Raw genomic sequence first — 57,671 nt, 5'->3', positions numbered from 1 at the left:
TCGTTTTGGACGAATCCAGCGGGTCGGGCATGCTTTCCCAGCCTTCGTTCAGTTTGTATTTATTGGCTTCCGTGAGGTATTGGGTCGTGTATACCGTGTTGTTCGTCAGGTCGTTACCGGTTCCCGCACCGGTCGCCAACGTCAACTGCCGCGTGGCCGTCGGGTCTTTTTTCGCCGAGCGAACCGCCCCGAGTCGTTGCAGGTAAATGTAGTCGCGGGCCGAGGCCATTTCGTACATTTTACCCGGTTTTGAGAAAATCAGGTCATACGAATAGGTCACCCGGGTTTTGCCGCTCTTACCGGTTTTAGTGGTAATAATCACCACCCCGTTGGAACCCCGCGCGCCATAAATAGCCGTCGAAGCGGCATCTTTCAGCACTTGCAGCGACTCGATGTCGTCGGGGTTGATGTCATTCATATTGGTCCGAATGATCCCGTCGATGATGTAAAGCGGGGCCGCGCCGTTGGGGTTGTTGATGGACGTTCCCCCGCGAATGATGATCCGGGGAGCCGCGCCCGGTTGCCCACCGGATTCCGTTCCCTGCACCCGAACGCCCGGCAGCGTACCCTGCAAGGCCGAAGCCGCGTTGGCGTACGGAATGTTTTCCAGCACTTTCGTGTCCAGCTTCGAAACGGAGGTTGTCAGCACTTCCCGCGACTGCGTTCCGTAACCGACAACAACGACTTCGTTCAGGGTTTTACTATCGCCTTTCAGCGTCACATCCAGCAGCGCCTGGTTGCCAACGACGATTTCCTGGGATTCGTACCCCAGAAAGCTGAAGACCAAAACCGCCTGGTTGTTCGGTACGTTGAGCGTGTACTGACCACTGGCATCCGTAGTGGTTCCGGTGGTGGTTCCTTTCAGAACGATGCTGACGCCGGGTAAACCTTCGTTGCGTTCATCGGTAATTTTTCCTTTGACAGAGCGGGTTTGCTGAGCGAAAACGGCCAGACTGGTGAAGAAGAGGACGACCAGCAAAAAACAGCGTTTTTCGAAAAAAACAGCAGGTAAAGTTTTCTTTTCCATAGTATCTTAAATAGAAAGTCGTACCAAATTTGACGATAGCAAAATTAAGTTTCGTTTCTATTGTATTCTGCTACTTTTATTTGTATTTGTAATACTATTTTTCGGAAAAGCAGCAACGATACTATTTTTCGGGAGAAAAGAAGTTTAGACGACGTTTAGCGTCCTCCGATACTCACTGGGGGTCATATTTTTGATTTTTTTGAACTGCCGGTTGAAGTTGGCCAGGTTATTAAAACCGCTCTCACCGGCGGCTTCCACAATGTTCAGATCCTTCTCGGAAATCAGCTTGCACGCGTACCCGATACGCACGGTATTCAGGTATTCGACAAACGAGACCCGGTAGTGATCCTTGAAAAAACAGCAGAACGTGGTCAGGGCCATATTGGCTACACCCGCAATTTCTGACAATGTGATTTCTTCCTGAAAATTCTGCATTATATATTGGTTGATCTTCCGGAGGTGATCGGACGACTTGAGCTGGGTATTCTGCACAAAACCGGGGCTCGCCAGGTATTCGTATTCAGTTGTATGTGCCAGAAGGTCAAATAGTTGGAGGAGGGACGATAGCCGCTGCAGCCCGTTCATCGGTAGCATTTGGGTCATCAGAGCGGTTATTTTTTCACGGGTTTCACCTTTAATGACCATGCCCCGGTTGGATCGTAGCAGGAAACTGCGGAATGCTTCCATTTCGGGGATTTCCATGAACGGCTTGCCCAGAAACGCATCGACGAACTGCACCACGATGGCGTCGGCCTGATAACCGGCTTCGCCCTTGAAAAACTCCGGATCGTTCACCCAGACGTGCGGCAGCGACGGCCCCATAAAAACCAGATCACCCGCGTCGAAATAACCGATGTGATCGCCCACCATTCGCCGACCGGTACTTTTTAACACCAGAACCAGCTCGTATTCGGGATGATAATGCCAGGGACAAGGAAAAAATTGGCCAATTTCCTGAAATACAATAAAAGATTTGTCATATTCCTGCGGTAACCGAAATTCAACTGTTTTCATCGTAAATAGGGCATAGAAGATAAAACCGGTCAGTAAGTATATCGAAAATCCTGATTTCGGCGAAGAGTTATGAAAAATAGTATTAGAAATATGGATAAAAGTAACAGGAATAGCAAACTTGCGGGACTACTTTTGCTGATAATTAGAGGGCCGATACTGCATGCCCTCCGACGACCTTCTATTCTATCACTGCATTTTCACGCATGAGTAAAACAAAAGTAATCCACCCCGACCGCGATCCCGCCTTTGCAACCGGTGCCTATTCGGATGGCGTGATTGCCGGTGGCTTTCTGTTCATTAGCGGACAAGCCGCCGTTGATTTTAAAACGTCCCAATTCGTGCTGGGATCCATTGAAGAAGAAACCCACCTGACCCTGACCAATATCAAAGCCATCATCGAATCGGCGGGTGCCACGATGGACGATGTCGTAAAATGTACTGCCCACCTGGCCGACATTGCCGACTTCGATCGCTACAATGTGGTGTATGCCAGTTATTTTCCGGGCATCAAACCCGCCCGGACTACGGTGCAGTCGGTGCTGGCGGAAGGATTGAAAGTAGAAATTGATTGCATTGTTAAACTCCCGGCCTAAAACCGGTTCGGCGAATGGATGAGACTATACAAACGAGGGAGATCAGCGTAGGCGTTGTCGGACTTGGGTTGATGGGAAGCAGCATCGTGGCGGCTCTGCTGCTGGCGGGCCACCCGGTGAAAGCGATTGCTCCGCTGCCCGATGAGCTGGCCGACGCGCCGGAACGCATTCAAAGTCAGATCAGACACGGCGAGGAAGCGGATTTACTCACCCAATCGGTGGCGGAATACATGGCCCAACTGACGGTTTCGGCGGATTATAGCGTCCTGAGCGATTGTCAGATGGTGCTGGAATGTGTGACGGAAAAAATTGCCATCAAACAGATCGTTTACCGGAAAATTGCGGACGTGGTCAGCAGCGATGCCATCATTGCCAGCAATACGTCGGCCATTCCGATCAGCATGCTGCAGCAGTATGTCCCGAATCCGGAGCGGTTTTTGGGCATTCACTGGGCCGAACCGGCGTACATGACCCGGTTTATGGAAATTACCTGCGGTACAGAAACCTCGCTGGAACGCGCCAACTGGGCGTTCGAACTGGCCCATTACTGGAAAAAAGAACCCACACTGCTGCGGAAAGACATTCGCGGTTTTGTCACCAACCGGCTGATGTACGCCATTTACCGCGAAGGCCTGCACCTGGTGGAAAACGGTGATGCGAGCCTGGAGGATGTCGACAAAGCGTTCCGGTACGATGCCGGTTCCTGGATCACGATGATGGGCATTTTCCGGCGGATGGACTACACCGGTTTGCAGGATTATCCCGAAATCTTCCGGCGCCTTTTTCCGCTGCTGTCGAACTCCGAACAGGTTCCCAAACTAATGCAACAGCTTGTCGATCAGCAACTCCGGGGAACGCAGAGCGCGAAGGGCTTGTATGACTATACCGAAGAAGAAGCGAAGGAATGGGACAAAGCCTTTGCGGTTTTTAACAAAGATATTTACCAATTGGCCGCCCGGTATCCGTTCCGGACCGACCAGCGAATCGGCTAAATCAACACAATGACACAGTATACCGAATCGGCCGCCCTGCTCGAACGGGCGAAAAAAGTACTGGCCGGGGGCGTTTCGTCCGAGTTTCGTAAGTACAATCATCCACACGCTATTTTTTATACGCATGGGAAAGGAAGTCGGATCTACGACGTCGACGGCAACGAATACCTGGATTTTACGCTGAGCCAGGGGCCGTTGTTGCTCGGCCATTCGCATCCGGACGTGTTGCAGGCCATTAACGAGTATTCCGAAAAAGGCCAGCTCTTTGCCGGACAACACCACCGGGAAATCGAACTTGCCGAGAAGCTCGCCGACCTGATTCCCTCTGCCGAATTGATGCGGTTTTGCCTCGACGGTTCCGAAGCCGTGCAAACCGCTTTTCGGATCGCCCGCGCCAAAACCGGCAAACCCAAATTTCTCCGTTTTGAAGGCCATTATCACGGTTGGTTGGATAACGTCGCGTGGGGGCTTTCGCAGCCCTCCGCCGACGCCTTGGGCGATCGGGAGTCTCCGAATGCGTATCCCTGGAGCGCCGGTTTGGCCGACAACGCCCGCGACGAATTCCTGATTCTGCCGTGGAACGATCTGGAACTGGTTCGAAAAACCGTTGCCGAACACCACCACGAACTGGCCGCCATCATTACCGAGCCGATTATGTGCAACAACGGCTGCATTCTGCCCAAAGACGGTTTTTTGCAGGGCTTGCGCGACATCTGCGATGAATACGGGATCGCCCTCATTTTCGACGAAGTGATCACCGGTTTTCGGGTTTCGCTCCGGGGGGCGCAGCATTATTTTGGCATCACGCCCGATCTGTCCATTTTCGCCAAAGCCATCGCCAGCGGGTATCCGATCAGCGCCATTGTTGGTAAATACGACTGGATGCGCCTGATCGAAGAAGCCAGGGTCATTCACGCGGGGACGATGAACGCCGGAAATCCGACCATTGCAGCCGCCTTGGCCACGATTCAGGTTCTGGAGCGCGATCAACCACACGAGCGGCTGTACCGGTTTGGTCAGAAACTGATGGCGGGTTTGCGGCAGGCAGCCGCCGAAACCGGTCAGAATCTGAAGGTACAGGGCCTCGGGCCGATGTTCCATTCCGGGTTTACCAATCTGGAAAGCGTTACCGATTACCGGGATACGCTGTCGTATGACAAGGCGAAACTCGGCAAATTTATTGCGGGTATGCACGACAAAGGCGTTCGGGTCATTGGCCGGGGGCTGTGGTACATCAGTGCCGCCCATACCGAAGCCGACATCGACCATGCCATCGAAACGGCCCGCGAAGTGCTTGGAAATCTATAGTTGGAAAACCGGAAATAAGTGCAGAACGTCGAAGCGTACGTGTTCCCCGCGTTTTAACACACCTGAATTATGAGTCATACATCACCTGAAAGAGAACCGATCCTCGTCACGGGCTGGAGCAAACTGACGACCGGAATTGTCAACTGTTTACGACAGGCGGGCCACCCGGTTACGGTCTGTGCCGACAGTCGGTTTGAGAACCCTGCGAGTGCGCCGGTTTCGCCGAATCAACTGGAAATCAATTCATCAGACCGGTTTTTGACGGTAATCGACCGGCTGGACGAAGCCGCCGATTTTAGCCAGGTGATTGCCTGTACGGATGAAAATGAGGTTCAGAAAAAAGCCCTGATCCGGCAACTGGAAGCGGTTCTTCCGTCCGATGCGCTGATTGCCATCAATACCGAAAGCATTCCGCTCAGCACGCTTCAGCAGGAGGCCTCCAACCCGGAACGGATCATTGGCGTCAACTGGACAATTCCCGCCGATACAACTTATTTTCTGGAAATTATTGCCAATGATAAAACGGACAGCCGCCAGGTCAATGCGTTTTATACGACGGCCAAACTGGTCTGGCAAAAAGACCCGTATGTGGTTCGCAACGACAACGGTATCCGAACGCGCCTGTTGTGCGCCATGATTCGGGAAGCGTTTTACCTGGTGGAAAATGGCTACGTGACCGTCGAGGATGTCGACCGCGCCTGCCGGAACGATCCCGGTTATTACCTGCCGTTTTCGGGCAATTTCCGGTACATGGATTTGATGGGCACCTTCATTTACGGCGTGGTGATGCAGGATCTGTTTCCTGAACTGTCGAAAGCCCGCCATGTTCCCCGGTTTTTCAACGAAATCGTGCAGGACGGCGGTTTGGGAATGGTAACCGAAAAAGGATTTTATGCGTACAAAAAAGACGAAGCCGAGCAGTGGGAAGAATCGTTTCGGGAGTTTAGCCACCAGATTCGCGACCTGATCAGCAAGTATCCGTTTGACTACGCCGAAGTGCCGCAACCGATTCGTAAACAGCCGGTTGTGCAATGAAAAAACGATTGATTTTTGACGCCCATCTCGATCTGGCGATGAACGCGCTGGAATGGAACCGGGATCTGTCGCGCCCGCTGGTCGAAATCCGGCAACGGGAAATGGGAATGAAAGACAAGCCCGACCGGGGCCGGGGCACGGTTTGTTTGCCCGAACTGCGGAAGGGCGGGATTGGGCTGGTGGTGGCCACGCAACTGTCGCGGGTGACTCCGCCGGGGAGCGCGCTGCCCGGCTGGCATTCGCCCCAGCAGGCCTGGGCCATGACGCAGGCCCAACTGGTCTGGTACCGCGAAATGGAAGCCCTCGGCGAAATGGTGCAGATCACCAATTTGACCGAACTGGAAACCCATTTGGCGCTTTGGGAAAACACCGAAATACCGGACGAGACGAAAGCCATCGGCTATATTTTAAGTCTGGAAGGGGCGGATTCGCTGGTCGATAGTTCGTATTTGCACCGGGCTTATGACTACGGCTTGCGGGCGATGGGGCTGTCGCATTTCGGACCGGGGCGGTATGCGCCGGGCACGAAGATGGAGGGCCCGCTGACGCCCCTGGGACTGGATTTACTGAACGAAATGGGCAAACTCAACCTGATTCTGGACGTTACGCACCTGACCGACGAAGGCTTTGAGCAGGTGATGGAATTATACCAGGGACCGGTTTGGGCCAGTCACCACAACGTCCGAAAAATCGTTCCGAACCAGCGCCAACTCACGGACGAACAGATTAAACAACTCATTGAACGCGATGCAGTCATTGGCGGGATGCTGGACTGCTGGGCGATGGACATCCGGTTTATCGATACGGTTTCGGACCCCTGGCAACTGGACATCCGGCTCGAAAACCTCGTCGACCATTGGGATCACATCTGCCAGATTGCCGGTAACAGTCATCACGTCGCCATTGGCAGCGACCTCGACGGTATTTTCGGCACCGAGCAGTCGCCCTGGGACATGAACTCGATTGCCGATTTGCGGAAATACGAGACGATACTTGAAAAAAGAGGCTATCAGCCATCGGATATCGACAATATTTTTCACGGAAACTGGCTCCGGTTTTTGCGCCGGGCCTGGAAATAAAATTTTGACCGCTGTCAGGGTCTTTGACCGTGCGACACCCTGTCAGCGGCCAAAGACCCTGACAGCGGTGAACCGACCCTAAAACCGAACGAACTATGACTTTTCAAGCCGGAGCGGCTCAGGTGGACATTACGCCCCCATTGGGAACGTTGATCAACGGCGATTTCATTACTCATTACGCCCGTTTTATCCACGATCCTTTATTCGCCAAAGCGCTGGTTTTGCAACAGGGCGACACGCGGGTGGCGCTGGTGATTGTCGATATCTGCGCCATGCCTCGGGATTTTCTGGATGCGGTCAAAATCAGGATTCAGGACGAAACCGGTCTTTTGCCCCAGAATGTACTGATTGCCAGCACGCACACGCACGCGGCCGGTTCCATTGCCAGCCTCTTGCTGGGCGCAGCCGATTTGCCGTATCGCCAAAAACTGCCCGGTTTACTCGTGGAATCCGTTAAAATGGCTTCGCAAAATTTGCGTCCGGCTAAAATCGGATTCGGGGCGGTGGACGTACCGGAACACGTCGTTTGTCGGCGGTTTTTCATGAAAGAAGGCTATGTCGCGCATAATCCCGTCAGCGGGGGAGTCGACGGTGTGAAAACCAATCCGTTTGGCGATGAACAGCAGATCGACCGGCGCGTGGTTCCCGTTGATCCACAAGTTGGCTTTCTGGCGGTAAAAGGATCGGACGATCAGTGGATTAGCCTGTTGGCGAATTACTCGCTGCATTATGTCGGCGACTGGGAAAACGGCACGATTACCGCCGACTATTTCGGTGTGTTTTCCAACGAAATCGGCCGCTTGCTGAATGCGGGCCCGGCCTTCGTCGGGATGATGAGCAACGGCACCAGTGGCGAAGCCAACATCTGGGATTTTCTGGACCCGGACCGCTACCCGAAGGCACATTTCGCCAAAAGCGATTTGATCGGCAAGGCCATTGCCGGAAAGGTCTTCGAAGCCTTGCAAACCATTGACTGGCAGGACAATCCGGTTTTGTCGGCGCAATACGCCGACGTGGAAACCGGTGTCCGAAAACCGTCGGCGGAAGAACTGGAAGCGGCTACCTTGCTGGTGGCCGAAACGCATTACGAAAACATTCAGCACCTGGATATGGACGTGCTGCGCCGGATTTACGCCCGCGAGCAGGTGTTGCTCAACGACTACCCGGACATCAATGTGTTTCCGGTGCAGGCCATCCGGATTGGCGACGGCCAGATTGGCGCGCTGGGCGGGGAGTTTTTTGCCGAAACCGGGTTGCGGCTCAAGGAAAACCGCTCGCCGTATTTTACGATCACGATGGCGAACGGCTACATCGGTTACATTCCGCCCGCGCACGAAATCGAACGGGGCGGTTACGAAACCTGGCGCTGCCGAACCAGTTTTCTGGAACCGGGCGCCGAAGAGGCCATCCGAACCAAACTGGCCGAACTGCTTGAAAAATAAGCCCGAAAACCGGGTCAACTGTATACAAAACTGTTCAAATCCCGATGGAAACAATCGACACCCAAGCCCTGAAAGAGTCGTTTCGAACCAATGGCTACGTTTTTCTGCCCGGTTTTTTATCCGCCGAAGAAGTAAGTGAACTGAACGACAAAGTCCAGCATTTTATCGCCAGTCAGGTGGCCGACATGCCCTGGGGGCACATCTTTTACGAGGATAAGAATGATCCGACGACCCTGAAGCAGTTGATCGATATGCAGCGATACGATCCGTATTTCGACAAGATGCTGAACGACAGTAAGTTCAAGCAACTGGCCGAACTGCTGCTCGATGACGCGGTGATTCCCAAAACGCTGGAATATTTCAACAAACCGCCCCGCATTGGCAAACCGACTCCCCCGCACCAGGACAATTACTACTTCATGCTGAAACCGGCCGAAGCCGCTACCATGTGGCTGGCATTGGAAGATGTCGATGCCGAAAACGGTTGCGTTCGGTACGTGACCGGTTCGCACCTCCACGGCGTTCGCCCGCACGGCCGGACGCAGACGCTCGGTTTTTCGCAGGGCATTACGGATTTCTGGACCGACGACGATCAGGCCAAAGCCGTGGCGTTTCCGGCCAAAGCCGGTGATTTGCTCATTCACCATTCGATGACCATTCACTGGGCGGAAGCCAACCGCAGCGAGCGCACGCGCAAGGCGCTCGGCTGGATTTACTGGGCGGCATCGGCGCAGGAAGACACCGAAGCCAAGGCAGCTTACCAGAAGAAACTCCAGGCTGAAACCGCGTAAAATGAGCGACCCGAACACCGTTATTGGTCACAACACCCACCGGTATCGGGTTTTCCCGGACTGGGGAAACCTGAATCCGGCGACGCATCCGGTGAACGATTGCCACGAAATGCAGCTCGACGCCCAAGGCCGGATTTTCATGCTGACCAACGAAACCCGCAACAACATCCTGATCTACGACCGCTCCGGGAAACGGCTGGATGCGTGGGGAACGGAGTATCCCGGCGGCCACGGGTTGACGTTAAGCAACGAAAACGGCGACGAGTTTCTGTTCATCACCGATATTGAACGCCATCAGGTCATCAAAACGACGCTGGAGGGGCGGGTGGTGATGACCATCGATTATCCGAAGGAAATCAGTCACTATACGTCGGCGGAGCAGTTTATGCCCACCGAAACCGCTATTGGCCCCACCGGCGACATTTACGTCACCGACGGCTACGGTTTGCAGTATGTCATCCAGTACACTCCGCAGGGCGAATACATCCGGCACTGGGGCGGACGGGGCAGCGCGAACGAGCAGTTCGACTGCGTTCACGGCATTGCGCTCGACACCCGAAAACCGGGCGAACCAACCTTGCTGATCACATCCCGGAACGATAATGTTCTGAAGCGCTTTACGTTGGACGGGAAATACCTGGCGACCATTCCGTTGCCTGGTTCCTTCGTCTGCCGACCGGTTTTGCACGATCGGTTTGTTTTTGCTGCGGTTTTCCGGTCGACGACCAACCGGAATTTCGGCTCGGGCTACATCACCGTTCTGGACGAAAACGACCGCGTAATCTCGACACCGGGAGGAACGGAACCGGTTTATGTCGACGGAAACTTACAGACCCAATTCCAGCAACAACCGGTTTTTGTTCATCCGCACGACGTATGCATCGACGCGGACGAGAATGTGTATGTTTGCCAATGGAATGCGAATAAAGCCTATCCGATGCAATTGAAGCGGGTATAACGAAACGGAAAACAGATTTTACCATGAACATGCGCGAAAGCCGGGTTTTGAAGAAGTTACGAGCTGGCGAAGTGGTCAGTTGTTTTAAAGTAAATATTGGTGACGCACAAGTGTCGGAACTGGTGGCGATGACCGGTTTTGACTGCATCTGGATCGACCAGGAACACCAGGGGCAGGACTGGTCGGTGGTGAGTTCCCACATCTGGGCCACCAAATCGCAGCAGGCCGACATCATGGTGCGGGTGCCGCGCGGCAGTTACAGCGACTACGTCAGACCGCTTGAACTGGACGCCAGCGGTATTCTGGTGCCGCACTGCATGGGCGTGGAAGATGCGAAGAACGTGGTGAAAATGACCCGGTTCCATCCACAGGGCCTGCGCGCCATCGACGGCGGCAATGCCGACGGCGCTTATACCAACATGGCGTTCAGTGATTACCTCGAGCAAGCCAACCGCCAGCGGTTTGTAGGGCTTCAGATCGAAGACCCCGAACCGCTCGACGAGCTGGACGAAATTGCCGCTCTCGACGGCGTGGACATGCTGTTTTTCGGCCCCGGCGATTTCAGTCAGGCCATCGGGGCACCCGGCGAGTGGAACCACCCCCGGCTGGTGGATGCCCGGAAACGCGTCGCTGAAGCGTGCATCAGACACGGCAAGTTTGCCGCCACCACCGGACCCATCGACCGGCTGGAAGAGTTTATTTCGCTGGGTTACAAATTCATCAATGTCGGGGCCGATGTCGTGGGCATCAGCAACTACTGTCACGGTCTGGTCAGCAAATTCAACAACGACGTCACGGCCGCTCAACCGGCGCAGGGCGGTTATAAGTGATGAGAAAAAAGCCATTGGGAAAAACCGGAATTACGGTTTCGGAACTTGCTTTTGGAGGGGTCGAAATCGGAATGCCGTACGGCATTGGCGTCAAGAGCCAGGCCGACATGATTACGGAATCGGAAGCCGTTCAGTTGTTGCACACCGCCATCGAGTCGGGCGTTAACTTTTTCGACACGGCCCGGCTTTATGGCAACAGCGAAACCATCATGGGCAAAGCGTTTCAGGACCGGCGCGGGCAGGTAATTCTGGAAACCAAATGCCGTCAGTTGCGGGACACGAACGGCGATTTGCCGGATGGCGCTACGCTGAAAAAGATCATCAAAACCTCGTTGCTGGAGAGCCTGACGGCCTTGCAGACGGATTACGTCGATGTGTACATGCTCCATCAGGCTGATTTGGGCATTCTGGAGAACGACGAAATCGCCCGGATTTTCACCGATTTAAAGGCCCAGGGCGCGATTCGGAGCATGGGCGTCTCCACGTATGCGGTCGAAGAAACCCGGAAAGCCATTGAAACCGGCGTCTGGGATGTCGTTCAACTGCCGTTCAATCTGATGGACCAGCGGCAGGCGGCTCTGTTTGACCAGGCGGCCGAAAATGGCGTCGGAATCGTAGTGCGTTCGGTGTTGCTCAAAGGCTTGCTGACGAGCAAAGGCCAGCAACTGCACCCGGCCCTGGCCAATGTCGAAAACCACCTTCGCCGGTTCGATGAACTGGTCCAAACCGGTTTTCCGAATTTGTCGACCCTGGCCATCCGGTTTGTCGCGTCCTTTCCGGCTGTTTCATCCCTGCTGGTCGGCATTGATAATCAGGACTATTTGAATCAGTCGCTGGCGTCCATTAATGGCCCGCATCTCAGCGTCGAAACAATGGCGCGGGCAAAAGCCCTGGCGTTTCCTGATCCTGCATTTCTGGATTTGCCGTATTGGGATCGGATGGGCTGGTTAAACTAAACGCGAACAACCTCATGCATATCAACGAGTTATTTAGCTTAAAAACAAAAGTCAGTCTGGTGACGGGTGGCGCCGGGAACTACGGAAAATGCATTGCGGAAGGGCTGGCCGAAGCCGGCTCCACGGTGATCATTGCTTCCCGAAATCTGGAAACGAGTGAGGAAGTGGCAACCCGGTTTCGGGCGAACGGACTGGATGTTCACGCCCTTCAAGTCGATCAGGGCGATCCGGTTTCCGTACAAAATCTGAAAGCGCAGATTCTCTCCCAATTCGGCCGACTGGATGTGTTCGTCAACAATGCGGTTTCGCGCCCGATGAAAGGCTACGATGGCCCGATGGCCGATTTTGCGGAATCGATGCGGGTCAACGCCACCGGGTCGATGGATATCCTGCGCGAAATGGCCGATCTGATCGTGCAGGCGGGTGGGGGCAGTATCATCAATATTGGTTCGATGATGGGCATGTACGGCCCGGATTTATCTAATTACGAAGGCACGACGATGGGTACCCCGCCCCCCGATTATTTCTTCCACAACGCGGGTTTGCTCAACCTGACGAAATACCTGGCGCAGGTGCTGGCGGGCAAAAACGTGCGGGTCAACTGCATCAGTCCCGGCGGCCTTTTCAACCACCAGCCGGAGCGGTTTCTGGAAAATTACACCAAAAAAGTGCCGTTGCGACGCATGGCCAACAACGACGACATCAAGGGATTGATCGTGCTGCTGGCATCGCAGGCCGGGGCCTACATCAATGGTGAAAATATTCTGATGGACGGCGGGCTAAATGCCTGATGCCGAACGTCAACGCTTCCATTTCACGTACCCACCGTTACTCAAAACCTCTGCCCACTTTCGGTTGCCGGCTAGTGTCAGATGAACGCCGTCCCAGGTGTATTCCTTTCTGAGCTTGCCGGTTTCGTCCACGAAATGCGGGTGGAGGTCGATGACTTCAAACGACTCGGTTGCAGCCATTTCTTTCAGGGTGGAATTGAGAAACCGGATGTGTTCTTCCTTGTTGTAATGGCTCTTTAGTTTCTGAAACGAATCATTGGTCGGCAGCAGCGTCTGGAAATAAATCCGGGTTTTGGGCGACCCGGTTTTGATCCGCCGGACCATCCGGCGGTAATTCCGTACAATAATGCTGTCGGGGACGTTGCGGGCCAGGTCGTTGATGCCGATCAGGATGAAAACTTTGGCCGGTTTTCCCTGAATGACTTCATCCAGCCGTTCCAGCACGCCGAACGTCATATCGCCCGGAATGCCCCGGTTTTTATACCGCGTATCGCCCAGCATGTCGCTCCAGTCCGCCCAGAACGTCAGGCTGTTTCCGAGAAAAACCACATCCTTCCGCGAATGCGGCAGCGACCGGAACAGATCGACCCGGGCCTTGTAAATATCCGGCCGAATGGTGCTGTCCCACTTCGCTTCCTGCGCAAAAACCGCACAACTTCCGAACAGTAAAAATGTGAATAGCGCTACGGTTTTCATATCATTCGCCTAATGAATATCGAACCCGTGGTTGGTGTCTTCACAAACCTCTTTTTTATACAATTATGGTCTGTGAAGACACCAACCACGGGTTTACAAACTTCTGCATTCAAACAGAACTACACTGATTTTAATGCGTTCAACCTGTCGTTTTATGGACTTAAATGAACAGATTCTGCTTTTTATTAATTTGGACAAAACAAGATTTGATTATGCAACAAAAATGAACCTAAAAGATAGTCAACTAATTAGAGTGATTACCCTCTTAGCTTCTTCAATCGAGGAGCAAAGGAGCTATTTAATTAAGCTGAACGCTTTCCCATCTACTGATGAACTTGCTCTCGAGTTTGACGATGCCTATCAACCTTGGAAATCGGCTTTAAACCAAATAAGCATCAGTCCAGAGGCTCTTCATAAAGCCGAAAGAATAAATACTTTATTAGACAGTATGAGTGAGGGTACAAATCCAGCCATGTGGCATGTTGACTCTCTTAACAATTCTTATTGGAGCGAAATAAGGCGGATATCAGGAGAAATTTTGCGTGAAATCAAGCTCTGATATTCCTCTCCATGGTCTGTGAAGACACCGACCACGGATTTCGGAGAGTAGTCAGACAACCTCTCGTTCGTTTTATTTTACCAGCCCACGGTTTTAACCGTGGGTTCTTAGCAAAAACGGCGTTTATACAAACCGTTTCAACGGTTTCTGTCCCTCAAAACCGTTAAAACGGTTCAAAAAAACCATGCCCATTTTCGGTTTCCCACGGTTAAAACCGTGGGCTGTTAGACATCAATTCCCCGCCAATTGCGAAACCGTCAGCTCATTCAACAAGGGTTCACCGGCTGAAAACCGCACGACATTTTCTAAAAAAATAGTGGAAACCCGTTCTAAAAACCGGGGGCTTAGGCTGGAACCGGAAATGTGGGGTGTCAGGATCACGTTGGGGAGAGCCCAGAGCGGATGATCCGGCGGCATGGGGTAGTAATAATGCGTGTCGAGCGCGGCCCCTGCAATCCAGCCTTCTTCCAACGCGCGAATCAGGGCTTGTTCCTGAATCAGAGGACCCCGCGCCGGATTCAGCACAAAAGCCGTGGGTTTCAGCATTCGCAGTTCAGTTTCGCCCATGATTCCCGTGGTGGTGGCGGTTTGGGGAACGGCCATCACCAGAAAATCGAGGCTGTTCAGAAACGCTTCTTTTTCGTGACCATAAAAAATCCGATCAGGGAATGTGCCGTCGGGGTCGCCGGTGCCGGGGACGCAGAAAACCGTATTCCGTTTCTGAATTTCCTGTCGAACCAGCACGTGAACCGTCATGCCGAGGGCTTTCGCCAGCCGGGCGGTTTCGCGGCCAATACCGCCATAACCCCAGATGCCGACGACCGATCCGCGGATTTCTTTCTGAAACCGTGCCGACCGATCCCAGATGCGGTTTTCCTGATTCCGAATCAGCCCGCGCACATCCCGCGCCAGATTGATCATCATCGCGATGTTCCATTCGGCAATCGGTATGTCGAACACACCCAGCGAATTACACGCCCGAACGCCCCGCTCCACCAGCTTTTTGCCGAACAATTGACTATACCCCGCCGAACTGATCTGCACCAGTTTCAGCCGCGTCATCGCTTCGTGGTTTTCGGGCAGGAAGGTGCAAAACAACACGTCGCAATCCTGAATCTGGCTCAGCGGCAAAGGCCGCACTTTTTCTTCCGGCTGCGCCACCACTTCCACCGAAATACCCGGCGTTTGTTGCAACTGCCGCAGCACCGGTTCATACACCGGCATGTCAATCAATACCTTCAGCATGGTTTTTCAGGTCGTCAGGATTTTGCCGGGAACGCTGTTGAATTCGCCGGTACCGGGAACAAACGGAAACCGGCGGATGGTTTCGTCGGTCAGCTCAATGCCCAGACCCGGTTTTTCGGGACGCTGCACGAAGCCGTTTTTTAGCAGCAAACTGTCACCGATTACTTCGCTGTGCAGCGGCCCATACGCCGGGGCCACTTCCAGAATAACCGTGTTCGGGCAGGCAAAACCGGCGTGAATGTTCTGCATCTGCGAACCGCCCGCCCCCCAGGCGTGGGGCGCAATGTGCTGCCCGCGCTGCGCCAGACTCGAAGCCACCTGCATGAATTGATCCAGCCCCGCCGTAAACGACGCATCCGGCTGGCCAACGCCGAAACTATCCTGCTCGATGAATGTCTGCCATTCGCAAACTGCCGTCAGGCATTCGCCCCCGGCAATCACGGTTTTGGTGTTCCGGCGCAGTTCGGCGTATAAATCCGGGCGGGTGTAGTGCAGCGGTTCTTCCAGAAAAAACAGGTTGTACGGTTCCAGCGCGCGGGCCACGGCGGTGGCGGTTTCGAGTCCCCAGGTCAGCGTCGGGCTGTTGCCCATGTGCGCGTCGAAGAGCAGTCGGAGGTCGTTGCCAAACTGCTGGCGGACGTAGGCGGCTTTGGTGGCTTCCAGATCGGCAGCTTCGGCGGGGTCGATGGAAACCGCAAAGCCGGTCTCTTTCCAATACGCTCCGGCCCCAATCTTCACGCCCTGAAAGCCCAGTGACTGGTAAAACGCAATTTTATCGCCCAGTTTTTCCAGCGGATAATTGCTGGGGCCGCCCGTGGCATAAGCGGGCAATTGACCCTGAGCAACAAACTGATTTTCTTTGGTTTCGGGAAAACCACCTTTCCAGTTTTCGCCCAGCAGTTTGTAAACCGGTACACCCAGCGCCTTTCCTTTCAGGTCCCAGAGGGCGGCTTCGATCCCGGCCAGTACGATGGCTCCCAGGCCCACGCGGCACCAGAAATTGCCGCACTGGTACATCCGTCGCCAGAGTTCGGGAATGTCATCGACGGTATTGCCGATTAGAATCGGTTTGAAAAAATCCACGATACCGGGCACGCCTTCCGGGAAAAAATAACCGGCGTAGGTTTCGCCCAGCCCGGTGATTCCGGCATCGGTTTCAATGCGGATAAAAGCCGCCGACCGCAGTTGGCGGGCTTCGGAAAGAAACGGATCGCCGGTGCAGGGACCCGTCAATAATATCGTTTGAACGTCGGTAATTTTCATCAATCGGTTCGGCAGATTTTAAGCCGTTTTGGGCAGGATGGCAATTTCAATGGCGGCCACCGTAATCAGGTCTTTGTTTTGGTTTTCAACGACAATCTGGTTCCAGCCGTCGGCGATGAGCGAAACCGGAAACCGGTAATTGTAACCCACATGGTCTTTGGTCAAGTGCGTCAGCGAACCGCAGGGAAGGAGCAGTTTGCCGGTCGATTCGTTTTTGAGATTCGGCCAGCAACCGTTAATGGAAACCGGCAGGTGAGCGGGTTTGTCGTCTGCTTTGAGCACCACTTGCACCACCACTTCCAGATTTTGATTGGCAGGTTCGGCACACATCGCCAATTTAAACGGGCGTTGCGCAAACGGGCCGATGCTGGCGGGCATCTGGGCAGGCAACTCAAACGGAGTCGGATTAAAAAAAGCTCCGGCGGTGCTGAAACAGTAGTGTTTCGGTTTTCCCCGCAAGAAATCCAGTTTATGAATGTCGCGCAGGGCCGTATAATCGGCCCGGATGCCCGACTGGAGGGGCTGATCCGAACAGAAAAAATTGAACCATTCGATGCCGTGGACGCCCATCGCCAGTTTACCGGCCGCGTTGGCGCGTTCAATCGCCGGACTGGCGCCGATGTACCGCATCCGCTCTTTGACGGTTCCCGATTCGTTTTGCGTCGGCAGCGAATTGGCTCCGTCGTCGATGGACCCGTAAATGGCCACGCGGCCGCCGAGTTGTTTCCGAAACTCGTCGTGGGGCATGTCCCAGGTCGTGGGCCAGAAACCGCCCGGAATCACAAAATCGAGCGTTCCGTCCTGACACAGCGTTACTACATCCACCCCGATCTCTTTCAGCGGGCCCAGTGCGCCGGGAATCCGCATCCCGAACGGATACGGTTTTCCGGTTTTCTTGGCTTGGCGCTGGGTGAGCGCCCGGATCTGGCGAAACCAGTCATTCATCATCGCGACGGTTTCGGGCGATGCGCCGGGTTCACAACACAGCGGTTGCCGCCACCAGTCGAGTTCCAGGCCTTCGAAATCGTAATCCTCCACCACTTCCCGAATCTGCTCGAACATCAGGGCGCGAACCTCCGGTTTTTCGTAATTCAAGCCAATTCGGTCCTGCGCGTTCTGCAACCCGTACGACGCATGTTTGAGCCGCATTTCGTCTTTCTTAAACAGCGGCAAATTGAAAAAACTGCCTTCCACGTTCCGGCTGCCGTGCATGTCGTTCATCCGGATGCTGACCCAGGGCGAGATTTTCCGGCGCCGACAGGCTTTGGACGTTTCGGCCAGCCAGTCTACGCCCGCGTCGATCAGGTCCTGGTAGCGATCCATGAACCGCGAGAAGTTATCGAGAAATTCTTCGACGGCTTCGGGTTCCGTAATGCCCTGACAAATGGCGTGTCCGCGAAAAAAATTACGATCCCCGCGCTTGTAACCGTCGAGAATGCTGGGGATTTTCTTGCTCGGATACCAGGCGCGGTTGGCGTTGGCGTTGATCACGAACGTGTCGATTCCGTTGTCGGCCAATACATCCACGTAGCGGTGAATGGCTTTGGCCTTAAACGGCCCGCCCACTGCCACCGGTTTGGTGCCCATCTTGCCGGTGCGCGGATTGGCGACGGTCTTCAGCGCATAATCTTCCGGTTGCCAGAGTTCGGGGTTGTAAAAATAGACGCAGGTATCGCCGTTGAACAGGTTGCGGTGATTATCCAGCGCGTTTTTTTTGGGCGGGGCAGCGTCCGGCCGGTTGGTCGGTGCTGTTGCTAAAAGATTCGGTAGGAGCGGTGCTGTGGTGGCGGTGAGTAAACCGCTGCGCAAAAAATCCCGGCGGTTTTTCTTGTTTTCAGATTTCATGCAAGCGGGTTGTGGTCGATTTACGATGTTAGTTTTGCAGACACTGATTTTACAAAGCTAACTTCTGAGGTTCCCGCTTTCTTCTACTTCTCTATGTATTTGTGATATTATCTTTCACGACCTGCCTCACCCGATTCGCTGCGTGGCCCAGGGAGCTCGAAGAGATCCATCTTCCAATGCTTCGGTATTCGGCATTGAGCCTAATTTTCAATGAATGAAAAGCCATTATTATAGACAAAAAGTCTACAATACTTGACATAAAGAAATGTTTACATATCTTTGTGAGCAACTAACTAATCGAATTATCATGGAACAATCTAAAAAAACCGTAAACCGGCAATCCATTGTTTTCGCTCTTCTGCACGGTGCCACTTATTTGCCTGCAACATGGCTGTTGAAACATCATGTCGTCGACCCGCCTTTTTCGGTCATTCTTGCAATAGTGCCCGTTGTCACATTCGCCATTTTTGTTTTTAAATTAATCAAAGCCTTTTCGATTATGGACGAAGTAAAGCAACGGGTCCAGTTGGAAGCCATTGTTATCGGTTTTTCATTGACGGCCATGTTGATGATGCTTTTATTTTTGCTTAGCCTGTGTGATCTTTCGAATCCCGTGTGGTTTAGCTATGGGCATCTGGTGGGCTATTGCTGGGGCTTTTATTTTATTGGTTGGTTCATTTCGAAAAAAAAGTATGGGGTATGAAAAACACGATTAAGGTGGAGCGAGCAAAGAAAAATTGGACCCAGGCCGATCTTGCCAGACACATCGGGATATCACGGCAGGGTTTAAATTCGATTGAAACCGGGAAGTTTATTCCATCCACTGTACTGGCCCTGCGAATGGCTAAAGTGTTTAATACGACCGTCGAAGTCTTATTTCAGTTGGATGATATTGAGGAGTGACGAAGAGAAGCGCTGGAAAAAAACAGAAATAGCCCAGGTGTTGAAACCCCAAAATTTATAAAAAGAATAACAGAACTCAGGCAAACAGCCCGTTCAAAACCCGATAATTGTTTCGAAACCACTTCTCGCTTGACGGCGGAGATTGCGCTGAACAATTTATAAAAACCGCCTTCCAGCGCATAAATTTCGATTTCCTGATTCGCCGGATCGATCAGCCCATATTCCGGGACAGCAAACCGTTCGTAAAGATCTTTTTTATGACCCGATCGCGGACGATGGAAGAAGGAGAAATGATTTCGACCTCCAGCGCTGGTGTTTGGGGGCCGGAGCAGATCTTCTCACCAGTTTTCCGTCAATGAGTTCGTACAGGTGGGTGTCATTGTCGTCGAACTCCAGATTGCGGTATTCGGCTACGGTTAACCGGTGCGTTGACCCGGTTTCCGAGGTGCTTTCCAGGCGGCTCTCCGAGGGGCTCTGATTTTTGATTTTGACTTCCCTACTCCTTAGACGATGAATTTGCGATTAACTCAAAGGTAACCTACCCCAAAGGTATTTCCAACCTGCCCTAAAATTCACTAACTTTGTGATTCTCCGCTCAACTCTGTTTCCTCCGCTTGGCTTCGCGAAACAATTTTGAAAACTATTTCGCGGAGATAAGCAGAGAAAAAGAGAGTTAAGCGGAGTTATAAAGAATCGAATCATGTTTGAAAATCTTCAGGATAAGCTTAATCAGGCTTTCAAGACCTTGAAAGGACAGGGCCGGATTACCGAAATTAACGTTGCCACAACCGTTAAGGAAGTGCGCCGGGCCTTAACCGATGCCGACGTCAACTACAAAGTAGCCAAAGAGGTGACCGACCGCGTCAAGGAGAAAGCCCTCGATCGGAAAGTCCTCATCGCGGTGGAGCCGGGCCAGTTGTTCGTCAAGATCGTTCAGGAAGAACTGACCGATCTGATGGGTGGTGAGGCCCAGAGCATCAACCTCAAAGGTGAACCGGCCATTATTCTGATTGCGGGTTTGCAGGGTTCGGGTAAAACGACCTTCTCGGGCAAATTAGCTGCTTACCTGAAAAAGCAGGGACGCAACGTGCTGCTGACGGCCTGCGACATTTACCGCCCGGCTGCTATCGACCAGTTGAAAGTGCTGGGCGAGCAGGTGGGCGTGGAAGTATATGCCGAACCGGAAAACAAGAACGCGGTCGAGATTGCCCAGAACGCCCTGGCGCACGCCCGTAAAACCGGTAAGAAAGTCGTCATTGTCGATACCGCCGGTCGTCTGGCCGTTGATGAGGTGATGATGAAGGAGGTGGAAAACCTCAAGAAAGCCTTAAATCCGTCGGAAACCCTGTTCGTTGTCGATTCGATGACGGGGCAGGATGCGGTCAACACGGCCAAAACGTTCAACGACCGGCTGAATTTCGACGGCGTGGTGCTGACCAAACTGGACGGTGACGCCCGTGGTGGGGCCGCGCTTTCGATTCGGGGGGTGGTGCAAAAACCGATCAAGTTCATCAGTACGGGCGAGAAAATGGAAGCGCTCGACGTCTTCTATCCCGATCGGATGGCCAGCCGGATTCTGGGCATGGGCGATGTGATTTCGCTCGTTGAGCGGGCGCAGCAGGCGTTTGATGAAGACGAAGCCAAGCGCATCAGCTCCAAAATGCGCCAGAACAAGTTTGATTTCAACGACTTCCGGGGGCAGTTGCAGCAAATCAAAAAAATGGGAAATATCAAAGACCTCATCGGCATGATTCCCGGCATGGGCAAGATGATGAAGGACGTCGATATCGACAACGACTCGTTCAAACCCATCGAAGCCATCATCGGTTCCATGACACCCCTCGAACGCGAACGCCCCGATATTATTGACGGAAACCGCAAAAAACGCATCGCCAACGGCAGCGGCACGTCGATTCAGGAAGTGAACAACCTGCTGAAACAGTTTGACGAGATGCGGAAAATGATGAAGAAAATGAACCAGATGAACGCATCCGGGAAACTCAGCCGAATGATGAAATAACCGGAATGGGTCTGAAAACGCATAAAAAGAGGGCGGAGTTGACTCCGCCCTCTTTATTATTTGTGGGAGGCATAACCGCCTTTTTCCAACAACCGCGCCTGATCGAAGAGCGTCAGCGCTTTCTTATACGTTTCGTCGCTTTCCGACAGCATTTCAAAAAACTCGTTATTCAGACCGTCGCGGTGGCCCTGCCGCCACGCATACTGGGCAATATACGCCTTGAGCTGCGTCTGAATGTATTTCTTCGAACGCTTGTATTCGGCTTCATTGAATTTGATTCCCTGCGCCGTCGCGTCGTCCGTCAGGCGTTTCAACATCGCTTCACTAACCACAAAATTCTTTTTGTAGGCCGTAAAACCGTCTTTCTCCAGTTGTTTGCGGTGATCGTTGGCGTATTCCATCGCCATTTCCCGCACAATGTTTTTGTTAAATAACTGAATCAGGTATTTGGTCATGAACAGCGTGTCGCGGGGAACGAAAACGTCGGGCGTAATGCCGCCAGCACCAAAAACCGTCCGGCCCCCCATTGTTTTGAACTTGTATTTTTCGTTGTTCTTGATGCTGTCGGCAATGTAATATTCCCCGCTTTTCGAGCGCATTTCGAGGTCTTTTTCGTAATCCTCCCCGTGCCCGGCAACGTACGGTTTCTGAATGCTCCGACCGCTGGGCGTATAATACCGGGAGATGGTCAGCCGCAGTTCGGAGCCATCGGACAACATCACCGGCATCTGCACCAGCCCTTTGCCGAACGACCGCCGTCCGACAATCAACGCCCGGTCCTGATCCTGCAATGCCCCCGCCACAATCTCCGACGCCGACGCACTGCCTTCGTCCATCAGCACAATGACGGGGCCGTCTTCAAACTGTCCGGCAATGCGGGCTTTGGTCTGGCGATCGTACCGGTCGTCTTTACCGTCGGTATACACCAGCAGTTTATCGCCGGAAATAAATTCGTCGGCCAGGCTCGTCGCCCGGTCCATGTACCCGCCGGGGTTGTTGCGCAGATCGAGCACCATCTGGGTCATGCCTTTCTGTTTCAGCGTTCCCAGCGCCTTTTTGAATTCGTCATACGTGGATTCCGAGAACCGGTTTACCTTGATATAACCGGTTTTGTCATCGACCATGTAAGCCGCATCGACCGAGTAGGTCGGAATCCGGTCGCGGTGGATCGTAAACGTCAGCGGTTTTTTCTCACCTTTCCGCAGAACGAACAGCTTGACTTCGGTTCCTTTTTTGCCGCGTAACTTTTTAAATACCAGCGCGTTGTCGAGTTTGCTTCCGGTCATGTCGGTGTCGTCGACCTTGATGATCTTATCACCGCTCAAAATACCGGCGGTTTCGGACGGGCCACCGGCCATCGGCGTCACGACGTAGACGGTATCTTTATAAATGTTGAATTCGACGCCGATGCCATCAAAACCGCCTTCCAGTTGCGTGCGGGCGGCTACGGCGTCGGTGGGGTTCATATACGTGGTGTGCGGATCGAGTTTTTCCAGCATTTTGGAAATCGAATAATCCACCAGCTCGTCCGTATTGACCGAGTCAACGTAGTTATTTTCAATGAGTTGGAGAACTTCCTTGAATTTGGAGTACCCGCGTCCGATGTTGTTGAGGCTTTTGCCGCCCCCAAAAAACGTAGCGCCGATCAACATGCCGGCTGCCAGCGTGATGCCCAGTAAAATCGGCAAACGAACGGTCGCTTTGTCGTTCTGAATTTTTTCGCGTTCAGGTCCTCTCATATTTCGTATCTACGGACCGCCGGGCGGGCCTGTTTAGTCCGTGTAATTCTTAACATTTCAAAACTCAGCTGGAATTGGGATCTCACGGACTTTTAGTCTGTGGGTATGTAATTAACGATAAAATATAGGCAAAATGTTTGCCGATGCGTCATGAAAGAAAGAGAATTTTTTTATGTCTGTTATTTTACCGTCAAATCCGATTTCATGGTATCGGCTAGCTGGATAAAAATATCGAGCGCCGACGGATTTCGGAGCGTATCCCGGCTGGCAACCCGATCGGGGGAGAGGCCCATGAGTATTTTTTTGATGGGCGTTTCCACTTTTTTGCCACTAATCGTATACGGTATTTCCGGCACCTGAAAAAGGGCATCCGGAACGTGCCGGGGGCTGTATTGCGACCGGAGCGCCAGCCGGATTCGCTGCGCGGTTTCTTCGTTGAGTTCAGTGGCCGGAACGTCGGTTTGGCCTTTCAGCACCACAAAAAGAGGCATGAAGTACCGCCCACCGGGCAGTTCCAGGCAAATAACCAGGCTATCGGCCACATCGGGTACACTCTCAACGGCGCTATAAACCTCACTTGTGCCAATCCGCACGCCATCGCGGTTGAGCGTCGCATCGGAGCGACCGTAAATGATGACGGTTTTCCGGTCGGTAATTTTAATCCAGTCGCCGTGCCGCCAGATGCCGTCGTATTGTTCGAAGTAACTGGCTCGGTATTTCTGGTTACCGTTGGGTTCGCCGTTGCCGTCATTCCAGAAGTAAATCGGCATCGACGGCATGGGTTCCAGAATAACCATTTCGCCCAGTTCCTCCCGGATCGGTTTGGCACTTTCGTCGAACGACTCCAGCTTACACCCCAGCATCCGGCACTGAATTTCACCTTCATACACCGGCAACAGCGGACAACCGCCGACAAACGCACTGCAAATGTCCGTGCCACCGCTGATGGAAATCAGCCAGACGTCTTTCCGGACCGATTCGTACACCCAGCGGTACCCTTCGGGCGGCAGGGGCGAACCCGTGGAACCGATGGTTTTGAGGTGAACCAGGCGGGAACTGTCGATGAAGGACAAACCCGCCCGCATGCAGGCCAGCAAATAAGCGGCTCCCGCTCCGAAATGGTTGACCTTGGCCCGATCGGCCAGGTTCCAGAGCACATCCATGTTGGGATAACCCGCCGAACCGTCGTAAATAACCAGTGTGGCACCCACCAGCAACGACGCAACGGAATAGTTCCACATCATCCAGCCGGTGGTGGAATACCAGAAATACCGGTCGCCGGGCTGAACATCCTGGTGCAGCGCCAGCGCTTTCAGGTGTTCGAGCAAACAGCCTCCGACGCTGTGGGTAATGGCTTTTGGTTTGCCCGTCGTGCCCGACGAAAACAGAATCCAGATCGGGTGTTCGAACGGCACCGGTTCGAAGGTGAGGGGCAGTGCCGGGCCGGTTTGTAAAACCGAATGCCACAAAACCGATTCGACCCGCGCATTCGTTCGGGGTTCAAAATCGGGATCGAGGCTGGCAACCCAGACTACTTTTTTCAGGCTGGGCAAGGCCGTCTGCAAATCGCTCAGCGCATCGGTTTTGTCGATCTTTTTGCCATTGTACGAATAGCCATCGACCGCGAACAGAACCTTGGGCTCAATCTGCCGAAACCGGTCGATGATGCTGGGCGTTCCGAAGTCCGGTGAACAGCTCGACCAGATGGCACCCAGGCTGTTGGTTGCCAGAAACGCAACGACTGCTTCCGGAATATTGGGCAGAACCGATACCACGCGGTCGCCGGAGCGAACGTTGTTTTCGCGTAAAAACTGGGCAACGGCGGCCACCTGTTTCTCCAGTTCGTTCCAGCTCAGGGACGTCAGCGGGTGTTGTTCCGACTGAAACAGGATGGCCGGGCGTTCGTTGGTTTTATTGCGGAAAATGTGTTCGGCGTAGTTGAGCGTAGCACCCGGAAACCAGCGGGTTCCGATCATACCCGAAGCTGGTTTTTCAATCACTTCCTGGTAATCACGGTGACTTTGTATGTTGAAATACTGCCAGATACTCTGCCAGAAATCTTCGAGATCGGTGGTCGACCAGTCCCACAGATCATGGTAGTCGCGGAAATACAATCCTTTCTTGACAAACAGCCAGTCCAGATACCGCTTTAGTTGGGATTGGTCGATGAGTCGCCGATCCGGTTTCCAGAGCGGTTTTTTGTTTTCGGGTTGTATCGGCGTTTTTGCAGCAGCCATCTCGTTCGGGGAATAGGGCGGAGTCTAAATTGGGTCGTTTTCGAAACCCTTTTCTTCTTAAAAAGTGTTCCGTTTCTGAACAAAGCCAGAAGTTACGGTAAAATACGCTAACTTTGCAGCCCATTTCAGTATAGTTTTTGTAAACTGGCTGATAATCAATGTAATTTATACTAACTACAGTAGTGATACTGCAACTTTTATGAGCAAGAAAAGAGAAGAATCAGAAGGCCGCCGGGGCGACAGGAAAGAGGGATCAGGAAGGCCGGAACCAGCCCGGCAATTTTACAGCAAATTCAACAAAGAGGCCGGTCAGAAAGACGGCAATACAGACTACGACCGCCGGGAACGCAGCTTCGATAAACCGCGCGGAAACCGGTCGGACGAAGGCGGTCGGCGGTTTGACGATACCCGGCCCAACCGGTCTTCCGACGATCGCCCCCGTTTTGAACGGAGTGACGACCGTCGATCCTCGGATCGGCAACGCAACGATTCGTCGCGCAACGAAAACCCGCGCGGGGGGCGTTTCGAAGGTGCCGGACCGCGCCGGGAAAGCCCGTTTGGCAACGAACGCGGTTACGGCGAACGCCGGGAATCGGACCGAAATCAGGAGGATCGCCCGCGCTTTAACCGGGACGAAAACCGGGGTTTCCGCCGGAATGACAGTGATCGGCCGGAACGTCCCCGTTTCGACCGGAACGATGAGCGACCGGAACGCAGTGAAAACCGGGGAAACCGCTTCGAAGGCGGTGGGCCGCGCCGGGATTTCAACCGGGATCGGGAGGAACGTCCGCGTTTTAATCAGGATGAAAACCGGGGCTTCCGTCGCGACAGTGAACGGCCGGAACGCCCCCGCTTTGATCGAAACGATGATCGACCCAATCGCGACGAGAACCGCAGCCGGTTTGGAAAACCGGATTCCCGCGATGAAAAACCCCGCTACGGCCGTCCGGGTACCAGCGACGCCCGGAATGACCGGTTTGGCGGAGAGCGTTCGCTCGGAGCGCGTTCGCGCAACAACGAACCCGGAAATGATTCGGATCGGCCCGAACGCCGGGAAAACCGGTTTGGCAACGAGCGCGGTTACGGCGAACGTCGGGAGTCTGGTCGGGATCGGGAGGAACGTCCGCGTTTTAATCGGGACGAAAACCGGGACTTTCGCCGGGGCAACGATCGTTTTGAAGGCGGAGGACCCCGCCGGGATGACCGCGAATCGCGCCCGGAACGGCCACGTCGGACCGAAAGCGAGGAAGAGCGGCAGCGTAAAATTGAAGATAGTCGGAGCCGACAGGTCGGCAGTCAGCGGGCTCCGGAGTTCGACCTGGATAAAATGAAGGAAAAAGCCTTCGGAGGGCGGGACCCGCGCGACAAAAAAGCGAAGCGCCCGGGCCAGGATCGAAGCGGAAGTGCGGATCGAAACAGCGCTAAAAAACCGCGTGATCCCGAATCAACCCTGATTCGGCTGAACCGCTACATCGCCAATTCCGGAATCTGTTCGCGCCGGGATGCCGACGAACTGATTGCCCGGGGGGATGTGAGCGTGAATGGCAAGGTGGTGACCGAAATGGGTTACAAAGTGAAACCCACCGACGTGATCAAATACGGCAGCCGGGTGCTGAATCCGGAGAAAATGACGTATGTGCTGCTGAACAAACCCAAAGATTACATCACGACGACCGAAGATCCGGAAGATCGGCATACCGTCATGGAACTGGTGGCGGGGGCGACGCCGTACCGGATTTACCCGGTGGGCCGCCTGGACCGCAACACGACCGGTTTGCTGCTGCTGACCAACGACGGCGAATTGGTGGAAAAACTGACGCATCCATCGAACGAAATCAAGAAGGTATACCAGGCGGAACTCGACAAACCGTTAACCAACGAGCATTTTGAAGCCATTCGCGATGGGTTTGAACTGGAAGACGGCTACATCAAACCCGACGATCTGGGAATTGTGACGCCGGATGCGCAGGTGATTGGCATTGAAATCCACAGCGGTCGCAACCGGATTGTGCGCCGGATTTTCGAACATTTTGGCTACGAAGTCACTAAGTTGGATCGGACGGTTTACGCCGGGCTGACCAAGAAAGAACTGCCGCGCGGTTCGTGGCGGTATCTGGACGAAAAAGAGGTGATTCGGTTGAAATTCCTGCTGTAATCGACTTCATACAAAAAACCGGGCGAAGGAAACCTCGCCCGGTTTTTACTTTTCACCAATCTTCTATAGACAAGAGAGAATAGAGAAGAGACAAGAGACTACCCCATTAATTTTTAGTCTCTTGTCTATTCTCTGAGTTCATTTCCGCCGAACCGTGAAGGTCACTTTTCCCCAGGTCACGTTTCGCTCGATGGGATTGAACGTCTTGGTTTCGTAGTTGGCCAGGCATTCGATCCGGTGGCCGTCGGGGCAATCGGGCGAAATCTGAAGGATGGATTGCTGCGTAAAACCGTCGGGCCACCGCGCCGGAATCATTTCGTCGGCCCATTCTTCGCGCACCCACGGATCTTCGGTGTAGAGCCGGAGCCGGTTTTTGCCTGCGTACAGCATCACTTTTTCGCCGGGATTCACCACACCGTCGGCGTTTCCTTTCCCGTTGGCCTGGTCCCGAATTACTTTTCCGTCGTCAACGCTGACCGCATTGAAAACCGGTACCTCGTACCGAACCGGAATCTCCAGTTCGTCTTTACTGACCTGATCACCTGCGTAAACCGTCACCCTGAACTTAACGGCCGAGGGTTCCGCGTGTGGCATCGGCTGTTTGGCGCAGGAAATGGTCAGTGGCGGCAACGCCAGCGCGTGTTCAGCCGCCGTCGGTTTCACCTTTACTACAGAATCTTTCAGAATAATGTCCTTATCAAAGGTACTGACAACCACCCGAATCGGCTGAGAGCCAGCTTTTTCACCGCCCCGGTTAAACAGCCGGAGCGTTAGTTGGTTGGCCGGTCCGGTTTCTAAAAACCGGCTTTTGCCGTTCACTTTATAATCCAGACAAACCCAGGCCGGGGCGTCGGTTTTCTCGAAAATGCCGACTTCGCCCCCGCGCGCATCCACTTCCAGTGCCAGTTGGCCGTTGGCGTCGCTTTTTCGTTCGCTCAGTACGGTTTTGCCCGTCGGAACTGAATAGGTAGCAACCTGGTAGGTTTTGTTGGGAGCATAAACCGGAGCCGTCGTTACTTTTAACGGACCAATCGCCAGTGCCGGGCCGTCGGGGAGCCACTGCTTCGTATAACCGCCGAAGCCCTTCTTATCCACGTTTTTAAGGAAGATAAAACCGGGCTGCTGCTTGTTGCTTTCGACCGAATACCCCCACAACCTGAAGTTCGGATACAGGTCAAAATGCGACCAGCGATCAGGGGCTTTGTGCGGTTTTTTAAACGAATCGGCCACAAATTTCAGCGCCTTTTCGAAAATGACGGTTTCGCCCGCGTTATCGACCCGGTGCCCACCCGGAAAAGTTTCCGATTCGACCGGTTTTCCCTCCCAGGCAGCTCCGTATTTGACCTCTTCGTTCAGGTTGTACAGGATGTCGGTGTCGCTGGTGTGGATGCGGAAATCCACGTCCTGTACATTTTTAAAGGTGTAGCGAATGGGATACAGCGTGTGGTTTTCCGGCGATCCGACGAAGAACTCCGGACTGCCCATGATACTGACCCCGGCGCACACCTGATCGGGGTATTTGCCGGACAGGAAAAGCGACATAAAACCGCCCATCGAAAATCCGATAATCCCCCGGTGATTGCGGTCGGTGAGCGTGCGGTACGTCTGGTCAATGTGCGAAACCAGCTCCGGAAAGTAGTCTTTCATCTGCACTGAAAACTTCACGTCGTTGTGGTTGCCGATGTTGTAGGGGCGCGGTTCTTTGCCGTCGATGTTACCGTCCCACATCACCAGGATCAGGTCGTATTTGTCGACGAGTTGCTTCAGTTTTTCGTACGCCAGCTTCGCATTATCGTCCATGTAATGCCGACCACCCCAGCCGTGAAAAAAATAGATGACCGGATACCGTTTCCCAGAGGTCGAATACCCCTGCGGCAGGTACAGGCGATAGGATTTGGCGTGGCCGAAAACCCGGCTTTCGTGCGTCAGATCGCGGTAAGGTTGCTGCGTGTTATCGTCCTGCGCGAAAACCCGGAAGGGCAGAAAACCGGTTGCGATGAGCAGCCCCACCGCAACCCTTTTTTTGAAACGATTCATCATAGTTCAGGTTTAGGAATAGTCAGTTATTGTCTGATTATATACTTGAAAGTGCCTGTTTTTTTGTGGCTTTTGTTCACCAGTAATACCCGCCAGATCGGTCGGCGGCTCCAGTTGTCCACGATTCGTTTTTCATCCGGCGCGTCGCCCGGCATTTGCTCTTTTTTGACCGTCCAGGCCGACGCATCATATTCCAGTATAACCGGTTTGGTGCCGGAAACCGTAAAGCTGATTTTCCCCGGCTGACTCAGATCGACCGGGCAAACCGTCATGAATGTTTGGGTTAATTCCCGGACAGGTTGTTGCAGCTTGTAGTGGTCGGTTACCGATACGGTATTTCGGTTTTTCTCCAGGTTTACGGTTCGGTTCCACTGCTGGATGCCCGCTTCGGCGGGGTAGGCTGCGGCCAGGTCCATTTGCAATGTAGCGTTACCGGTGGTTTTGTTGTACTGCACGTTGCGGGCTTCGAACTGCGTTCCGGCCTGTTGCGTAAACCCGTTGATTGTCGGCAGGTTATGGTACGCCGAGTTGTTGTACCAAAGCGTGTAGCGTTCTTTCGAAAACGTTTTGGCCGTGTAGGTGCCGAAACCCACGTCGATGATCACCGGCTGGCCGTTGGCGTAGACGATAAAATCGCCGACATCGTTGTGGTTGTGACTTTCGGCATTGTGGCCGCCGTGCGATGCGACAAACAAACCGCCCGGCGTTCGGCCCGCCATCAGTTGAATGCTCTTTAACCAGACATCCGGCAGCATCGGCGGACGGCCTGGCTGATTGGCGCATTCCCTCAACGCGAGTAGATTCCAGAGCGTCGATAAGCGGGTAGAACCGTTGGAAAGATCCCGCCGTTCCTTGTTGCTCCGAAACGCCCAGGCTCCGAAGCGTTGCATGGTCGTGTCCCGGACGGTTTTGCCGATCCGATAAACCTGCAAACCGTCCACGTTCAAAACCGGTGAGGCATCGGCGACGTTGATGAAATACTGTCCGGCAATGTGCATTTTGTACAGATAAGCGCCCACGTTCTGAACGAGCGGTTCCTGATAAATGGTCAACTTACCGGCAGAAGCACTTTCGAGAAGCACCAGGGCATCGAACAACCGCCCGATGGCACCGTTCCAATAGCTTGGGCCTTCGTCGATGGCACCGTCGTCGCCGAGCCAGTTGAGGTAATGATCCAGCAGCGTCAGGGCGTGCCGGAGTTCTTTGGCCCGGCGCGTTTCGTCGCGTTCGAGCAGCAACAAAGTCGCCATCCAGTTGCTGATCACCCACGGATTCCAATTGTTCACCGGATTCTGTTTAGTGCCGGGCTTCAGATACCAGTACCGTCCGCTGTCTTTTTCCAACGGGCTGAAAATCCGGGTGTTGACTTCGTAATAAATCCGTTTCCGCAGCAAAGGCGAGAGGCTATCCAACTGCGGCCCGAGCAGGTAATCCGTCAGCGCCAGCAAGGTTCCGGTATCTCCGGCAAAAATATCAACCGATTGATCTTCCACATCGACCAGCCCCAAACCGGCTTTCTGCTGGTACAAATGGGCGGGGATTCCCCACATACTTTCTTCACAATGCGACCAGATTCCGTCGACAATAGCGTCCAGAAACCGCCCCTTTTGTTCCACCATTTCGGCCAGCAACAGGGTGAACAACTGCGCCCGTTTTTTCAGCGAAACGTTTTCGTAATTGATCCGAAGCCCTGTTCGCTGATACTCCAGCATCAGCGAAGCGGGAATGGCTTCAAACGGCGTCTGGCGGTAGTTTTCGGCCTGCTGAACGAACGACTTCCGGACCGAATCGGGCAAAATGGCCTGCCATTCCGCAGCGGTTTTCGGAAACGGTTTCCAGTCGGCCCGGGGCAGCAGCGAGCGCGCAATCTCGTCGGTCGAAAACCGGCTTAACAGATTGCGGGCTTGCTGCGCCGGGAGCCGAAGCGGAAACATCATCCAGAGTCCTAAAAAAAATAATAAATACCGATGCAATGGCTTCATAAAATCAGGCGGTTATCTTTTGTGAGTAGGCAAAAACCGCCTTTACATACTCACAAACGCCCCGTTATTTGTACCCCGGATTCTGAATCAGCGTGGGTTTGCCGTTGACCGTGCTGATGTCGATCTGGGCCTGCGGAATCGGGTAATATTCGTTTTTGTTCGGAATGAAACTCATGCCGACAGCTTCCGTCACCAGCTTCGATTCGTAGGCGTAATAGGTGTTCAGCTCCTTGTCGGCGATGCCCCAGCGGACGAGGTCGAAAAACCGGTGGCCCTGCATGGCCAGTTCGAGCTTCCGCTCGAAATAAATGGCTTTCAGCGCATAGGTTTTGCCGCCAGCCGCAAAGGCTCCGGCCGGGTAAATCCCAATTTTATAATTGGCTGCAGGCGTTTTGGAAAAACCGCTTTCCGGTTTGGCGTCGTCGTTGTATTTATACAGAAAACCGCTCGGGTTGGCCGCCCGGGTGCGGACGCGGTTCACGTACGTTTGCGCTTTCTCCAGATTGCCGAGTTGCGCTTCGGTTTCGGCCGCCATCAGCAGCACGTCCGAGAACGTAATGATCACGTAGTTGATGGCCGAACCGGGTGCCCAGGCAATGCCGTCGTAATATTTATCGCTCGTGGCTTTCCAGTAAATGTTCTTCAAATTAACGTACGGACCGGTCGCCGACTGGTTCCGAATCCAGGCTTGCCCCGGCATCAGGCCCCAATCCTTGAACGGCAGTCCCCGCCGACCCGCCGTCCAGTCGAGCCTCGGATCGACAGTTCCGGTTTCGGGCGTAAATGCCTGCGTCGAGAGAACCCCCATGTCGCTTTTGATCGCGTTCGCATTGTAATCATCGAGGTAGGGCAGACCGGTTTCGGGGTTGGTGCGGAACGAGTTGACGAGGTCGAACGACGGCATGAAGTTGCCGCAGCAGCGGAACGGGCTGTTGATCGGGAAATTCAGCATCGTGCCCTGGTTGCCGGTGGCGATGGTACCGTTGCCGACGTTGGCCGACATTTCGACCGAGAAAAGCGCTTCCGGGCTGGTGATTTCTTTCTCGGGCCGGAAGTTATCCTCAAACTCCTTGTGCAGGTCGTAGGCGATGCCGTTGGCGGTTTTTCCGCTCGTAATCACCTGATCGAACAGCGTTTTGGCTTCGGTATATTTCTTCTGGTACAGGTACGATTTCGCCAGAAAAGCCGCCGACGCCCATTTGTTCGCGCTGGCTGCCGTTTTCTGCGTTTCGGGCATGTTGTCCATGCCAAACTTGAAGTCGGCTTCGATCTGGGGCCAGATGTCCTTGTCGTTGGGCTGTTTGAAATCGGTCGTGTTTTCGTCGATCCAGGGCACCTTGTTGAACATCTTTTTCAGGTCGGAATAGAAATAACCGCGCAGAAACCGGGCCTGCCCAATCACGTTATTCTTTTCGGCATCCGTCATGTCAGTAGCTTTGCCCACCACCCGCAACACCGCATTGCAGCGGCTGACGCCCGCGTAGTCGGCTTTCCATTTTTCGTTGAAGAACGCGTTCGTGGCTTCGATGCTGGTGGCCAGGGCGTTGGCATGGGCTTCACCGCCGTATTCGCTGCCGTAAATCCAGTTATCGGGCGGAGTGGCCCAGGCCGTTCCACCGCTGATGTTTCCTCCGTAAGCGCCCTGTCCGTCGAGGGCGGCATAAGCCCCGATCAAGAGCGAGTTGACCCCGGTTTTGTTGGCGAGCACGTCTTCGCTCAGCGCACCCTGGGGCGTATAATCCAGAAAATCTTCTTTGCACGACTGCGTCGAAAAACCGACGGCAGCCAGCAGGAGTATTAAAATTCGAAAGGATTTCATGTGAATGATTTTTGAAGGTTAGAAACTCAACCGAAGGCCCATTAAGTACTGACGATCATTGGGATACACGCCCCGATCGACACCGAAACTAACCGCCGAACCGCTGATTTCCGGGTCCAGACCGGTGTATTTCGTGAGCGTGAACAGGTTAGCCGCCTGTACGTACACCCGCAGCTTTTCAACGCCCACTTTTTTCGACAGGGCCGTCGGCAGGTTGTAGCCGATCTGCATGTTCTTGAGTTTCAGGTAGGAACCGTTTTCGACGTAGTAGGAATTGGGTGCGCCGTTCGTGCTGAAGGTCATTTTGGTTTCCTGAATGGCGACTTTGGCGTTGTGGTTTTCGGGCGTCCAGGCGTCGTAGTAGGCGGTTTTGCTCTTGGCTTGCAGGAACGACGCGTAGAAATCGGTGTAATACCGGTTGTAATTCCAGAGGTCGTTGCCCTGCACGCCGTAGAAGAACGCGCTGAAATCGAACTGTTTGTAGGTCAGGCCCAGGTTGATGCCGTAGTTGAAATCCGGGTTCGGGTTGCCGAGGAAAATCCGGTCTTCCGGCGTAATCCGGCCGTCGCCGTTGGTGTCGGTGTAGCGGAAACGACCCAGTGCCTGGTCGGTCTGGTACACCTCAGCCGGGTTGCCGGTGGCTTGCTGCGCTTTTGCATTGGCGCTGTTCAACTCTTCCGTCGAGTTCCAGAAGCCGGCGATCTGGTAGCCGTAAAATGAACCAATCGGGTGGCCGACTTCGTTGCGCACAAAATCGACGCCGTTGTGCTGGCGACCGGGCGAGAAGAAGAAATTCGTGTTGTCGGTTACCTGCGTCACTTCGTTTTTGTAGGTCGTGAACGTCAGCCCCAGCGTGGCCCGCAGCTCGCTCCCGAACGTTTTGTTGCCGTTGATGCTCAGGTCCAGACCGGTATTTTTAACGCCCGCGATGTTGACAAACGGCACCGTCCCGACGCCCTGCGTACCCGGAATGGCTGGGTTGTAGAGCAAATCTCTGATGTCTTTCCGGAACACATCCGCCGAAATGTCGATGGCCCCATTCAGCAGCGTGGCGTCGATTCCGAGGTTGGCGTTGATGTTTTTCTCCCATCTGGCGTTCGGATTTCCGATCTGACCGACCTGAAAACCGGCCATGTTCGAATTGTTGGTGCGGCCCAGGTCGTAATACGACGCGCTTTTATCCATCACGAAGGTGTAATACCCGTTGTTGGCGTTGACATTCAGCTGGTTGCCCATCACACCCCAGCTTCCCCGAAGTTTGAGGTCGGAGAGCCATTTCATGCCCGACATGAAGTTTTCCTTCGAAACCCGCCAGCCCGCGCTTACCGCCGGAAACCAGCCGTATTGTTCCTGTACGAACTTGGACGAACCGTCGCGCCGGATCGTTCCGCTCAGCAGGTATTTATCCTGAAAACTGTAATCGACCCGCCCGAACTCCGAACTGAGCGTTTCCTGGCTGCGGCCGCTGAAGTTGGTCTGAATGCCCGAACCGGTCGAGAGCGTCGTGTAATTCGGATCGAAGGTGAAGTAGCTCAAGGTGGTGCCGCCGAGGTTTTCGAAGTAATTCTTGTAGGCTTCCGTTCCAACCACCACCTTCAGATCGTGGCTGGTGCCGAATTGTTTTTGAAACGTCAGTGTATTGGTCCAGGTCCAGGTATAGCCGGTATTCGAACTTTGCGAAAAGGAGTTCGTGTTCGAGTTTTCCGGATTTTCGTACATCGGGTACCAGAACGAGCGCGCCGAGTTGAAGTAGGTTTCGCCCCCGAAATTGGTCCGCAGCGTGAAGTTTTTCAGGAAATCGACTTCGGCGTACATGTTCCCGAACAACCGGTGGCCCATATCGCGGTTGCTGCGGGCATTGCGCTGGAGCGTCGCGACGGGGTTGTTGCCGTTGTAACCGGTATTGAATGCCCCGGCGTAATTGCCTTTAATATCGTAAACCGGCAGAATCGGGGCCATCGAATAGGTTACCGAAATGACGTTGTTGTTGGCCTGTTCGTCGATTTTCGGATTCTGGCTGATGGTGTACGTCAGGTTTTCGCCGATGCGGATATGGTCAGAAACGTTGAACTGGGTGTTGGACCGGAGGGTGTAGCGTTTGAGGTACGTGCTCAGGAGCGTTCCCTGCTGGTTGAGGTAATTCAGTGAAAATAAATAGCTTCCGCGTTCGGTGCCCCCGTTGACTGTCAGATTGTGGCTGGTGTTGGTGGCCGGTTTGAACACTTCGTGGAACCAGTCCGTTCCGGCTTTGTTGGCTTTGATGATGCGGTAAAAGGTGTTGTAATCGTCGGCGCTGGTGTAGTTGGGGTTGACGTAATACTTAGCCGGATCAACTGCCGGATCGCCTTCCATTTTGCCCAGCGGCAGGATGTAATCCGGCAAAACCGGTGTCGCGCCCTTGCCGTACATCGGATCGTTGATCGCAATCCCCGAATTTTTGTTGGCGACCCACCGCAGATTGGCTTCTTCCTGCGGATTGAGCAGGTCCCAGACATTACCCTTCATCGGCGTCTGCACCCCGTAAAAACCGTCGTACTGCACATTGACCTTGCCGTGGCCTTTCTTGGTCGTAATAATAATCACCCCGTTCGACGCCCGCGATCCGTAAATCGAAGCCGCCCCGGCATCTTTCAACACCTGAATCGAGCCCACGTCGTTCGGGTTCAGGTTCGTGATGTTCTGCGTCGGCACCCCATCGACAATATACAGCGGGGTGTTGTTCCCAAACGTGTTGATCCCGCGAATCCGAATCTGCGGATCGCTGCCCGGTTGGCCGGACGAAATAACCGTCACCCCGGCGGCCTGGCCTTGCAACTGATTGGTCACAAAACCGGTCGGTTGTTTGGTGATGTCGTTGACGTTCACCACCGCCACGGCCCCGGTAATGTCTTTTTTGCGTTGCGAGCTATACGCCGTCACGACGACCTCGTTCAGCGTCTGGTTATCGGGCTGCATCGTTACATTGAGGATCGACTGGTTGCCGACCGCAACTTCCCGTTTTTTGTACCCGATAAAACTGAAAACCAAAACCGCTGATTCGTCGGGCACGTTGATGGTATAATCGCCGTTGGCGTCGGTAGTCATCCCGGTGGTGGTCCCTTTCAGAATGACGTTGACGCCCACCAGCGCTTCGCCTTTTTCGGACGTTACCCGGCCTTTGACGCTGAGGGCGGTTTTGGCGAGCGGTAGGTTAGCGGGAAGGGTTCCGGCCGCCGATGCCATCAGCTGGGCGTAGGCCCCGGGCCTGCCAACAGCCGCAAGGAGGAGACAGAGCAGCAATCGGCTCAGGTAGTAGCTGTTCTTTTTCATATCATATTGTATTTTACCGAGAAACATTAAAGTGTTGAATGCTGTATTTCGTTGGATTATCAATCAAATGATTAGTGATTATTCTGTGTTTTCAAGTAAAAACCTTAAAAAATTTCTGCAATCCTTGCCGCAAACCTTTGCATATTTTTTAGATTCCCCGAATCATAGAATATATTTGTAGAAGAGGGGTCATTGGCGGCTTTTGGACTGTTGAATGTTTGTTAGACTTTTCGGGGAACCACACCATGGAAGAAATATCATTGAAGACCATTGCCACCCGACTGGGTATTTCCATCTCGACGGTTTCGCGGGCGCTCCGCAACCATCCGGACATCAAGGACAGCACCAAAAAGGCGGTTTTTGAGCTGGCCGAACAACTGGAATACGAGCCCAATCAACTGGCGGCCCAACTGCTGAACCGCCGGAGCAATACGATTGGCGTGCTGGTGCCTAAAATCACGTATTCATTATACGCTCAGGCGATTCCGGGTATGGCCGAAGTGGCCGAGCGGTATGGTTACCAGCTCCTGATTTGCCAGACCGACGACAGCTATGAAAAGGAAATCCGGCAGGTGCAGAGCTTGTTGAGTTCACGGGTGTCGGGCATTATTCTGTCGCTTTCGGCCAATACCACCCAGTTTGATCACCTGCGGAAGATTCAGAGTAAAAAGGTGCCGCTGGTGTTGTTCAACCGGGATTGCGAAGAAATTGCGTGTTCGAAAGTAATCATCGACAACCATAAAGCCGCCTACGAAGCCGTCCGGGTACTGATTCGGAAGGGGCGGCAGCGAATCGCCTACCTCGGTGGACCTACGCACCTGCAAATCAGCCAGAAACGATTGGAAGGATACCGTCAGGCGCTGCGGGACGCGGGTGTTCCGCCGGACGAAACGCTGATCAAGGTCGTGAGTCTGGAAAAAGATGCCATGCTGGCGTCGCTGAACGAGGTGCTGGATGCGCCCGAACGACCGGATGCGATTCTGGCGTACAGCGATCAGATTGCCCAATGGGGGCTGGTGATGGCCAAACGCAAGGGCATCCGGATTCCGGACGAGCTGGCGATCATCGGTTTTTACAACGAACCGGCCAACGAACTGCTCGATCCGCCCCTGAGTTCGGTGGCGCAACCGGCGTTTGAAATGGGTGTTCGGGCCGTGGAACTGGTTTTCAGTGAATTAAACAATGCCCGGTTTACGTTCGACCGGGTGGTGCTGGAAAGCACGCTGGTGGTGCGGGAATCGATTTAAGGAATTATTCGGGGCGGTTACTTTTCGGTTAATTGATCCAACGTACGAATGCCAATCGTTATTTCGTCGAATATCGCTTCCAGTCGTTGCCCGATTTCCGCGTCCGTCAGGGTCGGGTTGCGTTCCAGTTTTTTCAATTCGACCGCGGTATCCAGCATGGCAACGGAGTTCAGCGAAGAGCGGAAACGATGCGCCAGGTGGTCGAATTCGTCACGCTTATTGGTTTCAATCGCGGCAAAAAGCGCCTGTCGATTGGCGGACAAATCCGTTTTGAAAAGCGTGATCAGTTCCGTCAGCAAGCCCGCATCTCCGCCGGTTATGTCGCGCAAATAGTCCTGATTGACCACCGGCGGTTTTTCCTCTTTTGAGGGCAAAAACCGCTCTAATATCGCTTCCAGCTGCTTTTTTTGGATGGGTTTCGACAGGAAATCGTCCATGCCAGCCTCCCGGCAACGGGGGCGGGCGTCAAATTCGGGATTGGACGTAACAGCTACCACGGGAACGGTTAGCTGCAACTGTTGCCGGATCTGCTGCGTGGCCGTCAGTCCGTCCATCACCGGCATCTGAATGTCCATCAGGATCAGATCGACACGCTGGGATTTCAAAAAATTGATGGCTTCCAGACCGTTGCTGACCACTACACTCGGCACACCATATTTGCGAAGGAGCGTCGATAAAAATGTCTGGTTAATGAAATTGTCTTCGACGATCAGAACCCGAACACTCAAGTCAGCCTTTCTGTTTTGGTTAGCAATTGGAGGGTTCATGGCTTAAATCGAAATACCTGGCATAGACTCATAACAACTTTCGGGAACAACAGTACAAAAAAAAAGCTAAATTTTTGTCTGACAAATGGAATTCCTTACTAGTTTTATCGAATAATATTAAATCTACTGATTTGTAAATCTAGTAACAATAGCGGTATGGTTTTTGCCTTTTTGTATTTATTTAATGGCATTATAACCTGGCGTTTCGTTTCCACCAACCGAATTTTCCGCTCGTTTTGTCCATACTGGATTTATACCTGATTGCAGGTTAATTTGGGATACAGCTTCGCTTACGTGCGACATCCGTCACTTGTCTCTATTCCGTTTTGAACGCATGAAATTTACGTCGACCAATCGGTTGTTTATCGGTATTGCCTTTGCCCTTTTTCTGCTGGTTGTGCTGGGAGGAATTGCCTTCCGTACAATTCAAAATCAGCTGGAAGAAGCGCGTTGGGTGCGGCATAGTTACAAGGTATTGAGTCATATTGCCATTACGGAACAGTATCTGATCGACATGGAAACGGGCCGGAGGGCATTCCGGTCTACGAACGAAAAGCGTTTTTTGCAGCCCTATAATGCAGCCCTGGGAAACGTGATTCCGTCGGCCCACGCGATCCGGAATCTTGTGACGGACAATCCTGAACAAACCGAGCGATCCATTGAAACGGAAAGGCTGATTCAGAATTTGCTGGTATACTGGAAAGGACTCGGCACGGAGGCCGGCGGTTATACCCGGGCCGACATCGTCCGGATCACCGACGGCGAAAAACAACGGATGGACGAAATCCGGCGGAAGCTGAGCGACATGAGCCAGGTTGAGAAACTGCTGCTGGCAAATCGGGAGAAAGAAAGCGAAAGCGCCGTTTCCTCCGCTATTTACGTGTTCACGATCGGCGGAGTTTTCCTGTTAGTGCTGGGCATCGTCATTTCCTTTTTATTCTATTTTGAACTGAAGAAGCGCCTGAAAGCCGAAGTTCAGTTGAATCAGAATCTGGAAGAACTGGAGCAACTCAATCAGGTGAGCGTCGAAAAAAACTGGTTGCTGACGGGCGTGAGCGTCGTGAACGATTCGATGCAGGGTGCCAGCGAAACGGAGTCGCTGGCGCACGAAGTATTGAAAAATCTCAGTCAGTACCTCAACGTTCAGGCGGGCGGTTTTTACTGTTACGACGAGGAAAAGGAGCGACTGGACCTGAATGCGTCGGTTGCGTTGCCGAAGCACACCGCACGTATGTACGGTTTGCAGGAAGGCTTGGTGGGACAGGCCGCAACGAGCAGCGAGCTATTGGTCGTCAACCAGGTTCCGCCCGACTACTGGACCATTCAGTCGGGCAGCGGAAAATCTGTTCCGGGGCAGCTGGTTTTTATTCCGCTGTGGTATAAAAAAGAATTGAAAGGAGTGATTGAACTGGCGACATTCCGGCCGATGAGCCAGGCGCAACTGGATCTGCTGCAAACGGTTGCCGATAACATTGCCATCGCTTTGAACGCGGCCGACGCCCGTAAAAAAGTCATTCGGTTGCTCGAGCAGGTGCAGGAACAGAAAGAAATTCTGGAAAATCAGCAGGAAGAACTCCAGCAGTCGAACGAAGAACTGACGCGGCAGGCCGAAATTTTGCAGGCATCGGAAGAAGAACTGAAGGTGCAGGAAGAAGAATTGCGCCAGATTAACGCCGAACTGGAAGAGAAAAACGAAGCCGTGGAAGTGGGGCGGCAGACCCTGGCGCTGAAAGCCCGCGAACTGGAAGAAACCGGTCGGTATAAGTCGGAATTTCTGGCCAATATGTCGCACGAATTACGGACTCCGCTGAACAGCGTCCTGATTCTGGCCAAAATGCTGTCTGAGAATAAGACCAGCAACCTGACCGGCAAACAGGTTGAATACGCCAATGTCATTCATAAATCGGGCTCGGATTTGCTTAATCTGATCAACGATATTCTGGATTTGTCCAAAATTGAAGCCGGGAAAATCGACATGGTGGCCGAAAATACGTCGGTCAGTGGCATGGTTCATGATCAGGAACAACTGTTCAGTGTGGTGGCCGATCAGAAAGGCGTTCAACTGGTAACGAAAGTAGATGAGTCGGTACCATCGGTTTTATTCATCGCGAAACAACGGCTCGAACAAGTTATTAAGAACCTGTTATCCAACGCGTTCAAGTTTACACCTTCGGGAGGAACCGTCACACTGGCGTTCCGGACGCAGGGGCCAATGGGCGGTTTTTCGAACGAACCGCTGGTGAAAGCCCGCCAGCTGCTGGTGATTTCGGTGCAGGATACGGGCATCGGTATTCCACCGGACAAGCAGCAGGTGATTTTTGAAGCGTTTCAACAGGCCGACGGCTCGACCAGCCGGAAGTACGGCGGAACGGGGCTGGGGCTTTCCATCAGCAAGGAACTCGTGAAACGGCTCGGGGGTGAAATGCGGCTGCAAAGTACGGAAGGAGCGGGCAGCACGTTTACGGTTTACCTGCCGCTTACCGAAGTTTCGGCGTCTGATAATCACACGGCAGTTGTGCCGGAACCAACAAAAGAAAGTGTACCTTTGAAGGACATTGTGCCCCAGTTGATGCACAACGTGGAGGAGCAGAATACGCTGAAAGACGACCGGCATACCTTGCAAAAAGGCGATAAGGTGATGCTTATTATTGAAGACGATCCCACTTTTGCCGCTGTGGTTCAGGATTTTGCCCGTAGTAAAAACTACAAAACCGTGGTGGCTTTGCGGGGCGATGAGGGCATCTATTACGCCCGAAAGTATAAACCGTCGGCGATTATTCTGGACATGCAGTTGCCGGTGGTCGATGGCTGGAGCGTCATTAACTGGCTGAAAAATGATGATAGCCTGAAAACGATTCCGGTGCACGTGATGTCGGCGGCCGACGAGCCGAAGTCGGGCATAGGGAGCGCACTGGCCTACATCCGAAAACCGGTCGAAAAAGAAGATCTGGAGAAAGCATTTGGGCGGATCAGTGACCATTTGCAGGGGCATATCAAGAAAGTGCTGGTGTTGTCGGGCGATTACCTGAACGACGACTCCTTGCGGAAAATCATCAGTCAGCGGCATGCCGACCTGGAATGTGAGTACGTTGCCACCAATGCAGAAGCGCTGAAAAAACTTCGGGAACACACCTACGACTGTCTGATTGTCGATATGGGGGGCGATCTGGAGCAGGGGGTTCAACAGTTGAAACAGCTGCGGGAAGACATGCCGGCGGAGTCGCTGCCGGTGATCATTTACATGGACAAGGACCTGAAACCGGCCGATGAATACCAGCTCAAAAAGCTGTCGGATGTGGTGATTCGGGAATCTTCGCAGGCCATTGACCGGCTGATGGACGAACTGGAACTGTTTTTGTATCGTGTACAGGAAGTGCAAACCAAAGAATTGCCCAAACCGCTGACGCAAATCAACGACCAGAGTTTGCAGGGGAAAAAAGTGTTGCTGGTCGACGACGACATGCGGAACGTTTTTGCCCTGAGTACCCTGCTGGAAGAGCAGCAAATGAACGTCCTGACGGCGGTCGATGGCCGGGAAGCCCTGGAACTATTGCAGGAAAATCCCGATACCGACATTGTGCTGATGGACATTATGATGCCCGAAATGGACGGCTATGAAGCAACCCGGCGGATTCGCACGGATTTGAAAATGACGCAACTGCCGGTGATTGCCCTGACCGCCAAGGCAATGGCTGGTGACCGCGAAAAAACCATCGAAGCCGGCGCATCGGATTATATTACCAAACCCGTTGACAGCGGGCGTTTATTTTCGTTAATGCGGGTCTGGCTATCCGTCAAAGCATGACAGTTCATAGTCACATTTCAACGGAGGAACTGGAAGAAATTATTCTACTTGTCCGGAAACAGTATGGATACGATTTTGGTGATTATGCCCGGGCTTCGCTGCAGCGCCGGGTGATTCGCTGTATGCAGAAGGCCGGCTGTCTGACGGCCTACGAACTGAAGTACCAACTGACCAACGATAGCCGGTTTTTTACCTGGTTTATCGAGTCGCTGACGGTGAATGTAACGGAAATGTTTCGCGATCCGGCGTTTTATAAAGAGCTGAGAAATAATGTGTTGCCCAAGCTGGCGTCGTACCCGACCATCAAAATCTGGCACGCGGGCTGCTCGACCGGCGAGGAGGTGTTTTCGATGGCCATTCTGTTGCACGAAGTGGGGTTGCTCAACCGGGCGCGGCTTTACGCGACCGACTTGAATCCGGCCAATCTGGAGCGGGCGCGGCAGGGAATCGTGCCGTTGCAGAACATGAAGGAATATACGTCGAACTACATTCAGTCGGGCGGAATCCGGGATTTTTCGTCGTATTATACGGCCCGCTACGATAACGCAATCATTCATAAAGAATACCGGAAAAATCTGGTGTTTGCAACGCACAATCTGGCAACGGATCAGGTTTTTAACGAATTTCAACTGGTGTGCTGCCGGAATGTGCTGATTTATTTCAACCGGACTTTACAAAACCGGGTCATGACTTTGTTCAGCAACAGCCTGAGCCCGCTGGGGTATCTGGCGCTCGGCATGAAGGAATCGTTGCTGTTTTCGGAAGCCCGGCATCAGTTCGATGTCGTCAGCCCGGCGGTTCGAATTTACCGAAGTAAGACATAAAACCCGTTTTCGGTTTTCGGTTGGCTGACGCATTAGCCACCGGAACGTTGGCCCGGCGAATACCAGAAACCGTAAACCGAATACCGCAAACTGAAAACCGAAACCCCAATGAACGAATGCAAGGCGGTGGTGATTGGTGGTTCGGCGGGGAGCATTCCGATCGTGGTGGAATTGCTGAAAGCGCTGCCGGAACACTTTACCTATAGTGTATTCATTGTGTTACACCGCCTGAAGAACGTGGCCAGCAGCATGGACATGATTCTGATGAACAAGGGAAACGGTATTCTGGTGGAAGAACCGGACGACAAGGAGGTGATTCAGGGCCACCATATTTATCTGGTGCCGCAAAATTACCACCTGCTGATCGAACCCGATAAAACGATCAGTCTCGACTATTCCGAGCTGGTTCATTACAGTCGGCCGTCGATTGATGTAACTTTTGAAAGCGTCGCGCAGGCGTATGCCGGGAGTGCGGTGGGAATTTTGCTGAGCGGTGCCAACAAGGACGGCGCCGACGGACTGCTCGCCATTGTCGGTGCGGGCGGAACGGCCATTGTGCAGGATCCTGCTACCGCCGAATATCCGGTCATGCCACAGGCGGCTCTGGACCGAAATAAACGTGTATTAATCATGAAACCTGAACAAATCGCAACTTTTTTACACGCACTCAACGATTAACTCTACACGAATGGTAACAGCGAACAACTCCCCGGATATTACCATCATGCTGGTCGACGACCGCGAGGAGAACTTGCTCGTACTCGAGGAAATGCTGGCCAGTGACCAGCGAAAGTTTATCAAGGCTACTTCCGGCAATGAAGCGCTGCGGTATGCGCTGAAAAACGACCAGATCGGCCTGGTCATGCTCGACGTCCAGATGCCCGAAATGGACGGTTTTGAGGTGGCCCGGATTCTGAAATCGAATCCCAAAACCAAGGATATTTCGATCATTTTTGTCACCGCTATCAACAAGGAAGAGCATTATATTTTGAAAGGCTTTGGCGAGGGCGCGGTCGATTACCTGCAAAAACCGCTCGATGTCAACGTGACCAAAGCCAAGGTCAACGTCTTCGAGCAGCTCTATCATTACCAGCAGGAGCTGAAACAGACGGCGCTCCAGCTCGAGAAAATCAATAAACAACTCGAAAAATTCGTCTACATCGTGGCCCACGATCTGAAGTCGCCCCTGGTCGGGATGATTGCAGCTCTTTCGCTGCTCGAAATGAAAAACGAAGAGGAGGTGGTGCCGCGGGAAGAAATTCAGGAGTATGTGGGTCATTCCAAGTCGGCGGCTTTTCACCTGTCCGACATGATCAATTCGTTGCTGGAATATTCCCGGAAAAATGTGTCGCAGCAAACCGTTGAGGAAGTCGATGTGCACGAGCTGGTTGAGCAGATTGCGATGTTGATTTTTCCGCCCAAACACATTTCGATTGACATTGCCGGGCGATTGCCGGTTTTAAAAACGAAAAAAATAAAACTTCATCAAATCTTTCAGAACCTGATCAGTAATGCGGTCAAATACAGCGATAAAACCGAAGGACTCATTGAGATTGGTTTTCAGGACCGGGGCCGGATGGTTGAGTTTTACGTGAAAGACAACGGGCCGGGCATTTCGTCGGATGAACACGAAGCCATTTTCAAGCTGTTCCGAACCACGTCGAACGTGGCCCAGGCCGAAAGCAGCACTGGTGTTGGGTTGTTCATCCTGAAAATGCTCGTGGAAGAACAGGGGGGGAAAGTCTGGGTCGAGTCGGAAATCGGAAAAGGAAGTACCTTTTATTTTGAATGGATGAAGTAACGCATACGCATGGAAACAACTATCACATTTTATGTTGTGGAAGACGATCAGGAGGATTTTACCCACATTGATCGGGCCATTCACGAGATTCATCCGAACCTGAAAATCCGGCGGTTTTTACACGGAGCGGCTTTGCTGGCCCACCTCGAGACTATTCTTCCGGAAGATTACCCTTCCCTGATTATGCTGGACTTTTTTATGCCGGTGCTGGACGGCCTGAAAACCCTCGGTCGGCTGAAAGCCAACGAAAACTACCAGCAAATCCCCGTCGTAATGTGGTCCGGTTCGTCGCGGCCCGAAGACATCAGCCAGGCCTATTGGCTCGGTGCACGGGCGTTCCATACCAAACCGGTTTTGTTTGAAGACTGGCAGGAACAGTTACAGACTACGCTTCGCTACTGGCTCCGGACCGTGGAACTGCCCCGGCTGACGGAGTATTGAGGCAAACCGCTGCTTTTCCAGTCTGCTGAAAGTTGAACCTGCACATCGGCAGACCAACCATCTCCCAAAAATCCTTCCAACCGGTAGTGGCGCTCTGCGGCTACCGGTTTTTCGTTGCTCCATTTCCGAAGCTTCTGGAATACCTCTTTCAAAAAACCGGAGCCATTTTCAATTCCGGCACTCCGCAACGGTCGAAATAAGTCAAAAAAACGTCCTGATTTTACAATTTTTCGAAGCATGCAACATTAGGACATGCATTTGGAACATTCCGGACTGCCATTTTTTCGGGGCTCGGTGATATTTGAATTTCCGTTAGTCATGACCGGATTATTCCTAAACCCGATTCTCAAAAATGAAAAAAAAGCTGTACCCACTGCATCGACTGCTCACTGACGTTGTCGGACTTCGTCGATTGATCCTCCTTTTAGGAGCCGTTCTGGCGGGGTTTCAGGCGGTTCACGCGCAGGGTGTTAATACCGTTAAAGGGACGGTTTCTGCCCGGAGCGACGGCAAGTCGTTGCCGGGTGTCACAGTTATTGTGAAAGGAACCACCAACGGAACCGTAACGGATGCCGATGGCAAATACACGCTTTCGGTGCCCAATACCGGCAGCACGCTGGTGTTTTCCTACATCGGTTTTATCAACCAGGAAGTACCGGTCGGCGGCCAATCGACCATTGATGTCAGCCTGCTTACCGACACCAAATCCCTGGAAGAAGTCGTCGTGGTGGGCTACGGCACGCAACGCAAAAGCGACGTCACCAGCGCCATTGCCAAAGTGGGCGGGGAGGAGTTGCAGGTGCGGCCCGTTGCGCGCGTCGATCAGGCCTTGCAGGGGCAACTGGCCGGGGTGCAGGTGCAGCAGCCGAGCGGCCGACCGGGTAAAGCCGCCGAGATCAAGGTTCGGGGCATCGGGTCGATTTCGGCAGGCGCGAATCCGCTGTACGTCGTAGACGGTTTTCCGATCGATGCGACCACGTTCGCCAACATGAACCTGAGCGACATCGAATCCATCGAGGTGCTGAAAGATGCCGCTTCGGCTTCGATTTACGGGTCGCGCGGTTCCAACGGGGTCGTCATCATCACCACCAAACAAGGCAAAGCCGGGGAACTGAAACTGGACGTGAAAGCGTATGCCGGCATTCAGAACGTCGAGCGCCTGATTCCGATGATGAACACCACGGAATGGCTGTCGATGCTGGTGGATGGCCGCGACCGCGCCTGGGCCAAAACCGGCGGTGATCCGAACGCGCCGATGGCAACCCGGCCCCGCAATTACCAGTACGACCCCGTCTGGAAAACCAACCCGGCGAGCGTGCCGTATTACAACCACCAGAAGTGGCCCTACCGCACGGCCCCCATGCAGGACTTCCAGATTACGGCGTCGGGCGGCAGTGCGAAAGCAAAATACCTCGTTTCGGCCGACTACTTCAAACAGGATGGCATTGTGAAAAATACCGATTATACCCGGTATTCTTTCCGGACAAATGTTTCGGTGGATGTCAATGAGTATCTGAATGTTGGCCTGAACCTGACGCCTTCCTACTCGGTCAGCAACGACCGCGATACGGAAGGCAAAGGGGGCGTTTTGCACACCATTCTGTACGCAAATCCGTTTCTGCCGATCCGCACCGGCATCTGGGGCGAATCGCCGGAATACACGGACTATTCCGTGTCCTGGGACGGCGGGGCCAACGTCGTTTCACGCATTGAAAACCTGATCGATAAGGAAACCCGGGGCCAGATGCTGGCCAACGTATTCGCAACCGTCAAACTGGCGAAAGGGCTCAGTTTCAAAACGAGTTTTGGCGCCAACTACATCAGCACCAAGCGCGACCGGTTTGAGAACCAGATCATCTCCCGCACCCGCGCCCCGATCGGCGAAAGCTGGAATACCGTCAGCTTAAACTGGTTGAATGAGAACATCCTGAATTACGCGACGACGATCAACACCAAACACAGCATCACGGCACTGGCCGGTTTTACGTCGCAGCGGCAGAACGACCAGTCGGGCTATCTGCGGGGCGAAAACTTTGCCAACGACCTGGTCCCGACGCTCAATGCCGCCGGGAAAATCACCCAGGGCAATACGAACGAAAGCGAATGGTCGCTGCTGTCGTATCTGGGGCGGGTCAACTATGCTTTCGACAACAAGTACCTGATCAGCGCGAGTTTACGACGCGACGGCAGCTCGCGGTTCGGGGCCGACAACAAATGGGGCTGGTTTCCGGCGGCTTCCATCGGCTGGCGGATTTCGGAAGAAGCTTTCCTGAAATCCGTACCGGTTTTGAGCGATCTGAAACTGCGGGCCAGCCGGGGAACGACCGGAAATAACAACATTCCCAATTACGGCGCGGTGGGTTTATTAGGCCAGTCGGCGTATCTGTTCGGAACGGACGAGGCCGTATCGGTGGGCATGTACCCGAACTCGATCTCGAACCGCAACCTGAGCTGGGAAACCACGACAAGTACCGACATCGGGCTGGATGTGGGCGTGTGGCAAAACCGGATCTACGCATCCATCGATTACTACAACAACCAGACGAAAGACCTGCTGCTGAATGTGCCGGTGCCGACCGTTACCGGTTTTAGTTCGGAGCTGCGCAACCTGGGCCGGGTCGAAAACAAGGGCTGGGAATTTGAGGTAGCCACCAAAAACCTCGTCGGCAAATTTCAGTGGAACACGAACCTGAACCTGTCGTTCAACAAAAACAGGGTGCTGCAACTGGGTCCGGGTGACGCGCCGATCATCGGCGGGGACTGGTGGGGCCAGGTGAACATCACGCAGGTCGGCCAGCCGATCGGTGCGTATTACATGCTCGTGCAGGAAGGCATCTGGAACACGAAGGAGGAAATTGCCGCCAGCCCCAGCTGGGCGGGTTCGCAGCCCGGCGACGTGCGGATCAAGGATGTGAACGGCGACGGCAAAATCAACATCGACGATCGGACAATTGTGGGCCAGAACCAGCCGAAATACTATTTCGGTGTCACCAACCGGTTTTCCTACGCCGGTTTTGATCTGAGCGTGCTAATCTACGGCCTGGGCGGCAACAAGATTTTCAACGACATCGGTCGGGAATTCAACGGGCCGTCGGATAGCCAGAAAAACCACTACAAAAACTGGGTAAACCGCTGGCAGTCGCCCGAAAAACCGGGCGACGGCACCACCCCGGCAGCCTCGGAACTGGTGACGGGGGCGAGTTCGCAATACACCACACGGCATTTGTACGATGGCGGATTCTGGCGGATCAAAAACGTTTCCCTGGGCTACAATGTGCCGAAAACCGTATCCCAGAAAATCAAATCGGGCGGAATCCGGATCTATGCTACGGGTGAAAACCTGCTGACCGTCGACAAATATGACGTGGGCTACAACCCGGAAGTCAATACCCGGAGCGGTAACCCACTGGCTCCCGGTGGTGACTACGGCTCCTATCCGCTGGCTCGCACCTTCATTCTGGGTTTGAACGTCGCGTTTTGATTCCTAAACCGTCTATGATCATGAAAAAATATTCGATTTTACTCATTGCCGCTGCGCTCAGTTTAAGCCAGACCGCCTGCCAAGAAGACTTTATTGACCTGAATCCGATTTCGTCGGCCAACCTCAACTCGTTTTACAAAAGCCAGAAGGATTTTGAAACCGCCATTGTGGGCGTTTACAATATTTTTCAGGGAGTTCACTCGACGATGTGGACCGAATACAACGAGTTTCGGGGGGATACGTACACCCACATCATGTATTCGTACGCCGAAATCAGTAACAACGCGTTTCAGTCGAACACGACCTCCACGATGTGGAATACGATGTACCAGATGATTACGTATTCGAACCTCATTCTGGACCGCATCGACGCCGTTTCGATGGATGAAGCCGTCAAGGCCCGCATCAAAGGCGAAGCGCAGTTTTTCCGGGCGTACGGGTATTTCGCCCTCGTCCGGATTTTCGGGGATGTGCCGCTGGTGCTGAAAGAGGTTTCCACCAGCGAAGCCCTGCAAATCGGACGGTCGCCGATCAAGGAGGTGTACGGACAAATCACGAAGGATCTGACGGCGGCTATCGGGGTGTTGCCCGCTACCCTCACGGCGGCTCAGAACGGCCGGGTTTCGAAACAGGCCGCCGAAGTGGAACTGGCCCGTGCCTACCTCACCATGAGCGGTATTCCGCTGAAAGAAAACCACTGGGCCGACGCCAAACCGCTGCTGGAAAGTGTCATCAAAAGCGGTCAGTATGCCTTTGCGCCGACGTATGCGGAAATTTTTTCGCTGGAAAATGAACGCGGCAAGGAGGTCATTCTGGGAGCGAAGTTTAAAATCGGCGGGATTGGCGAAAGTACGCAATACCAGCGGCAGTTCAACCCGGCTTACGGCGGCAATCCGGTGTTTGAAAAAGGCGTGTATGAATCCTACGAAGCGGGCGATATTCGCCGGGATTTCAACATTGCGAAGGAATTCACAACGCTGGAAGGAACCAAAATTGCCGCGCTGAACAACACCAAATTCGATTACGGCTACGACCGGGCTTCGACCGAATCGGGCATGGATTTCCCGGTGCAGCGGTATACGGACGTGCTGCTGCTGTATGCGGAAGTGTTGTCGGAGGTAGACGGCAAAGTAAACACCGAGTCGCTCGTGCTTTTGAATCAGGTGCGGAAACGGGCCGGTTTGAAAGACCTGACCAGCGCGCAGGTGCCGGATCTGGCCAGTTTTCGGGTGGCGATGCAGAAAGAACGGCGCAGTGAGCTGATGTTCGAATGCGTCCGCTGGTTCGATCTGGTCCGGACCGGAACTGCCGTCGAGGCCCTGAAAGCCATCGGCCTGAATGCGAACGACAACTGGCTGCTGTTTCCGCTGCCGCAGACGGAAATCGATAAAATGCAGGGTGTGTTGAAACAAAATCCGGGCTACTAATCCGTTTTCTATGAAGGGTAAACAGACGAAGGCAGGGTGGTTTTTAGCGGTTTTCGGAGTCCTGTTTTCGGGGCTGATCCAGGCGCAGGAGTTGGCCACGTTTGAAGGCCGTCGGCAGTGGCTGCTGAAAGGACTACACGATGCGCGACTGGTGGCGGATAGCAGCACGCGGGGCAAACACAACCTGCCCAAAGCCTGTGCCCGGCTCTGGAACAACCCGAAAGATACCGTAGCCATCAACTACATCACCAACATCCTGCACCATCCGCAGCAAACGATGTTCGATTTTCCGGGCGTTGCGCTGGCCCTGGGGCGGTTTCGGCAGTGTTTTACACCCGGGCAGGTTGCGGTGATTCAGAAAGATGCCGAACGGCTGGCCAAAGAAGACAAAAATGCCGGAGAAGGTTTTCTGGGCCACGGCACCGAAAACCACGCCACCATGATGTGGACCAGCGCCTACCTGTTCGGGCAGTATTTTCCGGATGCGAAGTGGGCCAACGGCATGACCAGCGCCCAGCTGATGGCCGAGATGAAGGAGCGGTTGCGCAAAACCTTTAAAAATGTCTACGCCAAAGGCTACACGGAATACCTCTCGACGACCTACGAGATTACGATGAACTTCCCGGTGGCGATTTTGTACGAGTTTGCGCAGGACCCGGAGGTGAAAGCCATTGCCGAAGCCTATCTGCTCTACAAATGGTCGTTGCAGGCCCTGAATAATTTTGAGGGCCGCACCCTGGCACCGTATGGCCGGATGAATACCCAGGAAGATTACCAGCCCAAAGACCCGTACGTAACCGGCACGCTTTACCAAAACTGGCTGTATTGGGGTTGGGGAGCGAATACAAAATCCGTTAAAATTCAGGATTTTACGAATTATTGGGAAACCAGTTACACCATTTACACCGCGCTTTCCAACGTCATTCCGGATGCGGTTTTCTTTCAGTTGGCCGAAGGCAGGGGCGTCCCGTACGCGCTGAAATCATCGGCTTCGACCTTCGGACCCTATGCCGGGGAGCGGGCCCGCCCGCACATGATGATGCGGAATGGATACCGGGCGCAGCAATACGCGATTGGCAGCGGGAATTTCCGGTGGGTGCCGGGGGGCGATTACGCCGACCACGACGCCAACGGGTTCAACATCGTCTGGAGCAGCCCCGACCGGTTCAATTACCTGAACTGCTTCCATCCCTACTGGTACAGCGACGGCGACCACAAAGACCGCACGCCCGACACCTGGCACAAAGGCACGATCTCGCCCTTTCAGCAGACGGCGCATTACCGGAATGCCGCCATCATGCTCTTTGACATTCCGCAGAAAGACCCCTGGCCGAACCAGCCGAGCCCGGAAAAATGGGCCTGGCGCGACGGGCACGCCACTAATTTGCTGAAATGGGGCGCGTTGCGGTATCCCAAATCAATCGACGAAAAAGTGGAAACCGGCGGCTGGATTTTTCTGCGGGAAGGAAAAACGTACGTCGGCATCAAACCGCTGAAACCGTATTCGATGCACACCAATCTGACCGAAAAAGGGCTGGAAGGATTCAACGTCGTCAAAAGCGAAGGTCCGCAAACCGGTTTTATCTTTGAACTCGGGACGGAGGCCGAATTCGGGAGTTTTAAAAAATTTGTGAGCCAACTGCCCCGCAACCCGGTTTCGGTGAACTGGAACACGATGGATCTGACGTACCAGACGACCCAGGGCGCCAAAATCCGGATGCAATACCAGCCGGGCTTGCCGGTAGATGCCGACGGCCTGGCGCGGTCGGTTCCGGCGGTCTGGATCAATGGCAAACCGGAAACGTCCTGCGAACAGTGGCCGATGATCGAAAGCCCCGCCATCCGAATGGACAACAGTCTGCTGGCCATTCAGACCGGCCCGTCAGCGATTCAGGTCGACTGGACCGGGGTCCTCCCGCAAATCAGGCGGGAGAAGAAAGGTGGCCTGGCCGAATCCCACGAACGGGGCGGTTTGCCGAATTTTTTCCGGAAAATCCAATCGGGACAGGACGTGCGGATTGCCTACATCGGCGGCAGTATCACCGAGGCTAAGGACGGCTGGCGGGATCTGACGTTCAACTGGTTTCGGGCCAATTACCCGCTCACACCGTTCCGGCAGATCGACGCGACCATCGGCGGCACCGGTTCGGACCTCGGCGTTTTCCGGATGGAGCAGGACGTGCTGAGCCACCGGCCCGATCTGGTGTTTGTCGAATTTGCCGTCAACGATTACGGGCGAACGGAGGGAGAAATCCGAAAAACCATCGAGGGAATTGTCCGGAAAACCTGGAAACAATACCCCTTGGCGGATATTTGCTTTGTGTATACCATCGCCGAAAACGTGGTGGAAACGATGCGCAAAGGCCAGTACCAGCATTCGGCTATTGCGATGGAACAGGTGGCCGATCATTACCGGATTCCGTCAATTCACATGGGCGTGGAAGTGATTCGGTTGCTGGAAACCGGGCAACTGATTTTTACCGGAAATCCGGGCGAACATCCTGACAAGGTGGTTTTTACGTCGGACAAAACCCACCCGCTTCCGCTATCCGGGCATCCGATTTACGCCCATTCGGTTATTCAGTTTATGAAAAAACTGGAGGACAATGCCGGGCAAAAACCGCACCCGCTGCCTGCGGCTCTGGAGAAGGGTAATTGGGAATCGGCCCAACTGATTCCGTTGTCGAAGCTGCGCCGAACTGGTTCGTGGGACGTTTTGCCCGAAACGAACGAGTTGCGGCAGAAATTCGGCCAATTCATGCCGGAATTATCCGCTGCAAACCCGCCGGATGCATCATTTACGGTGAAATTCCGGGGAAACACGTTTGGCGTTTACGACGTGATTGGCCCCAAAACCGGTATCGTCGAGGTGGTTGTGGACGGCAAACCGCCGGTGGAAGTCTACCGCTTCGATCAGTGGTGCAACAATTACCGGAAGAACACTTTTTTCCTGAAAGACCTGTCCGACGGCGAACACGAAGCGACGTTTCGGGTAAGCGGAAAACCGTTCGACAAAGCCGAAATCATGAAGAAAAAGAACATTACAATTACGAATCCGGACAATTACGCCGGAAACGGCTGGTTTGTCAACTCGGTGTTGCTCGTGGGCGAACTGGTGAAGTAATGCCGTGCAAGCGGCTGATTATTCCTAAACCCTGTTTTAAAAGTGAAGTACCTGACACGCAAGTCGAAGAGCTGGTTATGGGTCGGCCTGCTTCTGATTCCGTTTTCGGCCACTTTTGCGACCACTCCGCCGGTTCGTTTTGAAAACGGACAGGCGGTTTTTGTCCTGAAAGACCACCTGCGGCATCCATTTTACTGGTGGCCCCGAACGCTGCTGAATTACCCGGTTCAGTTCGATCAGCCGGTCGATCCAAAAGACTTTAGTCTGGTCGAAAAAGAATCCGGGAAAACCGTACCGTTCCAGTTTTCGGAGTTTCGGAAATCGCCGGACGGAAAAACGCTGGTCACCCTGAGTCTGTTCAGCGACCTGCCATCCGGCGGAACCCGAACCTTTGTGTTAACCCGCGGCAAACCGGTTCAATCAATCCCATTGAGCGAAACGAAGGAAGGTGAAACGATTCTGATTCGGACGGATAAACTCAGCGTTCGGATTCCGGCTTCGTTGCCCGCTTCCGGGCCGGTTCCGGGGCCGGTGATGCAGCTTTTTCAGTCGGGCAAGCCGGCGATGGGGCAATCGGCGCTGGCAACCGGAACCCGGAAAATCCAGAAGATCGAAACGGAAAAACTGGCGGTCGGGCCGCTTTTCGTAACGTACCGAATTACTTACCGCTTTGCCAACGGAGCCTCGTATCTGGCCACGGTGAAGTGCATTCAGGAGTCCGATTTTGTGGAAATCCGGGAAGAGATGAGCGGTTTCAAACCGGAGGACTCGGTCTATTGGCGGCTCGACTGGACGCAATTTCAGCCCACGCACCGGCAGGCTCCGAACCACCCCTTTGGCCGACCCGGTACCGTCACAACGGCCGGTTCCAGCCCGCAGCAGCAAACCTACGGTGCCAGCCCCGGTTTTGGGCGGTTCAATTGGGAAACCATCGACCAGACGAAACTGAATTACCACCACGGCATCATGCCCGACGGTGAAGCCGGAAAAATACCCTTCGAAGTCGGGATTTTTGAACCCTGGCCCGCCGAGCGGGTCGTAACGTCCACGCTGTTCTGGGACGAAAAAAACGGGCAATCGGTCGGCGTTTTCGCCAACGATCTGGCGAACTGGAACGACAGCGATTACAGCATCTGGCACTCATCCAAGATCCTGAACATCCGGTTTTTCTACCGCAAGAAGCTGCTTTCCTGGGCGTTTCCGATTTCGGAAGGCCGCCGGTCCGTCGCCCTGAGTTGTTATCCACATCAACAGGACATCGAGTACATGAACGAGCTGGAAACGAAAAATCAGCCCCAGCCACACCCGTTCGGATTTACCTACAAAGCTGAAATTTCGCAGCTTTCGCACAACGCGTTTCTGCAAAACCGCTACGGCACGATTCACCTCGACAAAGTCAAAAACTGGCAGCTGACGTATCCGGATTCATTGCCCACGGCCCCGGTTTTGTTCAAGGAAGGCAAACTCAAAACCAGGGCCGATTTTGTCCGGGATTTTCTGGGTAACTATTACGTTTCGGAACTGCCCTTCAGCGGAACCCGGCAGAACAGCGGTTACGGCCCGGTGCCCGCCCGGCAGTTTTTTGAGAAATGGATCGATGCCCTGAACCGGTTTTATCCGTCGCTGAACCCGGACGAAAAAGCCCGCGTGACGGCCATGTTCCTGTTTCATACCTACGTGGCCGCCGACGAGGAATACATGCCGATGCGCTACATGCTCAGCGGACACCCCAACTTTCTGGCCGACGTGAAGAGCATTCCGGCCATGACGGCCTACCAGTTTCCGAACCACCCGGAAGCCGTCCACTGGGCGGATTTGTTTGAAAAATACGTCGATCTGAACACGCGGTACCACACCCGCCCGACAGTCAATTCCTGGGACGCGCTGGGCGGTCGCTGGACGGAGAACCTGGGTACCTACGTCTGGGGCTTTTTCCGGTCCACCATCCGGTCGTCGTTTTTGCTGAACCAGTCGCAGCCGGGCAAAAACCGCCTGGCGGGGCCGCAGGTGGCCGCCATCGGTAACTGGATTCTGAACGCATTATCCGCTCCGTACAACGGCGAGTCGCTGGATTTTTACCGTAATCCCAATGGCAGTCTCGACTACCATTTCTGGGGCATCGTCACCAAAACCGAAGAGCCGCGCCGGATTCATCCTCCGCAGGGCGCCCATGCCGCCCGCCGGAAAGCGCCGAGCTCGCTCTGGATGCTGGGGAATCTTCTGAACAATTATGATCCGCTACTGGGCGAGCATTTGCGGTATGTGGCCAAACCGACCGACGACGATCAGGAAGCGTTTTACGCCAGCAACGAAGCCTTTCAGCAGGTGATGTACCCGAAAGGGCGGTATGACCGGGGCACCAAACCGGATTTCAAAAGTATCAAAATGACCGGTTACGGGACGATTCTGCGCGCGGGGGTCGATACGCCGGACGAGCTTTCCGTTCACCTGAGCCAGATCGACGAAGGGCCGAATTACCGTTGGGGTGTTCCGGCGCAGGGCGGCACGGGCGGTATTTATTTTTACGCCGGGGGCAAATCGTACAGCCACAACGGCCGCGAAGATGTCGGCGACCGCAAGGTGCAGGACACCGATCTAATGACCAACTTCGGCGTTTTCAAGGACGGTCATTTCAAATCGATCGGGATGAACGGGCTGCATCGTCCGCTCTACAACCTTGGCATCGGCCAGTTTACAGAAATCACGTCTTCGGAAAAAAGCGGGTATGCCTGGCCCGATTACCAGAGCCGGAGCGTCATGCTGGTTGACAAAGACTATTTTATTACCTACGACGACGTCTACAACAACAACATCGGCGGGCGGTTTTCGTGGTTCACGCATCCCGATGAAGACCTGCCGACTATTGAGATCGTAAAAGTCGGAACCGGACGCGACAAGGTAAACAAAACGCAGCTCACCGGTGCGGAATCGAAAGGTGTCTGGTACGATGGCCTGGGCGATTTTACGGTTTTCGTGTCGCACAAAAAAGGGTTTACCGTGGAGCCAACGGCGTACGGCGGTCGGATCAAAACGCCTGTCGGTCAGACGGATTACATTTTCAGGAGTGATCAAACGGTTGACGTTCAGGAAGATCAGCTGCGGTTTTCGGGAACGGCGGGTTTCATCCGCGTTCATCCCACCGGCGAGCAGGATCTGGTGCTGTTTCACGGACAACGCATTGGAAACGGCAAAATTCTGCTGAGTACGAGCGATACGGATGCGGGAATCAGTGCCTCGGTAAAAAACAAAGATTGGGTGGATGGAAAGTTTTTCAGCCCGCGCCCGGCCACCATTGCGGTTCAGTGGAACGGGCCTGCTTCGCCGGGCCTTACACTGTACATCGACGGAACGAAACAACAGGTCGAATGGAAATCGAGCGGTTTTTCGATTCCGTTTCCGGCGGGCGAACACAGCTGGCAACTGACGGCAGGTTTGCCCGTTCCGGTTCGTCCGCACATCCAATCGTCTGAGAATGACCGCGGGAAAGTAAATTTGTTTATTGCACCAGCGGCTGGAGCTACGAACTACCGAATGGAAATCAGTCGAGACAACGGCGAAACCTGGCGAGCTTTGGGCAAAACCGCCAAAACCGCCTTTACAGTTTTGAAACCGGACACTCTTTCCAAGGCTCACGTCCGCGTAACCGCCCTGAATCGCGAACACCAGAGCGAGCCTTCCCAGGCTTATCCGGTTTATTTTCTTACCCAAAAACCGCATTTTCCCGACGGCCTGAAAGCGGATTTGGCTACCGGAATCCTGAATTGGGGGCAGGTTCTGGGCTGTACGACGTACAAATTGTATCGAAAATTGGCCGGATCGAGCAAATTCCAGGTGATTTATACCGGCCCCAGCTCAACCTTTCATGATCCGGCGCTGGCTGGTAAACAAGTCTACGAATACGCGGTTTCGGCGGTCAACAAAAACGGCGAAAGTCGGCTGAGCGACGCAGTGACGACAAATCCGGAAAGCTGGCTGCACTGGAATCCGAAACCGGGCGAGCCGTTCCGGCGAACGAATACGCAGCATTCCACTACCGAAGAGGTTTACTACCCGAAATAAAGCCTGTTACGAGAAAAATACCATTATATCTCAGGCGGTTTTACACTTTTAGTTGTAAATGAAAGAGGTT

40 protein-coding genes (1 of these 40 only partly in view) are annotated in these 57,671 nt (G+C 53.7%); 26 read left to right on the top strand and 14 right to left on the bottom strand.

All coding sequences use genetic code 11. The features are described 5' to 3' along the window. Positions 1-1,027, bottom strand: partial view of a SusC/RagA family TonB-linked outer membrane protein gene (locus tag EHT25_RS30570; protein WP_124879253.1) — the 5' end (the start) only. The gene continues 2,195 nt to the left of window position 1, outside the view; 1,027 of the gene's 3,222 nt are visible here — the first part of the coding sequence; the start codon lies at positions 1,025-1,027; its stop codon lies beyond the left edge, outside the window. Positions 1,028-1,171: 144 nt separating this feature from the next. After that, positions 1,172-2,041 (bottom strand): AraC family transcriptional regulator, encoded by an 870-nt coding sequence (locus EHT25_RS30565; RefSeq protein ID WP_124879252.1) that lies wholly within the window; start codon positions 2,039-2,041, stop codon positions 1,172-1,174. A 203-nt stretch (positions 2,042-2,244) separates the two neighbouring features. Here EHT25_RS30565 and EHT25_RS30560 point away from each other — a divergent pair, with 203 nt between their 5' ends. The 11 genes from EHT25_RS30560 (at position 2,245) to EHT25_RS30510 (ending at position 12,816) form a co-directional block, all read left to right on the top strand. Beyond that, complete coding sequence (locus EHT25_RS30560) at positions 2,245-2,634, top strand: RidA family protein (RefSeq protein ID WP_124879251.1); 390 nt, start codon at positions 2,245-2,247, stop codon at positions 2,632-2,634. Between the two features lie 14 nt (positions 2,635-2,648). Continuing rightward, a complete protein-coding gene (locus tag EHT25_RS30555) occupies positions 2,649-3,626 on the top strand; it encodes a 3-hydroxyacyl-CoA dehydrogenase family protein (protein WP_124879250.1) in 978 nt (325 codons plus the stop codon). 9 nt (positions 3,627-3,635) lie between these two features. Beyond that, positions 3,636-4,934: an aspartate aminotransferase family protein gene (locus EHT25_RS30550; RefSeq protein ID WP_124879249.1), complete on the top strand. Its 1,299-nt coding sequence runs from the start codon at positions 3,636-3,638 to the stop codon at positions 4,932-4,934. 69 nt (positions 4,935-5,003) lie between these two features. After that, on the top strand, positions 5,004-5,969 hold the full coding sequence (locus tag EHT25_RS30545; RefSeq protein WP_124879248.1) for a 3-hydroxyacyl-CoA dehydrogenase family protein: 966 nt from the start codon (positions 5,004-5,006) through the stop codon (positions 5,967-5,969). Continuing rightward, a complete protein-coding gene (locus EHT25_RS30540; protein WP_124879247.1) occupies positions 5,966-7,048 on the top strand; it encodes a dipeptidase in 1,083 nt (360 codons plus the stop codon). Before EHT25_RS30545 ends, EHT25_RS30540 begins: the two co-directional genes overlap by 4 nt. Before the next feature lie 95 nt (positions 7,049-7,143). Further along, the gene (locus EHT25_RS30535; protein ID WP_124879246.1) at positions 7,144-8,490 is read left to right on the top strand and encodes a neutral/alkaline non-lysosomal ceramidase N-terminal domain-containing protein; all 1,347 of its coding nucleotides are present in this window, start codon (positions 7,144-7,146) and stop codon (positions 8,488-8,490) included. Between the two features lie 44 nt (positions 8,491-8,534). Next, positions 8,535-9,281 carry a phytanoyl-CoA dioxygenase family protein gene (locus EHT25_RS30530; protein WP_124879245.1) on the top strand — a complete coding sequence of 249 codons (747 nt, stop codon included), beginning with the start codon at positions 8,535-8,537 and terminating at the stop codon, positions 9,279-9,281. 1 nt (position 9,282) lies between these two features. Next, the gene (locus tag EHT25_RS30525; protein WP_124879244.1) at positions 9,283-10,239 is read left to right on the top strand and encodes an NHL repeat-containing protein; all 957 of its coding nucleotides are present in this window, start codon (positions 9,283-9,285) and stop codon (positions 10,237-10,239) included. A gap of 23 nt (positions 10,240-10,262) precedes the next feature. Continuing rightward, the gene (locus EHT25_RS30520) at positions 10,263-11,069 is read left to right on the top strand and encodes an HpcH/HpaI aldolase family protein (RefSeq protein ID WP_124879243.1); all 807 of its coding nucleotides are present in this window, start codon (positions 10,263-10,265) and stop codon (positions 11,067-11,069) included. After that, positions 11,069-12,025 (top strand): aldo/keto reductase, encoded by a 957-nt coding sequence (locus EHT25_RS30515; RefSeq protein WP_124879242.1) that lies wholly within the window; start codon positions 11,069-11,071, stop codon positions 12,023-12,025. Before EHT25_RS30520 ends, EHT25_RS30515 begins: the two co-directional genes overlap by 1 nt. Positions 12,026-12,039: 14 nt before the next feature. After that, a complete protein-coding gene (locus EHT25_RS30510) occupies positions 12,040-12,816 on the top strand; it encodes an SDR family oxidoreductase (protein ID WP_124879241.1) in 777 nt (258 codons plus the stop codon). Positions 12,817-12,825: 9 nt separating this feature from the next. Here EHT25_RS30510 and EHT25_RS30505 read toward each other — a convergent pair whose 3' ends face one another. Next, entirely contained in the window at positions 12,826-13,512 is a 687-nt protein-coding gene (locus EHT25_RS30505; RefSeq protein WP_124879240.1) for a GDSL-type esterase/lipase family protein, read from the bottom strand. 154 nt (positions 13,513-13,666) lie between these two features. Here EHT25_RS30505 and EHT25_RS30500 point away from each other — a divergent pair, with 154 nt between their 5' ends. Continuing rightward, on the top strand, positions 13,667-14,071 hold the full coding sequence (locus EHT25_RS30500) for a hypothetical protein (protein WP_124879239.1): 405 nt from the start codon (positions 13,667-13,669) through the stop codon (positions 14,069-14,071). A 231-nt stretch (positions 14,072-14,302) separates the two neighbouring features. Here EHT25_RS30500 and EHT25_RS30495 read toward each other — a convergent pair whose 3' ends face one another. From EHT25_RS30495 to EHT25_RS30485, 3 genes are read right to left on the bottom strand one after another with little or no spacing between them, the layout of a single operon-like run. Continuing rightward, complete coding sequence (locus EHT25_RS30495) at positions 14,303-15,316, bottom strand: D-2-hydroxyacid dehydrogenase (protein ID WP_124879238.1); 1,014 nt, start codon at positions 15,314-15,316, stop codon at positions 14,303-14,305. A gap of 6 nt (positions 15,317-15,322) precedes the next feature. Further along, positions 15,323-16,579, bottom strand: coding sequence for a mandelate racemase/muconate lactonizing enzyme family protein (locus EHT25_RS30490; protein WP_124879237.1), 1,257 nt, complete (start codon positions 16,577-16,579; stop codon positions 15,323-15,325). A gap of 18 nt (positions 16,580-16,597) precedes the next feature. Further along, positions 16,598-18,424, bottom strand: a complete 1,827-nt coding sequence (locus tag EHT25_RS30485; protein ID WP_124879236.1) for a glycoside hydrolase family protein — start codon at positions 18,422-18,424, stop codon at positions 16,598-16,600. Between the two features lie 307 nt (positions 18,425-18,731). On the opposite strand from EHT25_RS30485, the gene EHT25_RS30480 reads away from it, so the two are divergent. Further along, entirely contained in the window at positions 18,732-19,127 is a 396-nt protein-coding gene (locus EHT25_RS30480; protein WP_124879235.1) for a hypothetical protein, read from the top strand. After that, on the top strand, positions 19,124-19,327 hold the full coding sequence (locus EHT25_RS30475) for a helix-turn-helix transcriptional regulator (protein ID WP_124879234.1): 204 nt from the start codon (positions 19,124-19,126) through the stop codon (positions 19,325-19,327). Before EHT25_RS30480 ends, EHT25_RS30475 begins: the two co-directional genes overlap by 4 nt. Here EHT25_RS30475 and EHT25_RS33275 read toward each other — a convergent pair. Beyond that, positions 19,303-19,539, bottom strand: coding sequence for a hypothetical protein (locus tag EHT25_RS33275; protein WP_229311862.1), 237 nt, complete (start codon positions 19,537-19,539; stop codon positions 19,303-19,305). The two genes, EHT25_RS30475 and EHT25_RS33275, sit on opposite strands and share 25 nt — an antisense overlap. A gap of 488 nt (positions 19,540-20,027) precedes the next feature. Here EHT25_RS33275 and ffh point away from each other — a divergent pair, with 488 nt between their 5' ends. Continuing rightward, positions 20,028-21,347 (top strand): signal recognition particle protein, encoded by a 1,320-nt coding sequence (gene ffh, locus EHT25_RS30465; protein WP_124879233.1) that lies wholly within the window; start codon positions 20,028-20,030, stop codon positions 21,345-21,347. A 56-nt stretch (positions 21,348-21,403) separates the two neighbouring features. On the opposite strand, the gene EHT25_RS30460 is transcribed toward ffh, so the two are convergent. Continuing rightward, the gene (locus EHT25_RS30460) at positions 21,404-23,086 is read right to left on the bottom strand and encodes a S41 family peptidase (protein WP_124879232.1); all 1,683 of its coding nucleotides are present in this window, start codon (positions 23,084-23,086) and stop codon (positions 21,404-21,406) included. A gap of 179 nt (positions 23,087-23,265) precedes the next feature. Then, positions 23,266-25,323 (bottom strand): acetoacetate--CoA ligase, encoded by a 2,058-nt coding sequence (locus EHT25_RS30455; protein ID WP_124879231.1) that lies wholly within the window; start codon positions 25,321-25,323, stop codon positions 23,266-23,268. A gap of 199 nt (positions 25,324-25,522) precedes the next feature. On the opposite strand from EHT25_RS30455, the gene EHT25_RS30450 reads away from it, so the two are divergent. Beyond that, positions 25,523-27,478 (top strand): pseudouridine synthase, encoded by a 1,956-nt coding sequence (locus EHT25_RS30450; protein WP_124879230.1) that lies wholly within the window; start codon positions 25,523-25,525, stop codon positions 27,476-27,478. 138 nt (positions 27,479-27,616) lie between these two features. On the opposite strand, the gene EHT25_RS30445 is transcribed toward EHT25_RS30450, so the two are convergent. The 4 genes from EHT25_RS30445 to EHT25_RS30430 form a co-directional block, all read right to left on the bottom strand. Continuing rightward, positions 27,617-29,518, bottom strand: coding sequence for an alpha/beta hydrolase (locus EHT25_RS30445; protein WP_124879229.1), 1,902 nt, complete (start codon positions 29,516-29,518; stop codon positions 27,617-27,619). A 23-nt stretch (positions 29,519-29,541) separates the two neighbouring features. After that, positions 29,542-31,497, bottom strand: a complete 1,956-nt coding sequence (locus EHT25_RS30440; protein ID WP_124879228.1) for a heparinase II/III domain-containing protein — start codon at positions 31,495-31,497, stop codon at positions 29,542-29,544. A gap of 64 nt (positions 31,498-31,561) precedes the next feature. Continuing rightward, entirely contained in the window at positions 31,562-33,316 is a 1,755-nt protein-coding gene (locus EHT25_RS30435; protein ID WP_124879227.1) for a RagB/SusD family nutrient uptake outer membrane protein, read from the bottom strand. Positions 33,317-33,334: 18 nt separating this feature from the next. Beyond that, on the bottom strand, positions 33,335-36,625 hold the full coding sequence (locus EHT25_RS30430; RefSeq protein WP_229311855.1) for a SusC/RagA family TonB-linked outer membrane protein: 3,291 nt from the start codon (positions 36,623-36,625) through the stop codon (positions 33,335-33,337). 245 nt (positions 36,626-36,870) lie between these two features. Here EHT25_RS30430 and EHT25_RS30425 point away from each other — a divergent pair, with 245 nt between their 5' ends. Continuing rightward, entirely contained in the window at positions 36,871-37,872 is a 1,002-nt protein-coding gene (locus EHT25_RS30425) for a LacI family DNA-binding transcriptional regulator (RefSeq protein ID WP_124879226.1), read from the top strand. 17 nt (positions 37,873-37,889) lie between these two features. Here EHT25_RS30425 and EHT25_RS30420 read toward each other — a convergent pair whose 3' ends face one another. Further along, the gene (locus EHT25_RS30420; RefSeq protein ID WP_124879225.1) at positions 37,890-38,639 is read right to left on the bottom strand and encodes a response regulator; all 750 of its coding nucleotides are present in this window, start codon (positions 38,637-38,639) and stop codon (positions 37,890-37,892) included. Positions 38,640-38,973: 334 nt separating this feature from the next. On the opposite strand from EHT25_RS30420, the gene EHT25_RS30415 reads away from it, so the two are divergent. From EHT25_RS30415 to EHT25_RS30375, 9 genes are all read left to right on the top strand, one after another. Further along, positions 38,974-42,444, top strand: a complete 3,471-nt coding sequence (locus EHT25_RS30415) for a response regulator (RefSeq protein WP_124879224.1) — start codon at positions 38,974-38,976, stop codon at positions 42,442-42,444. Continuing rightward, on the top strand, positions 42,441-43,268 hold the full coding sequence (locus EHT25_RS30410) for a CheR family methyltransferase (RefSeq protein WP_124879223.1): 828 nt from the start codon (positions 42,441-42,443) through the stop codon (positions 43,266-43,268). Before EHT25_RS30415 ends, EHT25_RS30410 begins: the two co-directional genes overlap by 4 nt. Before the next feature lie 108 nt (positions 43,269-43,376). After that, entirely contained in the window at positions 43,377-43,946 is a 570-nt protein-coding gene (locus EHT25_RS30405) for a chemotaxis protein CheB (protein WP_124879222.1), read from the top strand. Between the two features lie 10 nt (positions 43,947-43,956). After that, complete coding sequence (locus tag EHT25_RS30400; RefSeq protein WP_124879221.1) at positions 43,957-45,069, top strand: sensor histidine kinase; 1,113 nt, start codon at positions 43,957-43,959, stop codon at positions 45,067-45,069. 9 nt (positions 45,070-45,078) lie between these two features. After that, entirely contained in the window at positions 45,079-45,510 is a 432-nt protein-coding gene (locus EHT25_RS30395) for a response regulator (RefSeq protein ID WP_124879220.1), read from the top strand. A gap of 352 nt (positions 45,511-45,862) precedes the next feature. Then, a complete protein-coding gene (locus tag EHT25_RS30390; RefSeq protein WP_124879219.1) occupies positions 45,863-48,991 on the top strand; it encodes a SusC/RagA family TonB-linked outer membrane protein in 3,129 nt (1,042 codons plus the stop codon). A gap of 20 nt (positions 48,992-49,011) precedes the next feature. Further along, positions 49,012-50,418: a RagB/SusD family nutrient uptake outer membrane protein gene (locus EHT25_RS30385; protein ID WP_185731544.1), complete on the top strand. Its 1,407-nt coding sequence runs from the start codon at positions 49,012-49,014 to the stop codon at positions 50,416-50,418. A gap of 10 nt (positions 50,419-50,428) precedes the next feature. After that, on the top strand, positions 50,429-53,542 hold the full coding sequence (locus EHT25_RS30380; protein ID WP_124879217.1) for an SGNH/GDSL hydrolase family protein: 3,114 nt from the start codon (positions 50,429-50,431) through the stop codon (positions 53,540-53,542). A gap of 42 nt (positions 53,543-53,584) precedes the next feature. Then, on the top strand, positions 53,585-57,601 hold the full coding sequence (locus EHT25_RS30375; RefSeq protein WP_124879216.1) for a fibronectin type III domain-containing protein: 4,017 nt from the start codon (positions 53,585-53,587) through the stop codon (positions 57,599-57,601). Positions 57,602-57,671: the final 70 nt, after the last annotated feature.

This window comes from Larkinella rosea (assembly GCF_003858635.1).
Classification (GTDB): domain Bacteria; phylum Bacteroidota; class Bacteroidia; order Cytophagales; family Spirosomataceae; genus Larkinella; species Larkinella rosea.
The sequence above is the reverse complement of the archived record's forward strand: the minus strand, read 5'-3'. Positions and strand labels throughout refer to the sequence as shown.

Bases quoted from the DNA above. Each gene is read 5' to 3' on its own strand.
- EHT25_RS30565 (WP_124879252.1), bottom strand. From the start codon at position 2,041: ATGAAAACAGTTGAATTTCGGTTACCGCAGGAATATGACAAATCTTTT.
- EHT25_RS30560 (WP_124879251.1), top strand. From the start codon at position 2,245: ATGAGTAAAACAAAAGTAATCCACCCCGACCGCGATCCCGCCTTTGCA.
- EHT25_RS30555 (WP_124879250.1), top strand. From the start codon at position 2,649: ATGGATGAGACTATACAAACGAGGGAGATCAGCGTAGGCGTTGTCGGA.
- EHT25_RS30550 (WP_124879249.1), top strand. From the start codon at position 3,636: ATGACACAGTATACCGAATCGGCCGCCCTGCTCGAACGGGCGAAAAAA.
- EHT25_RS30545 (WP_124879248.1), top strand. From the start codon at position 5,004: ATGAGTCATACATCACCTGAAAGAGAACCGATCCTCGTCACGGGCTGG.
- EHT25_RS30540 (WP_124879247.1), top strand. From the start codon at position 5,966: ATGAAAAAACGATTGATTTTTGACGCCCATCTCGATCTGGCGATGAAC.
- EHT25_RS30535 (WP_124879246.1), top strand. From the start codon at position 7,144: ATGACTTTTCAAGCCGGAGCGGCTCAGGTGGACATTACGCCCCCATTG.
- EHT25_RS30530 (WP_124879245.1), top strand. From the start codon at position 8,535: ATGGAAACAATCGACACCCAAGCCCTGAAAGAGTCGTTTCGAACCAAT.
- EHT25_RS30525 (WP_124879244.1), top strand. From the start codon at position 9,283: ATGAGCGACCCGAACACCGTTATTGGTCACAACACCCACCGGTATCGG.
- EHT25_RS30520 (WP_124879243.1), top strand. From the start codon at position 10,263: ATGAACATGCGCGAAAGCCGGGTTTTGAAGAAGTTACGAGCTGGCGAA.
- EHT25_RS30515 (WP_124879242.1), top strand. From the start codon at position 11,069: ATGAGAAAAAAGCCATTGGGAAAAACCGGAATTACGGTTTCGGAACTT.
- EHT25_RS30510 (WP_124879241.1), top strand. From the start codon at position 12,040: ATGCATATCAACGAGTTATTTAGCTTAAAAACAAAAGTCAGTCTGGTG.
- EHT25_RS30505 (WP_124879240.1), bottom strand. From the start codon at position 13,512: ATGAAAACCGTAGCGCTATTCACATTTTTACTGTTCGGAAGTTGTGCG.
- EHT25_RS30500 (WP_124879239.1), top strand. From the start codon at position 13,667: ATGGACTTAAATGAACAGATTCTGCTTTTTATTAATTTGGACAAAACA.
- EHT25_RS30495 (WP_124879238.1), bottom strand. From the start codon at position 15,316: ATGCTGAAGGTATTGATTGACATGCCGGTGTATGAACCGGTGCTGCGG.
- EHT25_RS30490 (WP_124879237.1), bottom strand. From the start codon at position 16,579: ATGAAAATTACCGACGTTCAAACGATATTATTGACGGGTCCCTGCACC.
- EHT25_RS30485 (WP_124879236.1), bottom strand. From the start codon at position 18,424: ATGAAATCTGAAAACAAGAAAAACCGCCGGGATTTTTTGCGCAGCGGT.
- EHT25_RS30480 (WP_124879235.1), top strand. From the start codon at position 18,732: ATGGAACAATCTAAAAAAACCGTAAACCGGCAATCCATTGTTTTCGCT.
- EHT25_RS30475 (WP_124879234.1), top strand. From the start codon at position 19,124: ATGAAAAACACGATTAAGGTGGAGCGAGCAAAGAAAAATTGGACCCAG.
- ffh (WP_124879233.1), top strand. From the start codon at position 20,028: ATGTTTGAAAATCTTCAGGATAAGCTTAATCAGGCTTTCAAGACCTTG.
- EHT25_RS30460 (WP_124879232.1), bottom strand. From the start codon at position 23,086: ATGAGAGGACCTGAACGCGAAAAAATTCAGAACGACAAAGCGACCGTT.
- EHT25_RS30455 (WP_124879231.1), bottom strand. From the start codon at position 25,323: ATGGCTGCTGCAAAAACGCCGATACAACCCGAAAACAAAAAACCGCTC.
- EHT25_RS30450 (WP_124879230.1), top strand. From the start codon at position 25,523: ATGAGCAAGAAAAGAGAAGAATCAGAAGGCCGCCGGGGCGACAGGAAA.
- EHT25_RS30445 (WP_124879229.1), bottom strand. From the start codon at position 29,518: ATGATGAATCGTTTCAAAAAAAGGGTTGCGGTGGGGCTGCTCATCGCA.
- EHT25_RS30440 (WP_124879228.1), bottom strand. From the start codon at position 31,497: ATGAAGCCATTGCATCGGTATTTATTATTTTTTTTAGGACTCTGGATG.
- EHT25_RS30435 (WP_124879227.1), bottom strand. From the start codon at position 33,316: ATGAAATCCTTTCGAATTTTAATACTCCTGCTGGCTGCCGTCGGTTTT.
- EHT25_RS30430 (WP_229311855.1), bottom strand. From the start codon at position 36,625: ATGAAAAAGAACAGCTACTACCTGAGCCGATTGCTGCTCTGTCTCCTC.
- EHT25_RS30425 (WP_124879226.1), top strand. From the start codon at position 36,871: ATGGAAGAAATATCATTGAAGACCATTGCCACCCGACTGGGTATTTCC.
- EHT25_RS30420 (WP_124879225.1), bottom strand. From the start codon at position 38,639: ATGAACCCTCCAATTGCTAACCAAAACAGAAAGGCTGACTTGAGTGTT.
- EHT25_RS30415 (WP_124879224.1), top strand. From the start codon at position 38,974: ATGAAATTTACGTCGACCAATCGGTTGTTTATCGGTATTGCCTTTGCC.
- EHT25_RS30410 (WP_124879223.1), top strand. From the start codon at position 42,441: ATGACAGTTCATAGTCACATTTCAACGGAGGAACTGGAAGAAATTATT.
- EHT25_RS30405 (WP_124879222.1), top strand. From the start codon at position 43,377: ATGAACGAATGCAAGGCGGTGGTGATTGGTGGTTCGGCGGGGAGCATT.
- EHT25_RS30400 (WP_124879221.1), top strand. From the start codon at position 43,957: ATGGTAACAGCGAACAACTCCCCGGATATTACCATCATGCTGGTCGAC.
- EHT25_RS30395 (WP_124879220.1), top strand. From the start codon at position 45,079: ATGGAAACAACTATCACATTTTATGTTGTGGAAGACGATCAGGAGGAT.
- EHT25_RS30390 (WP_124879219.1), top strand. From the start codon at position 45,863: ATGAAAAAAAAGCTGTACCCACTGCATCGACTGCTCACTGACGTTGTC.
- EHT25_RS30385 (WP_185731544.1), top strand. From the start codon at position 49,012: ATGAAAAAATATTCGATTTTACTCATTGCCGCTGCGCTCAGTTTAAGC.
- EHT25_RS30380 (WP_124879217.1), top strand. From the start codon at position 50,429: ATGAAGGGTAAACAGACGAAGGCAGGGTGGTTTTTAGCGGTTTTCGGA.